General features: G+C 35.3%; 59 protein-coding genes and 1 tRNA gene (1 of these 60 only partly in view). 36 read left to right on the top strand and 24 right to left on the bottom strand.

Annotation, left to right across the window (positions count from 1 at the left end):
* Positions 1-296 carry the 3' portion of a fumarate/nitrate reduction transcriptional regulator Fnr gene (fnr, locus tag ACQVD9_RS00300; protein WP_264746919.1) on the top strand. 460 nt of this gene lie to the left of the window's left edge, so the window shows 296 of its 756 coding nt (coding positions 461-756); its start codon lies beyond the left edge, outside the window; it ends in the stop codon at positions 294-296.
* A 264-nt stretch (positions 297-560) separates the two neighbouring features.
* Positions 561-1883 (top strand): ferredoxin reductase family protein, encoded by a 1323-nt coding sequence (locus ACQVD9_RS00295; protein WP_264746918.1) that lies wholly within the window; start codon positions 561-563, stop codon positions 1881-1883.
* Here the strand turns inward: ACQVD9_RS00295 and ACQVD9_RS00290 are convergent.
* Positions 1880-2320, bottom strand: coding sequence for a universal stress protein (locus ACQVD9_RS00290; protein ID WP_264746917.1), 441 nt, complete (start codon positions 2318-2320; stop codon positions 1880-1882). The two genes, ACQVD9_RS00295 and ACQVD9_RS00290, sit on opposite strands and share 4 nt — an antisense overlap.
* A gap of 116 nt (positions 2321-2436) precedes the next feature.
* Between ACQVD9_RS00290 and ACQVD9_RS00285 the strand changes: the two genes are divergently transcribed.
* The 5 genes from ACQVD9_RS00285 to ACQVD9_RS00265 all read left to right on the top strand — a co-directional run bounded on the left by ACQVD9_RS00285 (position 2437) and on the right by ACQVD9_RS00265 (position 8321).
* Positions 2437-3363, top strand: coding sequence for a LysR family transcriptional regulator (locus ACQVD9_RS00285; protein WP_264746916.1), 927 nt, complete (start codon positions 2437-2439; stop codon positions 3361-3363).
* 142 nt (positions 3364-3505) lie between these two features.
* A complete protein-coding gene (locus ACQVD9_RS00280; RefSeq protein WP_264746915.1) occupies positions 3506-5053 on the top strand; it encodes an MFS transporter in 1548 nt (515 codons plus the stop codon).
* A 14-nt stretch (positions 5054-5067) separates the two neighbouring features.
* Positions 5068-6117, top strand: coding sequence for an HlyD family secretion protein (locus tag ACQVD9_RS00275; protein WP_264746914.1), 1050 nt, complete (start codon positions 5068-5070; stop codon positions 6115-6117).
* Positions 6114-7550 carry an efflux transporter outer membrane subunit gene (locus ACQVD9_RS00270; RefSeq protein WP_264746913.1) on the top strand — a complete coding sequence of 479 codons (1437 nt, stop codon included), beginning with the start codon at positions 6114-6116 and terminating at the stop codon, positions 7548-7550. Before ACQVD9_RS00275 ends, ACQVD9_RS00270 begins: the two co-directional genes overlap by 4 nt.
* 300 nt (positions 7551-7850) lie before the next feature.
* Positions 7851-8321, top strand: coding sequence for a pilin (locus ACQVD9_RS00265; RefSeq protein ID WP_319804740.1), 471 nt, complete (start codon positions 7851-7853; stop codon positions 8319-8321).
* A gap of 42 nt (positions 8322-8363) precedes the next feature.
* Here ACQVD9_RS00265 and trpA read toward each other — a convergent pair whose 3' ends face one another.
* The 3 genes from trpA to ACQVD9_RS00250 form a co-directional block, all read right to left on the bottom strand.
* Positions 8364-9173 (bottom strand): tryptophan synthase subunit alpha, encoded by an 810-nt coding sequence (gene trpA / locus ACQVD9_RS00260; RefSeq protein WP_264746912.1) that lies wholly within the window; start codon positions 9171-9173, stop codon positions 8364-8366.
* Positions 9170-10375, bottom strand: a complete 1206-nt coding sequence (gene trpB / locus ACQVD9_RS00255) for a tryptophan synthase subunit beta (RefSeq protein WP_264746911.1) — start codon at positions 10373-10375, stop codon at positions 9170-9172. The genes trpA and trpB overlap by 4 nt, the downstream gene beginning before the upstream one ends.
* An 84-nt stretch (positions 10376-10459) precedes the next feature.
* Positions 10460-11356, bottom strand: a complete 897-nt coding sequence (locus ACQVD9_RS00250; RefSeq protein ID WP_264746910.1) for a LysR family transcriptional regulator — start codon at positions 11354-11356, stop codon at positions 10460-10462.
* Positions 11357-11576: 220 nt separating this feature from the next.
* Here ACQVD9_RS00250 and ACQVD9_RS00245 point away from each other — a divergent pair, with 220 nt between their 5' ends.
* Together ACQVD9_RS00245 and ACQVD9_RS00240 are read left to right on the top strand one after the other, a co-directional pair.
* Positions 11577-11927 carry a carboxymuconolactone decarboxylase family protein gene (locus ACQVD9_RS00245; RefSeq protein WP_264747819.1) on the top strand — a complete coding sequence of 117 codons (351 nt, stop codon included), beginning with the start codon at positions 11577-11579 and terminating at the stop codon, positions 11925-11927.
* Between the two features lie 18 nt (positions 11928-11945).
* The gene (locus ACQVD9_RS00240; RefSeq protein ID WP_264746909.1) at positions 11946-12938 is read left to right on the top strand and encodes an aldo/keto reductase; all 993 of its coding nucleotides are present in this window, start codon (positions 11946-11948) and stop codon (positions 12936-12938) included.
* A gap of 64 nt (positions 12939-13002) precedes the next feature.
* Here ACQVD9_RS00240 and ACQVD9_RS00235 read toward each other — a convergent pair whose 3' ends face one another.
* Positions 13003-13614 (bottom strand): glycine zipper 2TM domain-containing protein, encoded by a 612-nt coding sequence (locus tag ACQVD9_RS00235; RefSeq protein ID WP_264746908.1) that lies wholly within the window; start codon positions 13612-13614, stop codon positions 13003-13005.
* 283 nt (positions 13615-13897) lie between these two features.
* Here ACQVD9_RS00235 and ACQVD9_RS00230 point away from each other — a divergent pair, with 283 nt between their 5' ends.
* Positions 13898-15385 (top strand): aldehyde dehydrogenase family protein, encoded by a 1488-nt coding sequence (locus ACQVD9_RS00230; protein ID WP_264746907.1) that lies wholly within the window; start codon positions 13898-13900, stop codon positions 15383-15385.
* A gap of 395 nt (positions 15386-15780) precedes the next feature.
* Here the strand turns inward: ACQVD9_RS00230 and rimI are convergent, their stop codons facing one another.
* The 11 genes from rimI to ACQVD9_RS00175 form a co-directional block, all read right to left on the bottom strand.
* A complete protein-coding gene (gene rimI / locus ACQVD9_RS00225; RefSeq protein WP_264746906.1) occupies positions 15781-16242 on the bottom strand; it encodes a ribosomal protein S18-alanine N-acetyltransferase in 462 nt (153 codons plus the stop codon).
* Entirely contained in the window at positions 16230-16979 is a 750-nt protein-coding gene (locus tag ACQVD9_RS00220; RefSeq protein ID WP_264746905.1) for an energy transducer TonB, read from the bottom strand. The genes rimI and ACQVD9_RS00220 overlap by 13 nt, the downstream gene beginning before the upstream one ends.
* A gap of 71 nt (positions 16980-17050) precedes the next feature.
* A complete protein-coding gene (speG, locus tag ACQVD9_RS00215) occupies positions 17051-17584 on the bottom strand; it encodes a spermidine N1-acetyltransferase (protein WP_264746904.1) in 534 nt (177 codons plus the stop codon).
* A gap of 126 nt (positions 17585-17710) precedes the next feature.
* Positions 17711-18175: a protein-export chaperone SecB gene (secB, locus tag ACQVD9_RS00210; RefSeq protein ID WP_264746903.1), complete on the bottom strand. Its 465-nt coding sequence runs from the start codon at positions 18173-18175 to the stop codon at positions 17711-17713.
* A gap of 34 nt (positions 18176-18209) precedes the next feature.
* A complete protein-coding gene (gene grxC, locus ACQVD9_RS00205; RefSeq protein WP_264746902.1) occupies positions 18210-18467 on the bottom strand; it encodes a glutaredoxin 3 in 258 nt (85 codons plus the stop codon).
* A 4-nt stretch (positions 18468-18471) separates the two neighbouring features.
* A complete protein-coding gene (locus ACQVD9_RS00200) occupies positions 18472-18906 on the bottom strand; it encodes a rhodanese-like domain-containing protein (protein ID WP_264746901.1) in 435 nt (144 codons plus the stop codon).
* A 69-nt stretch (positions 18907-18975) separates the two neighbouring features.
* The gene (gene ychF, locus ACQVD9_RS00195) at positions 18976-20076 is read right to left on the bottom strand and encodes a redox-regulated ATPase YchF (protein WP_264746900.1); all 1101 of its coding nucleotides are present in this window, start codon (positions 20074-20076) and stop codon (positions 18976-18978) included.
* A 22-nt stretch (positions 20077-20098) separates the two neighbouring features.
* Positions 20099-20683, bottom strand: a complete 585-nt coding sequence (gene pth, locus ACQVD9_RS00190; RefSeq protein WP_264746899.1) for an aminoacyl-tRNA hydrolase — start codon at positions 20681-20683, stop codon at positions 20099-20101.
* 28 nt (positions 20684-20711) lie between these two features.
* Positions 20712-21338 carry a 50S ribosomal protein L25/general stress protein Ctc gene (locus ACQVD9_RS00185; protein ID WP_264746898.1) on the bottom strand — a complete coding sequence of 209 codons (627 nt, stop codon included), beginning with the start codon at positions 21336-21338 and terminating at the stop codon, positions 20712-20714.
* 103 nt (positions 21339-21441) lie between these two features.
* Positions 21442-22386: a ribose-phosphate pyrophosphokinase gene (locus tag ACQVD9_RS00180; RefSeq protein ID WP_201093031.1), complete on the bottom strand. Its 945-nt coding sequence runs from the start codon at positions 22384-22386 to the stop codon at positions 21442-21444.
* Between the two features lie 32 nt (positions 22387-22418).
* Positions 22419-22493 (bottom strand) — tRNA-Gln (locus ACQVD9_RS00175).
* A 253-nt stretch (positions 22494-22746) separates the two neighbouring features.
* Here ACQVD9_RS00175 and mltF point away from each other — a divergent pair.
* Positions 22747-24222 (top strand): membrane-bound lytic murein transglycosylase MltF, encoded by a 1476-nt coding sequence (gene mltF, locus ACQVD9_RS00170; RefSeq protein ID WP_413774170.1) that lies wholly within the window; start codon positions 22747-22749, stop codon positions 24220-24222.
* Here the strand turns inward: mltF and tadA are convergent.
* The gene (tadA, locus tag ACQVD9_RS00165) at positions 24214-24693 is read right to left on the bottom strand and encodes a tRNA adenosine(34) deaminase TadA (protein WP_264747818.1); all 480 of its coding nucleotides are present in this window, start codon (positions 24691-24693) and stop codon (positions 24214-24216) included. The two genes, mltF and tadA, sit on opposite strands and share 9 nt — an antisense overlap.
* A gap of 278 nt (positions 24694-24971) precedes the next feature.
* Here tadA and ACQVD9_RS00160 point away from each other — a divergent pair, with 278 nt between their 5' ends.
* From ACQVD9_RS00160 to aguA, 3 genes are read left to right on the top strand one after another with little or no spacing between them, the layout of a single operon-like run.
* Complete coding sequence (locus ACQVD9_RS00160; RefSeq protein WP_264746896.1) at positions 24972-26345, top strand: glutamine synthetase family protein; 1374 nt, start codon at positions 24972-24974, stop codon at positions 26343-26345.
* Between the two features lie 27 nt (positions 26346-26372).
* Positions 26373-27251, top strand: a complete 879-nt coding sequence (aguB, locus tag ACQVD9_RS00155) for an N-carbamoylputrescine amidase (protein ID WP_264746895.1) — start codon at positions 26373-26375, stop codon at positions 27249-27251.
* 10 nt (positions 27252-27261) lie between these two features.
* Positions 27262-28362 (top strand): agmatine deiminase, encoded by a 1101-nt coding sequence (gene aguA / locus ACQVD9_RS00150; protein ID WP_264746894.1) that lies wholly within the window; start codon positions 27262-27264, stop codon positions 28360-28362.
* Here aguA and cpdA read toward each other — a convergent pair whose 3' ends face one another.
* The 3 genes from cpdA to ACQVD9_RS00135 form a co-directional block, all read right to left on the bottom strand.
* Entirely contained in the window at positions 28363-29169 is an 807-nt protein-coding gene (gene cpdA, locus ACQVD9_RS00145) for a 3',5'-cyclic-AMP phosphodiesterase (RefSeq protein WP_264746893.1), read from the bottom strand. It abuts the gene before it with no gap.
* A gap of 78 nt (positions 29170-29247) precedes the next feature.
* Complete coding sequence (locus ACQVD9_RS00140) at positions 29248-29823, bottom strand: hypothetical protein (RefSeq protein ID WP_264746892.1); 576 nt, start codon at positions 29821-29823, stop codon at positions 29248-29250.
* Between the two features lie 126 nt (positions 29824-29949).
* Entirely contained in the window at positions 29950-30795 is an 846-nt protein-coding gene (locus tag ACQVD9_RS00135; protein ID WP_264746891.1) for a 23S rRNA (adenine(2030)-N(6))-methyltransferase RlmJ, read from the bottom strand.
* A gap of 190 nt (positions 30796-30985) precedes the next feature.
* Between ACQVD9_RS00135 and ppx the strand changes: the two genes are divergently transcribed.
* On the top strand, positions 30986-32491 hold the full coding sequence (gene ppx / locus ACQVD9_RS00130; RefSeq protein ID WP_264746890.1) for an exopolyphosphatase: 1506 nt from the start codon (positions 30986-30988) through the stop codon (positions 32489-32491).
* A 9-nt stretch (positions 32492-32500) separates the two neighbouring features.
* Positions 32501-33358: a TraB/GumN family protein gene (locus ACQVD9_RS00125; RefSeq protein WP_264746889.1), complete on the top strand. Its 858-nt coding sequence runs from the start codon at positions 32501-32503 to the stop codon at positions 33356-33358.
* A gap of 4 nt (positions 33359-33362) precedes the next feature.
* Here ACQVD9_RS00125 and folM read toward each other — a convergent pair whose 3' ends face one another.
* Positions 33363-34067, bottom strand: coding sequence for a dihydromonapterin reductase (gene folM, locus ACQVD9_RS00120; protein WP_264746888.1), 705 nt, complete (start codon positions 34065-34067; stop codon positions 33363-33365).
* Positions 34068-34102: 35 nt separating this feature from the next.
* On the opposite strand from folM, the gene ACQVD9_RS00115 reads away from it, so the two are divergent.
* The 3 genes from ACQVD9_RS00115 to ACQVD9_RS00105 all read left to right on the top strand — a co-directional run bounded on the left by ACQVD9_RS00115 (position 34103) and on the right by ACQVD9_RS00105 (position 35772).
* Complete coding sequence (locus ACQVD9_RS00115) at positions 34103-34279, top strand: hypothetical protein (protein ID WP_264746887.1); 177 nt, start codon at positions 34103-34105, stop codon at positions 34277-34279.
* A 45-nt stretch (positions 34280-34324) separates the two neighbouring features.
* Positions 34325-35227, top strand: a complete 903-nt coding sequence (xerD, locus tag ACQVD9_RS00110) for a site-specific tyrosine recombinase XerD (protein ID WP_264746886.1) — start codon at positions 34325-34327, stop codon at positions 35225-35227.
* Positions 35228-35289: 62 nt separating this feature from the next.
* Complete coding sequence (locus tag ACQVD9_RS00105; RefSeq protein WP_264746885.1) at positions 35290-35772, top strand: Lrp/AsnC family transcriptional regulator; 483 nt, start codon at positions 35290-35292, stop codon at positions 35770-35772.
* A gap of 44 nt (positions 35773-35816) precedes the next feature.
* On the opposite strand, the gene ACQVD9_RS00100 is transcribed toward ACQVD9_RS00105, so the two are convergent.
* Positions 35817-37079 (bottom strand): aq_1923 C-terminal domain, encoded by a 1263-nt coding sequence (locus ACQVD9_RS00100; RefSeq protein WP_264746884.1) that lies wholly within the window; start codon positions 37077-37079, stop codon positions 35817-35819.
* Between the two features lie 256 nt (positions 37080-37335).
* Between ACQVD9_RS00100 and ACQVD9_RS00095 the strand changes: the two genes are divergently transcribed.
* The 10 genes from ACQVD9_RS00095 (at position 37336) to ACQVD9_RS00050 (ending at position 46429) form a co-directional block, all read left to right on the top strand.
* The gene (locus ACQVD9_RS00095; protein ID WP_264746883.1) at positions 37336-38742 is read left to right on the top strand and encodes an MBOAT family O-acyltransferase; all 1407 of its coding nucleotides are present in this window, start codon (positions 37336-37338) and stop codon (positions 38740-38742) included.
* A gap of 2 nt (positions 38743-38744) precedes the next feature.
* Complete coding sequence (locus ACQVD9_RS00090) at positions 38745-39917, top strand: SGNH/GDSL hydrolase family protein (RefSeq protein WP_264746882.1); 1173 nt, start codon at positions 38745-38747, stop codon at positions 39915-39917.
* Positions 39918-41129: an SGNH/GDSL hydrolase family protein gene (locus tag ACQVD9_RS00085; protein WP_264746881.1), complete on the top strand. Its 1212-nt coding sequence runs from the start codon at positions 39918-39920 to the stop codon at positions 41127-41129.
* A 100-nt stretch (positions 41130-41229) separates the two neighbouring features.
* The gene (gene ftsB / locus ACQVD9_RS00080; RefSeq protein WP_413774169.1) at positions 41230-41529 is read left to right on the top strand and encodes a cell division protein FtsB; all 300 of its coding nucleotides are present in this window, start codon (positions 41230-41232) and stop codon (positions 41527-41529) included.
* Positions 41519-42226 carry a 2-C-methyl-D-erythritol 4-phosphate cytidylyltransferase gene (gene ispD, locus ACQVD9_RS00075; protein WP_264746880.1) on the top strand — a complete coding sequence of 236 codons (708 nt, stop codon included), beginning with the start codon at positions 41519-41521 and terminating at the stop codon, positions 42224-42226. The genes ftsB and ispD overlap by 11 nt, the downstream gene beginning before the upstream one ends.
* 12 nt (positions 42227-42238) lie before the next feature.
* A complete protein-coding gene (locus ACQVD9_RS00070; protein WP_264746879.1) occupies positions 42239-42772 on the top strand; it encodes a GNAT family N-acetyltransferase in 534 nt (177 codons plus the stop codon).
* A 70-nt stretch (positions 42773-42842) separates the two neighbouring features.
* Complete coding sequence (locus ACQVD9_RS00065; RefSeq protein ID WP_264746878.1) at positions 42843-43712, top strand: cation diffusion facilitator family transporter; 870 nt, start codon at positions 42843-42845, stop codon at positions 43710-43712.
* Between the two features lie 95 nt (positions 43713-43807).
* Complete coding sequence (locus ACQVD9_RS00060; RefSeq protein WP_264746877.1) at positions 43808-44107, top strand: DUF2388 domain-containing protein; 300 nt, start codon at positions 43808-43810, stop codon at positions 44105-44107.
* A 13-nt stretch (positions 44108-44120) separates the two neighbouring features.
* Entirely contained in the window at positions 44121-44453 is a 333-nt protein-coding gene (locus ACQVD9_RS00055; RefSeq protein WP_264746876.1) for a DUF2388 domain-containing protein, read from the top strand.
* Positions 44453-46429, top strand: coding sequence for a DUF7844 domain-containing protein (locus ACQVD9_RS00050; RefSeq protein WP_413774184.1), 1977 nt, complete (start codon positions 44453-44455; stop codon positions 46427-46429). Before ACQVD9_RS00055 ends, ACQVD9_RS00050 begins: the two co-directional genes overlap by 1 nt.
* Positions 46430-46458: 29 nt before the next feature.
* Here ACQVD9_RS00050 and ACQVD9_RS00045 read toward each other — a convergent pair whose 3' ends face one another.
* Complete coding sequence (locus tag ACQVD9_RS00045) at positions 46459-48267, bottom strand: WG repeat-containing protein (protein ID WP_264746874.1); 1809 nt, start codon at positions 48265-48267, stop codon at positions 46459-46461.
* A 162-nt stretch (positions 48268-48429) separates the two neighbouring features.
* Between ACQVD9_RS00045 and ubiA the strand changes: the two genes are divergently transcribed.
* Together ubiA and ACQVD9_RS00035 are read left to right on the top strand one after the other, a co-directional pair.
* Complete coding sequence (gene ubiA, locus ACQVD9_RS00040; RefSeq protein WP_264746873.1) at positions 48430-49323, top strand: 4-hydroxybenzoate octaprenyltransferase; 894 nt, start codon at positions 48430-48432, stop codon at positions 49321-49323.
* Between the two features lie 101 nt (positions 49324-49424).
* On the top strand, positions 49425-50795 hold the full coding sequence (locus ACQVD9_RS00035; RefSeq protein ID WP_264746872.1) for a hemolysin family protein: 1371 nt from the start codon (positions 49425-49427) through the stop codon (positions 50793-50795).
* Here the strand turns inward: ACQVD9_RS00035 and ACQVD9_RS00030 are convergent.
* Positions 50792-51715: a M23 family metallopeptidase gene (locus ACQVD9_RS00030; protein WP_264746871.1), complete on the bottom strand. Its 924-nt coding sequence runs from the start codon at positions 51713-51715 to the stop codon at positions 50792-50794. The two genes, ACQVD9_RS00035 and ACQVD9_RS00030, sit on opposite strands and share 4 nt — an antisense overlap.
* A gap of 243 nt (positions 51716-51958) precedes the next feature.
* Between ACQVD9_RS00030 and ACQVD9_RS00025 the strand changes: the two genes are divergently transcribed.
* From ACQVD9_RS00025 to pssA, 5 genes are all read left to right on the top strand, one after another.
* Positions 51959-52408 carry a DUF4124 domain-containing protein gene (locus ACQVD9_RS00025; RefSeq protein ID WP_264746870.1) on the top strand — a complete coding sequence of 150 codons (450 nt, stop codon included), beginning with the start codon at positions 51959-51961 and terminating at the stop codon, positions 52406-52408.
* Positions 52409-52904: 496 nt separating this feature from the next.
* Positions 52905-54629, top strand: a complete 1725-nt coding sequence (locus ACQVD9_RS00020) for an acetolactate synthase 3 large subunit (RefSeq protein WP_264746869.1) — start codon at positions 52905-52907, stop codon at positions 54627-54629.
* A gap of 1 nt (position 54630) precedes the next feature.
* On the top strand, positions 54631-55125 hold the full coding sequence (gene ilvN, locus ACQVD9_RS00015) for an acetolactate synthase small subunit (protein WP_201093099.1): 495 nt from the start codon (positions 54631-54633) through the stop codon (positions 55123-55125).
* A 90-nt stretch (positions 55126-55215) separates the two neighbouring features.
* Positions 55216-56232: a ketol-acid reductoisomerase gene (ilvC, locus tag ACQVD9_RS00010; RefSeq protein ID WP_264746868.1), complete on the top strand. Its 1017-nt coding sequence runs from the start codon at positions 55216-55218 to the stop codon at positions 56230-56232.
* Positions 56233-56518: 286 nt separating this feature from the next.
* Positions 56519-57403 (top strand): CDP-diacylglycerol--serine O-phosphatidyltransferase, encoded by an 885-nt coding sequence (gene pssA / locus ACQVD9_RS00005; protein WP_264746867.1) that lies wholly within the window; start codon positions 56519-56521, stop codon positions 57401-57403.
* Positions 57404-57408 lie beyond the last annotated feature (5 nt).

The following is a 57408-nucleotide window of genomic DNA, read 5'->3' as shown; positions in this document are numbered from 1 at the left end:
TATTACTCTCTAAAAAGACGGCAGATGAACGTATAGCAACATTCCTTATTAATCTTTCTGCACGTTTCCGTGCCCGTGGCTATTCCGCTAATCAATTCCGTTTAGCTATGTCTCGTAATGAAATAGGTAATTACTTAGGGTTGGCTGTTGAAACAGTGTCACGTGTATTTACTCGTTTTCAGCAAAATGGTTTATTAAAAGCTGAAGGTAAAGAAATTATTATTCTAGATTTAAATAATCTCTTGGCTTTAGCCGGTGGTAACTCAGATTTAGTTGGCTGCTCAAATAGTAATTAATTGATATTTAACCATTCTTTAAAGAGGTTATATTAGATTAACCTCTTTATCCTATTAATTATTTCATTAAATTTATAATTTTCTAAATTTGCAAATCAGAATTAGTATCACTACCATTCTTATAGTGTATTGTATTTCTTAAAAATATTTACATTTTATTTACTTTGTACTGACAACTCTTTGACCTTTAAATGTCTATACTAATCGCAAAAGTAACAAGGCAATAGGCTTATTATTTAGTTAAATAAAGATAAGGGAATTAAAGTGAAAAAGTGTCTATATGGAATAGTTATAGTTTCTGTTTTATTTTGGTTTGTCAGTTTGATGATTAATCCTAACCTATCATGGAATATTTGGGTAATAAGAAAAGAACTGATTTATTTAACAGGTATTATTTCTTTTGCGTTTATGTCTCTCATTATGTTGCTGGCAATAAGATCAAAATGGTTAGAGAGTGTCTTTGGTGGTTTAGATAAAATGTATTACCTGCATAAGTGGGCAGGTATTTGGGCAATTAGCCTAGGAGCAGTACATTATTTACTCAAGTTAAGTGGTAAGGTTCTAATTTTGTATTTTGAAAGAGCTCCCCGTCTGAGATTGGGGATCGGAGTATCTGATGACTTCTTTATTCGTAATAGAAAATTGGCAGAATCCTTAGGTGAATGGACATTATGGTTTTTATTAGCTGCGTTAGTATTAACGTTATGGCATAAGTTTGCTTACCATTTATGGCGTTATACTCATAAGTTAATGGCAATTGCTTTCCTTATATTAGTATTTCATACCGTTATATTAACGCCTTCTAGTTATTGGTCACAGCCATTAGGTATTTTGATTGGCCTAGGTTGTTTAGTCGGAACGGGCTGTGCATTACTTTCACTATTTGGTTTGATTGGTAGAAAGCATACTTACCGAGGACAAGTATTGGCTATTAAAACATTAGATCAATATACTATGGAAATTACTTGTCAATTGAATGGATACTGGCAACATAATGCGGGCCAATATGTATTTTTTATGCATGACAGGTTAGAAGGTCAACATCCCTTTACTATTGCCTCGGCTGACCATAATAATAACCAAATAAAGCTGTGTGTAAAGGCGCTGGGGGACTATACAAAAAGTTTACAGAAGAATATTAAGATAGGGGATGCTATACAAGTTGAAGGGCCTTATGGTTGTTTTGACTTTAGGAAAAAAGCGATAACTCGACAAATTTGGATTGCTGGTGGTATAGGAATTACACCGTTTTTATCATGGTTAGAGTCTTTGCAATATGATGTTAATAAAGAGATTTATTATATTGATTTATATTATTGTGTAAGTAATGAAGAAGAGGCTATTTTTATAGAAAAATTACAGAGGTTAATTGCTACATTGCCAAATTTCGAATTACATGTACAGTACAGTAAAGAACATGGTTATTTAACAGCAGATAAACTGAATATTAAGCAAAATGCACAAGGAGATTACCCTAGTATCTGGTTCTGTGGGCCTGTGGGATTTGCCAACAGTCTAAAAACTAACCTTAGTAGTAAAGGGTATCCACTAAGGCTGTTTCATCAAGAGTATTTTAATATGCGTTAGTCTTTTTTAAGACCTTCAATAAGTACTGGACATGGGGCATTTTCAATTACTTTCATACAGGTTGATGGGTCGAATAGCCGAGAAATTTTCGACATTTGACGATGTCCCATAATAATTAGACCTGCATTAATTTCTTCTGCATATTTTACAATTTCTTCAGAAGGATCGCCTGTCACAATATGTGCTTTTACTTTTATGTCAGACTTCCTAAGAAACTCTAACGAGTCTTGAATTAATTGATTAGCCGCTCTTTGTTCATCACTGGCTGCTGAAATGGCTTCTTCATCCTCATCATAGACAGGATCAATAGTAAAAGCGATATCACCTACATAAATAAGATGCGCTTCTGTATAAAGTGCACAAAATGGTTTTGCTAATTCAAGGATATGTCGAGTATATTTAGAACCATCAATTGCAATTAGTATAGAATTAAACATAGTGATAGCCTTTAAAGAAGAATGTTTATTGTCATATTAAATGAAATTTTATTAATTACTATGCGTAATATCAGATTATTGCATAAAATCCAATATAGTCCACATGATACATTATTATGAAGCATCCTGACCTAAATTTATTAATTGCCCTCAATATTTTGTTAGAAGAGGGAAGTGTAGCTAAAGCAGCGGAGCGTATGCATTTAAGTGCTCCTGCAATGAGCCGTACGTTGACTAGAATACGTTTAGCTTTTCATGATCCTATTTTAGTACGTGCAGGTCGTAAATTAGTACCTACCCCAAAAGCATTAGAATTAAAAGAGCAGATAAAACAGGCAGTTATTCAATCAGTAGGTTTATTTCAGGCTAACCATGTACTTGATTTAAAAACACTTAAAAGAAACTTTACACTACGCGCTAATGAGGTGTTTATTGGCGCATTTGAGCAAGCAATACTAGAAAAGTTTCGAGAGCTAGCGCCACAGTCACAGCTTCGTTTTGTACCGGAAAATGATATTGATGATGATGCTTTAAGAGAGGGGCGTATAGAGCTATTTATAGGCGCTTTACAGAACTTTGAACCTGTTATTAAAGTACAAAGACTATTTGATTCTTATCAAGTTGGTTTAGCTCGTGAAGGACATCCTATTTTTAATCAACCAATCACTGTAGAGAATTATGCTAGTTATGAGCATATAAGTATTTCACGGCGAGCTAGAGATAGAGGGCCAATAGATGTTGAGCTAGCTGAGTTGGGCTTAGAAAGAAAAATCCCTTTAGTTAAACATAATTTTTTAGCAGGTGTTTTCTCATTGTTAAATAGTGATTTAATAATGGGTTGCCCTGAACATTTGTTACCCGTTGTGTTGCAAGAGCTGCCGTTAAAAGCTTTTTCTATTCCAGTGCCATTAAAACCTGTCACTATTATTCAAGCATGGCATCCACAGTTTGATAATGACCTTGCTCACAAATGGTTTCGGCGATTGATTAAAGATCTGTGTATGGAGAAAGAAAAAAACAGTTCATATAGAGATTATCATTAATACCTTACATAAAGTAAGGTATTAATATTATATAATTGCGTTTTATGCATTATTTAATTACGTATAAATCAATTTTATTCAGATCAACTATTTCTTACACTAACTATCAATTCATAAACGTTGATAAGTACTAAAGAAATATATGACAACGACTACGGTCCCTTTTGTCACACCCCCAGTTTCAACACAATCTGCACTACCTCCTCAACAAGCGTTTACCATGCGTCTTGTATGGGGATTGTTAGGTGTTCTATTGGCGGTATTGATTGCAGGTATTAATGAGAATGTAACGAAAATAGCAATGCCTGATATTCAAGGAGCACTTTTTATTGGGCACGATGAAGCTACTTGGGTAACAGCGTTATATACTACTATGTCAGTAGTCGCTATGGCTTTTACTCCTTGGTTTGCAAGTACCTTAACGATTAGAAAGGTTGGTATTTGGTCTGTTAGTTTTTTTATGTTTTGGGGATTTTTATGCCCATTTGCAACAGATTTACAAACATTAATAATATTGAGAGCTTTACAAGGTTTTGCAGGGGGATGTTTGCCGCCTTTATTAATGACTTGTGCATTAAGATTTTTACCTCCCAATATTAAGGTGTATGGGTTAGCTACTTATGCACTAACGGCTACTTTTGGCCCAAGTATTGGTACTCCCTTAGCCGCTTTTTGGGTTGAATATGTCGGTTGGAATTGGGCCTTTTGGCATGTAATTCCAGTGGGTGTTATTGCCTTGACAGGGATTAGCTATGGACTTCCTCAAGATTCTGTTCGTTTAGAAAGGTTTAAACAGTTTGATTGGTTTGGACTGTTATTAGGTGTGCCTGCGATCATGATGCTTTGTATAGGTATTTTACAGGGGGAGCGTTTAGATTGGTTTAATTCTTCTGTTATATGTCATTTATTGTTCTGGGGTGGATTTTTATTAATACTCTTTTTTATTAATGAGTGGTATCACCCATTACCATTTTTTAAGATACAACTGTTGAAAAATCGTAATTTAGCTTTTGCTTTAGTTGCTTTAGGTTTTGTATTATTTATTTTAATTAGTGCTATTAGTATCCCTTCTGCTTATCTTACTCGTATTCAAGATTATCGTCCTCTTCAAACAGCGCCTATTTTATTGATTGTATCCATTCCTCAATTAATAGCATTACCTATTGTTGCATTGATTTGTAATATTCGTCGAGTGGATTGTCGGGTTGTATTGGCAATGGGTTTTGCTATGTTAGCTTATAGTTGTTATCTAGGCTCACAATTAACTTCAGAATGGATTAATAGTAATTTTTATTGGTTAGCTATTATACAAATTTTTGCTCAGCCTATGGCTGTATTACCTATCTTAATGCTATCAACAGGACAAATTCATCCTACAGATGGCCCTTTTGCTTCAGCATTGTTTAATACAACGAAAGGCTTTTGTGGTGTTTTAGCTACTGGAGTACTGGATGCACTAACAAGAACACGTATGCACTACCATTCTAGTATGTTGGTTGACCAAATTGGTAATAACAATATGTTAATTGAGGGGAGTGGACAACTAGCTAAACGTGTTCATATTCAGGCTAGTGTATTAAGTTCAGCTGATCTTTATCTTATTGTTGGTGTATTAGCTGTGTTTGTATTGGTACTAATTTTATTAGTACCTACACGTATTTATCCACCTAGAGCTGTTCATCAAGTTTAGGTTTAGAGGTTGTTATGACGGAAGTTCTTTATAAAAAAAGTCGTTTGATTATTTTTTCCATTTTAGTTGTAGGAATAATTTTTTATTCTATTTATCTTGTGTTTATTAAATCTAATGTGATTGAAACAACAAATAATGCTTATGTAAGAGCTGATTTTACAAGAATCGCTCCTAAAATATCAGGCTTTATTGATCAAGTATTGGTAGAAGATAACCAAGTAGTTAAAGCAGGGCAGGTAGTTGTTCATATTGATGACCATGACTATCAAGTGGCATTACAAGCGGCCCAAGCAGATTTATCCATTGCAAAAGCTCAATTACAAGAAGCTAAGGCACAATTAGAAGAGCAACAAGCTATTATTAAACAAGCTGAAGCAGTTGTTAACTCAGCTCAGGCTGAGCATTCTTTTGCCAAGCGAGAGCTCATTAGACATCAGCATTTAGCTAAGCAAGGTGCAGGTTCTGTACAAAATGCTCAACAAGCAGAGTCACAAATTAAAGTAGCTTATGCTAACTTATTAAAAGCACAAGCAGCATTAATTGCTACAAAGAATCAGATAGCTGTATTAGAGGCAAAAGAAGCAGCTGCACAAGGCCATATAAAACAGGCTGAAGCTACTGTGGCAAAAGTAGAATTACAACTTTCCTATACTAATATTGTGAGTCCTATAGATGGAGTAGTGGGACATCGAACTGTTCGTATTGGTAATTATGTAACACCAGGAACACAATTAATGGCTATTGTGCCTATTAATGATATTTATATTGTAGCTAATTTTCAGGAAACTCAGTTAGCTCATGTATCACCTAAGCAACCTGTTAGTATTTCTGTAGATACTTTTGGTCAAACTATTTATGGTAAGGTAGAGAGTATAGCACCTGCGACAGGTTTAACTTTTGCTGATATTGCTCCTGATAATGCTACAGGAAATTTTACTAAGGTTGTACAGCGGATACCTGTAAAAATTGTATTAGATAAAAATCAACCATTAGTGAAGTTGTTACGTGTTGGTATGTCAGTTGAAGCTAGTATTGATACTAGTAGTTATAAGGAGGCTAAATGATTTGTCAATCTTGTAGCCGCTTTTTATTAGTAATGATGATACTTGGTTTACCTGCTTGCACAGTAGGTCCTGACTTTATTAAACCTAAAAATACGAACCAAGAAGAGCAATGGCGTTCTGCTAGACAGGATGTTAATAGCATACCTATTGAAACCACCATTACTAACCAGTGGTGGCAATTATTTAATGATCCAATAATGAGCTCTTTAATAGAAAGAGCTGTTAGTAGTAATTTAGATATAAAAATGGCAGTTAACCGTCTTTCGCAAAGTAGGGCAATAGGAAAAGTTGTTGGGAGTGATCAATACCCTAATTTAGGTATGGGGTTGGATTATAGTCGACAACGGCGCAGTCAGAAGGGATTAAATGATCCTTCAGGCAATTCTGGTAAAGAGAGCTTTAACCTTTGGGATTTTGGGTTGAGTATTGCTTGGGAGCTAGATTTATGGGGTAAGATCAGACGACAAGTTGAAGTAGCTAATGCTAATATTGAAGTGGCTGAAAATGATCAATATGCTGTGCAACTAGCTATTGTTGCTGAAACCGCTGATAACTATATTGAGCTGCGTGGTGTGCAAGCTACTTTAGAGATCACAAAACAAAACCTAGACATAGCCAACAAAGCATTAAAACTTTCTAAGATTCGTTTTGAAGAAGGTGTTTCAACCCAACTAGATATTTCTCAAGCCGCTACTCAAGTGGCTAGTATACAGGCACAAATACCTGTACTAGAAGCTAAGCAGGTAGAATTAATCAATGAGCTTAGTTTGTTGTTAGCAGAACCTCCTTATCAATTACAGAAAGAACTAATACTTAAACAAGATATTCCAAATCCACCACATACCTTGCCTGTCGGTTTACCTTCTGAATTGGCTGAGCGTCGGCCTGATATTAGACAAGCCAGTGCTACATTACATGCAGCAACTGCGAATATAGGGGTGGCTAAAGCTAACTTTTATCCTAGTATAAACTTGCTAGGTAATTTGGGTACAGAAGCTTACAGTTTCAACTACTTAGGCCATTGGGATGCTCATCAATTTAATATTGGCCCTAGTATTTATTTACCAATTTTTGAAGGTGGACGTTTAACAGGAACTTTAGAATTAAAAGAAGAACAAGCAAAAGAAGCAGCAATTAATTATCAAAAAATAGTATTACAAGCATGGCATGAAGTTGAGAATAGTTTAGTAAGTTTTCAAGCAAACCAACAACAAAGAACTTCTCTAGATCAAGCAGTATTACATAGTCGGGATGCATTGAAATATGCAGGTCAACAATATAAAGAAGGTACTATTGATTATTTGCACGTATTAACTACTCAGCAAGCTTTATTGGATAATCAACAAAAACAAATAGCTAGTACAACAGCCGTTTCATTAACCATGGTTAGTATTTATAAAGCATTAGGAGGAGGATGGTCTATTAATAATTAACATTGAAATAATGAATTTACATCAAAGAGCAGGAATATAAAATAGTTCTAAAATACAATTTTTAAATATAAGCATAATAGTTATAAATTTATAAATAAGTAGATAAAAATTGACGAAATTTGTCACTATTAGTCTTATCTTACTATTTTTTCCCTATTTTGCTTCTTAGTTAATGATTCGACTAAAGTTTTAATTTATTTTTTAATGTTAATTAATACAAATAGATACAGATTTTTTTAACTTCTTGTAAATCTTGGTCTATTTCTTGCGTTGTATAATTATTAAGTGCTAAGGATAAGAATGATGAAGAAAGCAAACCAAGGCTTTACATTGATCGAAACAATGATAGTTATTGCTATTATTGGCATTTTAGCTGCTATAGCCGTGCCGATGTATCGGGATTATATTACACGTGCAAAGTTAGCAGAAGCGTTTTCGATAGCTTCAGGATTAAAAAGCCGTGTTGTTGAATCTTATTCATTAAAGCAAACTTGTCCAGTTAATACTGGTGCTGCTAATCAAGGTGTTTTGTTACCAACAGATTATGCAACCAATATTATACAAGAGATTACTGTAACAACAGGCATAAGTGGTTGTGATATTAATGTAAAAATCAGATCTGATGCAGCATTAGTATCCTCTGTGAGAGGTAAGACAATCAGTTTACAGTTAGCTGCTGGTAGCTCTTCAGGAGCATTTTCTTGGGATTGTATAACTGATATGTCAGTAGGTGATACTGGAAAGTATTTACCAAGCATTTGTCATCGATAGATATCGTTTGCCATACTTAGCCCTCTAGTAGAGGGCTTTTTTTTATCTGCTAACTTGTTTTATGGCTGTTGATAATTCATTACAAAGCTTTAATACCGCATCAATTGCTTGTTGTTTACTCTTAGCTTGTTCAATTTGGTTTACTAAGGCCGAGCCTACTACTACACCGTCAGCTAATTTAGCAATAACTCTGGCTTGTTCAGGTGTTTTTATACCAAAGCCAACACAAATGGGCAATGAAGTATGTCTATGAAGTCTAGTTATTGCTTCAGTAATCTGTTCTTCAGTAGCACTACCTGCTCCCGTAATACCTGCTACAGAAACGTAGTAAACAAACCCTGAACTATTATTTAATGCTTGTGGAAGGCGTTTATCATCAGTGGTTGGTGTGGTTAAACGAATAAAATCTATACCTACTGCTTGTGCAGGAGTACAAAGATCACTGTCGTGTTCTGCTGGTAGATCAACGATAATTAAACCATCTACACCTGCATTAGCAGCATCTTTAGTAAAACGATCTACACCATAATGATGAATAGGATTAAAGTATCCCATAAGCACAATAGGTGTTGTCTGGTTTTGCTGACGAAATGCTGTAACCATTTCAAGGGTCTTTGCTAGATTTTGACCATTTGCTAAAGCGCGTAATGAGGCTTTTTGAATGGTTGGACCATCTGCCATTGGGTCAGTAAAAGGCATTCCCAGTTCAATAATATCAGCGCCAGCAGCAGGTAATTGTTGAAGTAGACTTAAAGATGTTTGGTAATCAGGATCACCAGCAGTTATAAAGGTAACCAATGCGGCTTGGTTTTTTTGTTTAAGTTTAGCAAAACAATTAACTATACGATTCATAATTGATGTTCCTTAATATAGCTCATTACAGTTTGCATATCTTTATCACCACGTCCTGAAAGATTTACAACCATTAGGTGATCTTTAGGTAATGTAGGGGCTCGCTTTATTGCCTCGGCTAATGCATGAGCAGACTCAAGTGCAGGAATAATACCTTCCAGACGACAACAAGTTTGAAACGCTTCCATTGCTTCATCATCATTAATAGCAATATATTCAGCACGTTTTATTTCATGTAACCATGAGTGTTCAGGGCCAATGCCAGGATAATCAAGTCCAGCAGAAATAGAATGAGCATCAATAATTTGACCATCATTATTTTGTAATAAATAGGTGCGATTACCATGTAAAACACCTGGCTTACCACCAGTTAGGCTGGCAGCATGCTTATTAGTATTAACACCGTGACCACCTGCTTCTACACCAATTAATTGAACATTTTTATCATTAATAAAGGGGTGGAAAATACCCATAGCATTTGAGCCGCCACCTACACAAGCCACGACACTATCAGGTAAACGACCTTGTTTTTCTAACATTTGTTGTTTTGTTTCTTTACCAATAACTGCTTGAAAATCACGAACCATGGCTGGATAGGGATGAGGGCCAGCTACTGTGCCAATCAGGTAAAAAGTATCTGCTACATTAGTTACCCAATCACGTAGCGCTTCATTCATGGCATCTTTAAGTGTACCTGTACCTGATTGCACAGGAATAACTTCTGCACCAAGTAATTTCATACGAAATACATTAGGTTGCTGGCGGTCAATATCAGTAGAGCCCATATAAACCGTACAAGGTAATCCAAAGCGAGCAGCTACAGTTGCTGAAGCTACGCCATGCATGCCCGCACCCGTTTCTGCAATAATACGTGTTTTACCCATACGCTTGGCTAACAGTATTTGACCAATACAGTTATTGATCTTATGTGCACCTGTGTGATTAAGTTCTTCACGTTTAAGATAAATTTGCGCACCACCACAGTATTCAGTTAAACGTTCAGCAAAATAAAGTGGACTAGGTCTACCTACATAATCTTTTTGAAAATAAGCTAATTCTTCTAGAAATGCAGGGTCATTTTTGGCTGCTGTATATTCTTTATCCAAATCTAAAATCAATGGCATTAAAGTTTCAGCAACATAACGACCACCAAAAGGGCCAAATAAGCCTTTGGCATCAGGCGCGTTATACGATGAAGACATGATCACTCCACAAGTGGTATCAGGAAAGAGTTGTTTATTTTATAGTCTATTATAACAAGTTCCCAATAATAAATTGATTTTAATTCAATTAATAGTTTTAAAAAAGTTAATGAATGCTCTTAGTCTGGCAGGTAAGAATTTGCGATTTGGATAATACAAGTAATATTGTGTGTCGCTTGTTTGCCAATCAGTTAGTACTTTAACGAGTAGTTCGTTCTGTATGGCTTCTGTGATGGTTGCTTCTTCAAAGACATAAGCTAAGCCTTTACCAGCAATGGCTAGTTGTATAAGAGCTGCCTCATTGTTAACAATAAATTGATGGTTGGGATGTAAGATTATTTGTTGGTTATCTTTGCTAAATTGCCAAGGATACAGTTGTTGGCTGGTAATAAAGCGATAACCAATACAGCTATGTTGGTAGATATCTTCAGGTTTTGTAGGTATTCCACAGCTATTCAAATACTGTGGATTAGCTACAACACAAGATTTAATGGGACTACCTAAAGGAATGGCTATCATAGATTGGCTTAATGTTCGAGAAGAACGAATACCAATATCATAACCCTCCATAACAATATCACTTAAACCATCATTGATCTGAATATCTAGCCCAATGGAAGGATACTTGTCAGTAAAATCATTTAATAATGGATAGAGTAGAGCTTTCCAAGCGATATAAGAGGTCATGACTCTAATTGTGCCAGAAGGGATACGGTGCTTTTGTTTTACTTCTTCAATTGCATATTGAATTTCATCTAATGTTGGCTGAATGCGAGAGTAAAGTTGCTGACCTGCTTCTGTTAAGCTAATTGAGCGGGTGCTTCGATGTAGTAATTTTAAATCTAAACGATTTTCTAATTGCTGAATGGCTTGGCTTAAAGCGGATGGTGATAAGTTGAGCTGTTGCGCTGCTTTAGTAAAGCTTTTTAGTTGAGCCACTATGCAAAAGTATTGCAGAGAAATATTAATATCGGTACGCATTATTAAGTTTTACTTAAAAGAATTATAAATAATATAGCATTTATTAAATAAATTTGAACTAATAAACTAACAATGTCTTCCATTTATTAAGTTATGAGGAGGAGATATGAAATTTTTCATATTAATATTAGGAGCCATTGTTATGTTATCTAATACTAGTTTTGCAGATCATATAGAAGAAACAGAATCGCGTTTAGCAAGAGGGAAAAGATTATTAGCAATGATAGATGGTAGTGCAGGAGAAAAGGTTGTTGCATCACTAAAAGATATTGCTCCAGATTTTAGTAATTATTTATTGGAATATCCTTTTGGCGATATTTATGCGAGACCTAATTTGGATTTGCGTAGTAGGGAAATAGCAACTATTGCAGCACTTACTGCCATGGGAAATGCGCAGCCACAGTTAAAAGTCCATATTGAAGCTGCATTAAATGTCGGTGTTAAACCTGAAGAAATTATTGAAGTAATGATGCAGATGTCTGTATATGCAGGATTCCCCGCGGCCTTAAATGGTTTGAATGTCACTAAGCAAGTCTTTCAAGAGCGTCAAATAGTTTTAAGTAATAAATAAAGCGAATAGGTAATGAATATGCAATATCATCAATTAGGTAAAAGTGATTTAAATGTTTCTGCTATAGGTCTAGGTTGTATGGGGATGAGTGCATTTTATGGTGCATATGATCAGCAAAAATCAATTAAAACGATTCATTATGCATTAGCGCAGGGCATTAATTTTTTAGATACTGCTGATATGTATGGACCACTCACCAATGAGCAGTTAATAAGTAAAGCTATTGCTGGTAAAAGACAGCAGGTTATCCTAGCAACTAAGTTTGGAATAGTTTACGAGGATATAGACGCTAATAAACGAGTAATAAATGGACGGCCAGAATATGTTATAAAAAGTTGCGAAGGCAGTTTGCAACGGTTAAAAACAGATGTTATTGATTTATATTATTTACATCGTGTTGATCCTGATGTTCCTATTGAAGAAACAGTAGGGGCAATGGCAGAGCTTGTTAAACAAGGCAAGGTAAGGTACTTGGGATTATCTGAAGCATTACCAGAAACCATAAAAAGGGCAAATCAAGTGCATCCTATTACTGCATTACAAATGGAATATTCATTGTGGAGTCGAGATGCAGAGGGAATAATTTTAGAAACTTGTGAGCAGTTAGGTATTAGTTTTATTAGTTATAGTCCTTTAGGGCGAGGCTTTTTATCAGGAGCTATTAAGAGTCCTGATGATTTTGCTGAAGATGATTATAGAAGGACGAATCCTCGTTTTATGGGAGAAAACTTTACAAAAAATATTCAATTGGTAAAACAATTAGAGAGTTTTGCCAAGGCTAAAGGTTACAGCGCTGCGCAATTAGCATTAGCGTGGGTACTTACTTCTTCTTACAGTATTACCCCTATTCCAGGCAGTCGAAGAATAGCGAATCTAAAGGAAAATATTGAAGCCACAAAAATTAAATTATCAAATGAAGAATATCAACTAATCAGTGACTTTTTCTCCTCAGAATTAGTGGCAGGTAGCCGCTATGGAGCGGAATTTGCTCCAGAAACAATGCAATCTTAAATAAAAGCTATAAAATTGGTTAAAACTTACCCTTAATAAGGGCAAGTTTTAATTTGATAAAAGTTTAGCGCTTGATAATTAAACGACCTTGGTTGTCTACTGGGATAGTAGAGCCGGGATCATAATCCATATGGATATCGTGGTCAGTTCCATTTAAAGAATATTTTACCTCGTAACCAGCTGGCTTTTCAGTGCTCTCATAGGTGGTTTCACATTGTTTTTCGGTTGTCGTGTAAGTACTATTATTTTGCATATGTTCTTGTACTTTATTACCTGCTAGGCCTCCACCCACCGTACCTACTACCGTGGCTACTTTTTTACCATTACCACCTCCTACTTGATTTCCTAACACACCACCAATTGCTGCACCAGCGACAGTACCTATAAGCCTATATTCATCTTTAACTGGTTGTTGGTGGGTAACTGTGACATTGCGACAATTTTGTTGGGGTGTTTTTACTGTTTTAGTAACAGGGGTAATAGCAATAACTTTTGCGTAGTTAGATGATATATTATTTGGTTGAGGTTTAGCAGATTCAGAGAGTTTCATAGTCTCTTGTGTTTCTTCGGTATTTGAAGCAACTTTGTTATTTTCAATGCTAAAGGTTGCTAGTGCACCAGCAGCACTGGCAATTCCTATTCCTGCAACTAAGCCAATAATCAATGATTTATCCACGCATATACTCCTAAATAATTTCGATAGTTATTATTAAACAGTAATATTAATTATTTTGTATCTACAGTTTGTAACAATGTTTTATGTGTTTGAATTTTTAATCTGTAAAGCTTGGGGTAGAAAGTTTTTTATTAAAGTTACTAATTGTTAAATATTATTATTTACTATGTTTTATAGGCAATATATGTCTTTTAGGGATTTTGGTGAAAATTTAATAATGAAGATGAATAATTTATGAATAAGTAGTAGTATTGTTCTTTCATCGTAGCACAGGAGAATAATTATGAAGTTATTGAAAGAGTTATCGGAATCGTTACAACCACAGCAAAAGTATCAATTATTGATTAATGGCCAATGGAGAGATGGTGCTTCGGGTAAGACCTTTACAAGTGTTAACCCAGCTACTGGTGAACAATTGGCAGTGTTAGCAGAAGCTGACCAAACTGATGTTGATTTAGCTGTAAAAAGTGCTTGGCAAGCTTTTCCAGCATGGAGTAAAACCTCTCCTGCTGAGCGTTCAGCATTATTATTAAAAGTTGCTGATTTATTAGAAAAAGAAACAGAACGTTTTGCTACTTTAGAAACATTAGATAATGGCAAACCTATTCGTGAAACAATGAATGTTGATGTGCCTGCTTCAGTAGATCATTTTCGTTATTTTGCAGGTGTAATTCGTGCTCAAAGTGATGAAGCAGATGTTATTGACGAAGATACATTAAGTATTGTTTTAAGTGAGCCTATTGGTGTTGTTGGGCAAATTATTCCTTGGAACTTCCCATTATTAATGGGCGCATGGAAAATAGCACCTGCACTAGCTGCAGGTAACTGTATTGTGATTAAGCCATCACGTGAAACTTCAATTTCTTTAATAGAATTAGCACGTGTGTTAAATGAAGTGTTACCGGCAGGTGTGGTGAATGTTTTAACAGGCTCTGGTGCAACTACTGGTCAGTATATGTTAGATCACGAAGGCTTTAGTAAGCTAGCCTTTACAGGTTCTACTGACATTGGTTATGACGTGGCTAAGGCTGCGGCTGAAAAATTAATCCCTGCTACTTTAGAGTTAGGTGGTAAGTCAGCAAATATTGTATTTGAAGATGCGCAAATGGATAAGGCTGTAGAAGGTGCAGCTATTGGTATTTTATTTAATCAAGGTCAAGTTTGTTGTGCGGGCTCTCGTTTATTAGTACAACGTTCTATTTATGATAAGTTTCTAGAGCAATTAAAGGCTAAATTTGAGTCTGTTAAAGTGGGAGATCCATTAGATCCTAATACACAAATGGGTTGTCAAATCAACGAGAAGCATATGAATAAAATTCTAAGTTTCGTTGGTGTGGGGACTAGTCAAGGGGCACGCTTATTAACAGGCGGTGAGCGTTTTGGTAATGAAGGAGCATTTGTTAAGCCAACAGCTATTGTAGATTGCAAGCCTGATATGAAAATTTCTTGTGAAGAGGTATTTGGCCCAGTATTAGCCGTAATTCCTTTCGATACTGAAGAAGAAGCAGTTAAAATTGCTAATGATTCTGAGTTTGGTTTAGGTGGTGCTGTATGGAGCCGTGATATTAACCGTGCTTTACGTGTGGCTAAGGGTGTAAGGACTGGTCGTATGTGGGTAAACTGTTATAATCAATTACCTGCTCATGCACCTTTTGGCGGTTATAAAAAATCAGGCATTGGTCGTGAAACACATAAGATGATATTGGAAGCGTATACTCAGAAGAAAAATATTTTTATTAGTACCTCTGAAAAACTCACTGGGCTATTCTAATTAATTGGATAGCTTTATAAAGGGCTAACCTTTAGCCCTTTAGCCAGTAATATATAAAGAGTAGATTTCAAGGATCGGACATTATTTATTTTTGACAAATATAAGAAGTTTTTAATAATTTGAAATTAATTTATAGGGATTTTTCTATATAAAACATATGCTTGCTTTTGTTATAGTGTCTATGGTGTTAGAAAATTAAAACTTTTTTGAAACAGAGTGAACTTTTATTATTATTAGTGTTCATATAATGAGACTGAGATATAAATACATCTCATTCATGCTCCTTGATGTTAAGTATTGGTAGTTTTTGTTGGGTTTCCCCTAACCCAGCAGCTTGAATCCCAGATTTCTCCCCCTCCCTAAATTTGAAATCTGGGATTTTTTTTGCCTAAAAATTAGTCGATTGCAAGTAAATAAGCCATAATTAATGCATCTTCATGGCCTTTAGGGGTAGGGTAATAGTTTGTACGGCGTCCTATTTCATTAAAACCATAACTTTCATAGAGATGATAAGCACTTAAATTACTTTCTCGTACTTCTAAAAAGCATTCTTTAGCACCTAGTTGTTCAGTTTCTTTCATTAGGTGTTCTAATAAGACTTTACCCAATCCTTTATTTTGTTGTGGAGGATTAATGACAATATTAAGCAGCTCGGCTTCATCTGCAACAATTTTGACGATACCATAGCCTGCTAATTGCTGTTGATTAAATAATAACCAACATTGGTAACTAGTGACGGCATCATTGATTAAAGTTTTTGACCAAGGGTGATAGTGAGCTTGTTGTTCTATTGCATAAACAGCATCTACATCATCTATTGTCATTTTACGGAAAAAGAGATTAGTTATACTTGCCATAGGGGAATCAATTGGCGAATACTCTGCCAAAGATTGGCTTTGTATTGTGGGTTATCAATTAATAATTCTAAGCTAGGGCTGAGCAGGGTTTGGCCCAGTAAATCTACAATAGGCGTTTGATAATAATCTTGTTCATCTAGACCAATAGTATAGCGAATAGTTGATAATCCAATTAACCATAGGCAACAACTATCAGTTGCTTGTTCTTGATAGGTACTAATAAAGCTTTGTAAAAATTCTTGTGCTTCTTTTGTGCCTTGTGGAATGGAAATCTGTTTAAAAAGTGGCCAATGAACAATATCACCTAGTAATTGAGGGCTATCTGGCAATTTAGCAGCACGTAAAATATTACGCAGTAATTGATAAGCAGGGTCTCTGATTTGGAATGCGGTACCAGTGGGTAATTCTACTAAAAGTAAACAACGGCCAGCTTGCATCAATTGTAATGAGAAGTGAGGTGTTTCATCAGAAGAAGTAGCTAATGGTGTGATTTCTGGGGTATAAGGTTGTTCTACAATAATTGGCTCAATAGTAGTAACTTTTTCTTCGATAGTTACATCTACTATAATCTCTTCAGTGACTTTTTTTAATACGGATTGGGATATGAAAGACTCACTAATAACTGCTGAATCAGTATTTATAATAGAAGGGGCCGCATTAGGTAATATTACTCGAGGTAGCCAAGTATCAATTTGCATGGCTGCTAAGTAATTATTACGTTCAGTTTCATTCATCACTAATAAGTTTTCTTCAATAAATTATGTTCTCTATTTTACTCATTACTGTAGATAATGTTTAGTAAAAATAATTATTTATTTTTTAGCGTAAAAAACTGATCTTGAAACGTGCACATTCTAATAACATCACGGTATTTGCCATTAACAAAGAATTCATGATGTAGTAAACCTTCTTTAATAAACCCTAATTTTGAATAGATATGAATAGCTTTTTCATTTTCTTGGTCTACTAATAGATAAAGTTTATAAAGATTTAGAATATTAAATGCATATTCCATAGCTAATTTAGTTGCTTTGCTAGCATAGCCTTTGCCTTGATAAGCAGGATCAATAATAATCTGGAATTCTGCATTACGATGAATATGATTAATTTCCATTAGTTCAACAAGGCCGATAGGCTTTGCTTGACTTTGAATAATAAAACGACGCTCACTTTGGTCATGAATATGTTTATCATACAGATCAATTAGCTCAACAAATGCTTCATAAGGCTCTTCAAACCAATAACGCATAACATTAGCATTATTATCAAGTTGGTGAACAAATTTTAAGTCTTTTCTCTCTAACGGTCTTAGTTGAATAGTACTATTTTCAATAATAGCCATAATGTTTCCTAATATGGTTTTGGCAACTATTTTATTATAAAGAAATGTTGGTTGAGAGATTTAATTGAAAACAGATATTTAAATGAAAAAGCCCAGTTAAATTGGGCTTTTAAACAACAGCAAGTTTTATTGCTTTTGGGTAGAACTTTCTTGCTTCATACGCTCTAACTCTTGTTGATATAATGCATCAAAATTAATTGGAGCAAGCATTAATGCAGGGAATGAACCTTTTACTACTAGGTTATCTAAGGTTTCACGAGCATAAGGGAAAAGTAAATTAGGGCAGAATGAACCAAGCATATGGCTTACATCATCTGCGCCAAGTCCTTTGATTAAGAAAATACCAGCTTGTTGTACTTCAGCAATAAAAGCTACATCATCATCAATTTTAGCAGTAGCAGAAAGTGTTAAAACAACTTCATATACACTGTCTTCTAAAGAGTTTTGACGAGTATTTAAATCTAGGTTAACCGCCGGCTTCCATTCTTTTAAAAAGATATCAGGTGTTTTGGGTGACTCAAAAGATACATCACGTACATAGATACGTTGAATGGAAAATTGTGGTTCTTGAGCGTTATTTTGTTCAGACATATAAAGTATTCATCCGTTATCAATTAATAAAGAATTAGTTCGTTGTAAGTAATGAATCTAGTTTTCCTGCATTTTCTAATGCAAATAGATCATCGCAACCACCAATATGTTGGTCATTAATCCAAATTTGTGGAACAGTATTTTTACCAGCTTTTTCTCTCATTTCAGTACGGACTTCTGGCTTGCCATCCACAGTAATTTCTTGAAAGCCAACGCCCTTGTGAGTTAACAACTGTTTAGCTTTCATACAATAAGGACACCAAGCACTTGTATAAATAATGATTTTAGCCATATTACTATGCCTTTGCTTTCTTTTTGACTAAAGGTAAACCATCCGCTTTCCAGTTGGAAATACCTCCACCCAATTTTGCTACATTAAATCCTATCTTTTTCATATCACGGCAGATAGGTCCACTTTGTTGACCTTGATTATCCACGATAACAATTATCTTATTCTCTTTATACTTATTAAGTTCCACCATGCGTGATGCAAACTTATCAAAGGGAATATTAAGTGAGTCAGTAATATGACCTGTGCCAAAATCTTTTGAGGAGCGAATGTCCACTATGATGGCTTGATCACTATTAAGTAATGATGTGAGTTGAGCAGAGCCAATACTACGACCACCACGACGTATTTCAGTGATAGCCAATACTACTAATAAGGCTAAGAAAATACCACACAAAAGATAGTGGTTGCCAATAAATTCTATAATTCGAGAAGTATTCATTAATTAATGAGTTCCGCTATAAATGATCAGTAAGTATACACGAAGTTTTATAAAATCTAATAAGGGAGTTTATACATTAAAACGGAAATGCATAACATCACCATCTTTAACAATGTAATCTTTACCCTCTAAACGCCATTTACCTGCTTCTTTAGCGCCAGACTCTCCCTTATATTGAACAAAATCATCATAAGCAATAACTTCAGCACGAATAAAACCTTTTTCAAAGTCGGTGTGAATAACGGCTGCTGCTTGTGGTGCTGTGGCACCAACTTTAACTGTCCAAGCTCTTACCTCTTTTACGCCAGCCGTAAAATAGGTTTGTAAGTTTAATAGCTCATAGCCTGCACGAATTACTCGATTTAATCCCGGTTCTTCTAAGCCTAGTTCTGCTAAGAACATGTCTTTGTCTTCACCATCTTCAAGTTCAGCAATTTCTGCTTCTATTTTATTGCAGATAGGGACAACAACAGCACCTTCTTCAGTTGCTATGGCTTTTACAACATCTAAGTGAGGATTATTTTCAAAACCATCTTCTGCTACATTGGCAATATACATAACAGGTTTTACTGTAAGTAGATGGAATGTTTTAATTTTTGCTTTTTCTTCTTGAGATAAATCTTTAAGCATTGAGCGTGCAGGTTTACCATCAGTTAAATGAATTTGTAACTTTTCTAATAAAGCTTTACTAGCAATGGCTTCTTTATCGCCACCTTTTGCCATTTTTTGAGCACGTTGTAGTTGTTTTTCAATGCTATCAAGGTCAGCAAAAATAAGTTCTAAATCAATAATTTCAATATCACGTTTTGGATCAACGCTATCGGCCACATGAACGATGTTATCATCTTCGAAGCAGCGTACTACGTGGGCAATGGCATCAGTTTCACGAATATTCGCTAAAAATTGGTTACCTAAACCTTCACCTTTTGAAGCACCTTTTACTAAACCAGCAATATCGACGAATTCCATAGTAGTAGGGAGAACACGTTCTGGTTTAACGATCTCTGCTAAAATATTTAAGCGTGCATCAGGCATAGGCACAATGCCACTATTAGGCTCAATAGTGCAGAATGGAAAGTTTTCAGCGCCAATACCTGCTTTGGTAAGCGCGTTAAATAAAGTAGATTTACCAACATTTGGTAAGCCAACAATACCGCAATTAAACCCCATTGTATGTATCCCTTAAAGTTATTTATGCTTTTTGACTATGTAATTGGTGCATGGCTTTGTTCCAATCGCCTGTAACTATTTCAGGTAATATATCAAGTGTATGTTCTATGCTGGTAGCCAGCAATTGGCGTTCTGCTTGAGGTGCTCTACTTAATACAAAATTTGAAACTAAGTTTTTGTTACCTGGATGGCCAATACCTAATCGTAATCGATAGAAGTTATTTTGATTAGCACATTGCGCAATAATATCACGTAAGCCGTTATGACCACCATGACCACCACCTTGTTTCAGTTTTGCTATGCCGGGTGGTAGATCAAGTTCATCATGTGCTACTAATATAGCGTCGGTAGGAATGCGATAAAAGTTGGCTAGAGCAGTTACTGCTTGACCACTACGATTCATATAGGTTGTTGGAATAAGTAATCTTACATCTTGACCATTTAAGGTAAAACGTCCAACTAAACCAAAATATTTGCGATCAGCTACTAATGGAACATTATATTTTTCTGCAATGCACTCAACGAAAAGGGCTCCTGCATTATGCCTAGTTTGATCATATTCTGGTCCTGGATTACCAAGACCTACTATCAACTGTACGGCAGTCATGTCAGGAGCCCCTCTTTATACAGGAGAATTACTCTGCTGTAGGTGTTTCACCACCAGTTGCTGCTTCATCAGTGCTTTGTACACGTGGTGTGTGAATAGTAGCAACAGGTAAGTCATTATTGTGAGCTAATGCTACAAGTTCTACACCTTTAGGTGCTTTAAGGTCTGATAAGTGAACGATTTGGTCAAGTTCAACATTCGCCATATCTACTTCAATAAACTCTGGTAAGTCTTTTGGTAAGCAGCTAATTTCAACTTCACCAGTGATGTGAGAGATTTCCCCACCATCTTGTTTAACACCAATCGCTGTAGCTTCATTGATGAAGTGTAAAGGAATAGTTGTAGTAATTTTTTGACCAGCAACCATGCGTTGGAAATCAATATGTAACACGAAACCTTTTGCAGGATGACGTTGTAATGCTTTGATTAACACACTTTCTTTTTGACCAGCAACGTTAACAGTTAAGATATGACTGAAAACTGCTTCGTTCTCTAATAACTTCGCAAGGTCTTTAGCTAATACGCTCACTGATTTAGGTGCTTTATCGCCACCATAAATAATGCCAGGAACCATGCTTGCGTTACGACGAAGGCGGCGGCTCGCACCTTTCCCTAAGTCATCACGCGCTTGCGCGTCTATTATGAAATCTACCATTTTTAAAATCTCCAAAAATAAAAACGCTCAAAACGTTTGCGACCAGCGTTTGAGCGACTTGTAAAAGGCTTATTATAAATAAGCCAAGTTAAATAGCGCTTGTTTAATAACGGAACATAGCGCTAATAGATTCTTCGTTACTGATACGACGTACTGCTTCAGCCACAATTGGAGCAATATCGAGTTGGCGAATTTTAGCACAACCTTGCGCTTTTGCCGAGAGCGGAATGGTATTAGTAACAACTAATTCATCAAGCACAGAACCATTAATATTCTCTATTGCTGCGCCTGATAAGATAGGATGTGTACAGTAAGCCAATACTTTAGTAGCACCAAAGTCTTTTAACGCTTTAGCTGCATGGCAAAGAGTGCCAGCTGTATCTACCATGTCATCAACAAGGATACAGGTACGGTTTTCTACTTCACCAATTACATGCATCACTTCAGATTGATTAGCTTTAGGACGACGTTTATCGATAATAGCTAATTCAACACCTAATGATTTTGCAACTGCTCTTGCTCTCACTACACCACCGATATCTGGTGATACTACCAATAAATTTTCAAAGCGTTGCGCAATGATATCGTCTACCAATACAGGTGAACCATAGATATTATCTACAGGAATATCAAAGAAGCCTTGAATTTGGTCTGCATGAAGGTCAACAGTCAAAACACGGTTAACACCAACTGTGTCTAGTATGTCAGCAGCTACTTTAGCAGTGATTGGTACACGAGCAGAGCGTGGACGGCGATCTTGGCGAGCGTAACCAAAGTAAGGAATAACGGCCGTGATACGGCTAGCAGATGAACGACGGAATGCGTCAGCCATTACTACTAATTCCATTAAGTTATCATTGGTTGGAGCACAAGTTGGTTGAATTAAAAAAACATCCTTACCGCGAACATTTTCATTAATTTCTACGCTGATTTCACCATCAGAGAACTTACCAACAGATACATCACCAAGAGGTATGTGTAGCTGGCTAACCACACGTTTTGCTAGATCAGGGTTAGCATTCCCTGTAAAAACCATCATTTTTGACATGGAGTGATACCTAGAGAGGTTATCAAAGAATATGGCAGGGGTGGCTGGATTCGAACCAACGCATGGCAGGATCAAAACCTGCTGCCGTACCGCTTGGCTACACCCCTATACTATTTAAAATAGGTATTTAGGTTTCTTGCTTATCAAGAATTGGTGCGCACTTTAATGTTTGAAGAGCATAATGTCAACACCTAAACGAAAAAAATATTAGAAATCTTAATTTAATATTAATGTAAAACTAAAAATTTAGACATTGGTATTACTTTGAGATAGACTTTCGAGAGTATATAAAAAGCACTAGTCAAATCTGTAGTCTTGAGTGATTTTAGAAATATTGTATTAATATCAATCTGGTAGATGATGGGATTATTAAAACAAGTGTCACAAAAAACTTTTTTACCTTGGTTCTGTTCAGGGTTGATGAGTTTATGCCTTGCAGGATGTGACTCAGGTACTTCGCTGAATGCTTTAGAAAAAATAAAGCAGGAAGGTGTGCTGCATGTAGTTACTCGTAATAGCCCTGTTACTTATTTTGAAGATCGTAATGGGGAAACGGGTTTTGAGTATGAGTTAGCTAAGCGTTTTGCTAAAAAGTTAGGTGTAGAACTCAAAGTAGAACCTGTTAATTCATTTGATGATGTATATAGTAAGGTTGTAGAAGGTAATCAATTAGTTATTGGGGCTGCTAGTTTAGTGAATACTTCTAGAAGAAATGAGCAGGTAACTTTTTCAAATCCTTATTTAGTTGTTGATAGCTTAGTGTTGTATCAACGTTCAGCTAAACGGCCCATGAATGTCAAAGATTTAATTGGTAAGTCTATTTTGGTTGTTAAAGGAAGTAGTCAAGCTGATCAATTAAGAGCATTAAAGCAACAGTATCCAGATTTAGAGTTTCAAGAATCAGATACAGTGGATGTTGTTGATCTTTTACAGCAGATTGAAGATAAAAAAATAGATATAACAATTATTAATTCTAATGCACTTGCTATGACACAAGTTTATTACACGGGTGTAAGAGTTGGTTTTGTTTTAGAGAAAGAACAAAAAATGGGTTGGGTAGTTGCAAACAACCCTGAAGATGCAAGTGTAATAGACGCAATTAATGAGTTTTTTGAAGAAGTTGAAGAGTCAGGTAGTTTAGCTCGTTTAAATGACCGCTTCTTTGGACACCTTGATACACTTGGTTATGTTGGTGCTTATTCTTTTGCGCGACATTTACAAGAACGTTTGCCTAAGTATGAAAAATATTTTATTGAATATGGCAAAAAGAATAGTTTAGATTGGAGATTATTGGCTGCCATTGCTTATCAAGAGTCACATTGGAATCCAGATGCAGTATCCCCTACAGGCGTTAGGGGGATAATGATGTTGACGCAAAGAACAGCAAAAGCAATGGGAGTTGAAAATCGTTTAGATGCTAAGCAAAGTATTATGGGGGGGGCTAAGTTTTTATCCATCATAAAGCAGTCAATCAATAAGGAAGTTGTAGACCCTGATCGTACCTTTTTTGCTTTAGCCGCCTATAATATGGGGCAGGGACATCTGGCTGATGTACAAAAAATAGCAAAATTAAATAAATTGGATGCTAATTCATGGCGCGATGTGAATCATGTATTACCATTAATTTCACAAAAACAGTGGTATCAAAAAACTCGTTATGGTTATGCAAGAGGTTTTGAGACTAAACAGTTTGTACGTAATGTCCGTCGTTATTATGATATTTTAAATTGGTTAAATCATTCACAACGTGAAATGCCTAATACAGAAGATCCTCAATTACATATTCCCGCATTAAGTCGTAATGAGGCAATGGCAACAACGACAAAATCACTTTAAGCGACGATTTTTAAAGAATTCTTTTAATAAAGCTGAGCATTCATCTACTAATACACCACCTTCTATTATTAAGCGATGATTAAGGAATGGTTTGTTAAAAAATTGGTCTTGGCTAATAATTACGCCTGCTTTGGGTTCTGTAGTACCATAAACTAGGCGACTGATACGAGCATGTACTAGTAACCCTGCACACATACTACAAGGTTCTAATGTGACATAAAGCGTTGTATCAATGAGACGATAGTTATTAAGTGATTTAGCTGCTTCACGAATCGCTACCATCTCTGCATGGGCGCTAGGATCATGTAGTTTAATAGGTTGGTTAAAGCCGCGCCCAATAATAGTGCCATGATGAACAATAACAGCACCTACTGGAACTTCTCCAATAGCCGCACCTTGTTTAGCCAAATCTATCGCTTGCTGCATAAAGTATTGGTCTTGGCTACGATCAATAATTTGCTTTGGATGTATATTCAATATGGTTTTTCTATATTCATAAAGTTGCTAATTGTGAGTTGAATAATAATCATTGACAGGTTATAGTCAAGTATCGGCATAAAGTATGCATAATTTAAAAAAGAGTAGAAAAGATTAAAAAAGTTAAATAATAGTCATCGTAATGACTGCATGAAAAACAATTATCCTAATATAAATAATAAGTTAGACTAAATTTACTATAAATAGATAATTGACAGAAAGGTTACTTTACGGTTGACTTAAAGGTTCTTAGGTAATAAAGGTATTCTATCATGACAGTACCCCTGCGTGCTGATCCATTAGAAGCAAGTGAGTTTTTAAAAAAACACCCAGAAATACAGTTTGTTGATTTATTAATTGCTGATATGAATGGGATTGTTCGTGGTAAGCGCATAGAACGAGCTAGTTTACAAAAAGTTTATGAAAAAGGGATTAATCTTCCAGCCTCCATTTTTGCTTTAGATATTAATGGTTCTACTGTAGAAAGTTCAGGATTAGGGCTTGATATCGGTGAGGCAGATCGAGTTTGCTATCCCATTGCTGGCACATTATGTGTTGAGCCTTGGCAAAAAAGACCAACGGCACAATTATTAATGGCTATGTATGAGCCTGAGGGTGTTCCTTTTTTTGCGGATCCTCGTGAAATTTTAAGGCAAATAGTAAAACAGTTTGATGCGTTAGGATTATACATTTGCGCTGCTTTTGAGGTGGAGTTTTATTTAATTGATCAAGAAAATATCAATGGCCGACCTCAACCTCCACTTTCGCCTATTTCGGGTAAACGACCTCAGTCTAATCAAGTTTATTTAATCGATGATCTAGATGAATATGCAGATTGTTTACAAGATATTTTAGATGGTGCAAAAGTACAGGGTATTCCCGCTGATGCTATTGTAAAAGAAAGTGCGCCGGCTCAATTTGAGGTGAATTTACACCATGTAACGGATCCTCTTAGGGCTTGTGAGTATGCTATTTTACTTAAACGATTAATTAAAAATATTGCATATGACCATGAAATGGACACTACTTTCATGGCTAAACCTTATCCTAAACAGGCTGGTAATGGCTTGCATTTACATGTTTCTATTGTGGATAAAGAGGGTAATAATATTTTTACCTCAGATGATGCTGAGCAAAATAAAACATTGCGTCATGCCGTAGGTGGCGTATTGGAAACCTTACCTAAAAGTATGGCCTTTTTATGTCCCAATGTGAATTCTTATAGGCGTTTTAGTTCACAGTTTTATGTGCCTAATGCACCAACATGGGGATTAGATAATAGAACAGTGGCTATTCGTATTCCTACAGATACCCCAAGTGCTGTACGAATTGAACACAGAGTAGCAGGTGCAGATGCCAACCCTTATTTATTGATGGCAGGTTTATTAGCAGGTATCCATCATGGGCTTACTAATAAAATAGAGCCAACCGAAGCAGTTGAAGGTAATGCTTATGAACAGTATGAAGCGAGCTTACCTAATAATTTACGGGATGCTTTAAGAGAGTTGGATGATAGTGAGGTATTTGCTCGTTATATTGACCCAAAATATATTGATATATTTGTAGCCTGTAAAGAGAGTGAGTTGGAAGAGTTTGAACTTTCTATTTCCGATTTAGAATATAATTGGTACTTACATACTGTTTAAATAACAAATTAATGATATAGGTGTGATATGTCTCGAGTAGTAAGTGTGGCTGCTACCCAAATGGCTTGTAGTTGGGATCATGATGCGAATATTGCTAAGGCTGAAAAGTTGGTTAGAGAGGCCGTTAGTAAGGGCGCAAATATTATTCTCATTCAAGAGTTATTTGAAACACCTTATTTTTGTCAGAAACCTAATGCTGATTATATGCTTCTGGCAACATCCATAGAAGATAATCCAGCTATCAAGCATTTTCAAAAAATAGCAGCTGAACTAGAGGTTGTATTACCAATTAGCTTTTTTGAACTAGCGGGACGCGCTCGTTTTAATAGTATTGCTATGATTGATGCTGATGGAAGCTTATTAGGTATTTATCGTAAGAGCCATATTCCAGATGGTCCAGGCTATCATGAGAAATATTATTTTAATCCTGGTGATACAGGTTTTCAGGTATGGCAAACTCGCTATGCTAAGATCGGTGTTGGAATCTGTTGGGACCAATGGTTTCCAGAAAGTGCTCGTGCAATGGCTTTATTAGGGGCAGAGTTACTGTTTTATCCCACTGCTATTGGTAGCGAGCCACATGATTCTACTATTTCTTCAAGAGATCATTGGCAGCGAGTACAACAAGGCCATGCAGGTGCTAATGTAATGCCTTTAATTGCTTCTAATCGTGTGGGCAGAGAAGATCAAGAGAACTATCATATTACTTTTTATGGTTCTTCATTTATAGCTAATCAGTTTGGTGAGAAAGTAGCTGAAATGGATGAAGAAACGGAAGGTGTCATTACTTATACCTTTGATTTAGATGTATTAGAAAAAGTTCGTAGCGCTTGGGGGGTATTTAGAGATCGTCGTCCAAACTTGTACTATCCATTAACAACACTTGATGGTTATCTTGAATCCTAAGGATAAAAGTATGTTAACTACTCCTAAAGCTGATGGGTTTTATATGCCTGCTGAGTGGCATCCACAGTATCAGGTATGGATGATTTGGCCTGAGCGTACCGATAACTGGCGTTTAGGCGCTAAGCCAGCTCAAAAAGCGTTTACTGAAGTTGCTTTAGCTATTGCTGAATTTGCTATAGTGACAGTGGGAGTGAGCGCAATACAGTATGAAAATGCATTATTTCATTTAACAAAAGGGTTAACGGATAAACTTATTCGAGTAGTTGAACTTTCATCGAATGATGCGTGGGCAAGGGATACTGGTCCAACTTTTGTAATTAGTGACGATGGTGAAGAGTTACGCGGTGTGGACTGGGCATTTAATGCTTGGGGTGGCTTGGAAGGTGGTTTATATTTTCCTTGGGATCTAGATGATCAAGTAGCTTCAAAGATTCTCCAGATAGAAGGCTATGCCCGTTATCGTTGTGATGATTTTGTCCTAGAAGGTGGTTCTATTCATGTGGATGGTGAAGGAACAGTATTAACAACCGAAGAGTGTTTATTAAATCACAATCGCAATCCTCATTTAACACGGCAACAAATTGAACAATATCTCGGTGATTATTTAAATATTGAGAAAGTCATTTGGTTGCCTAAAGGTTTATATAATGATGAGACCAATGGGCATATAGATAATTTTTGTTGTTTTATTCGTCCAGCAGAAGTATTGCTAGCTTGGACAGATGATGAGAACAATCCTAATTACAATCGTTGTCAGGAAGCTTGGCAAGTTTTAGAACAAGCTATAGACGCTCAAGGAAGAAAGTTAATTATTCATAAAATGCCTATTCCTGGGCCATTGTTTGCATCAGAAGAAGAGTGTGATGGGGTTGATTATCATGAAGGTAGTCAACTTAGAGATCCTTCTATTCAATTAGCAGGTTCATATATCAATTTTTTAATAGTGAATAATGGTGTTATTGCTCCTTATTTTAATGATCCTAAAGATGAAGAGGCTAAAGCTATTTTGCAGCAACTATTTCCTGATAAGAAAATAGTAATGGTGGCTGGACGTGAAATTTTATTAGGTGGGGGCAATATTCATTGTATTACCCAGCAGCAACCTTTTTAATCAATAACTAGCAGCAGTTAAATCAACAGTAAAAGGGTTTTCTTTTAGGCGAGAAACGCCAGTGTCGATATGACCATTGTTAAATAGTTTAATCCAGCGATAGCCAGGTGCTAAATTATCTAGTTTGAACTCATTTGTATCTGGTGCAAATTGAATGCAAGTAGATGGGCTGGAGAATAAGTAAGTTCCACGATAATATAGCTCAACGACTTGATGTACATGACCACAAAGAACAACATTAGCATTTAGAAAATACTCTAGACAATCTAAAAACTCCCATGATTCTTGTAATCTAATATCATTAAGCCAACGTGCATTAGTGGCAAAAGCTGGGTGATGAATACCAATTAAATGAAAGCGTTTGGTTGATTGCAGGGACTTTAATAGGTTTTCTAATAATTCTTTTGCTAACTTACCATGGTTTTCACCAATAACTTGTGAGTTAAGCGTGATTACACGCCAATGTTCGCCTATATCTTGTTGAGTAATTAGATGTTCTTGAAAGCTATCAATACTGCTAATAACAGAAAAGTCATCATGATTACCAGGCGTCCATAAAGAAGGGGCATTGATTTTTTTAATTTGCTCTTGGAAAAATTGATAAGAAGCAAGACTACCATCTTGAGAGATGTCACCTGTTACCAATGCTAAGTCAATATCAGGTTGTTCTTCATTGATAAGTGCAATAACCTTTTTGAGACTTTGAGCCGTTGGAATACCGAGTAGTTCTTCCTGTGGATTAGCAAAAAGATGAGAGTCAGTTAGTTGTACACAAAGCAAATAATCTTTATGGGATGCCGCAGTCATTATTAAAAAGGAACCTTTTGATACTATTTATAGTTTTTAGTATAACGGATAAATTGTTATCTACCTAACCTTAACTTATTACATTGGTGGTAGTTCTTTTAGGCAGCTAGTTCGTTTTTCCATAGAGTCTTCTTTAGTCATACAGTCAGAGACAGCTTTAATATGAGGTTTTCTAGAGAAGTCATCCATACAATAATCATAAAAGTTAAGGTCACTAGCAATTTCTTCTAGTTTATTAATGGTCTGTTTTTTCTGCTCATACTCTTCTTGTGTAATGCTTTTTTCTTGGAAATTCTTATCTACTATTCTATGTAGATAAAGTGCTGTATTCATCATAGTAGATGGGGTTGTTTGACAGCTAATTCTTTGTTGTCTTAATTTTGATTCAACTATAGTTTCTTGCTTTTCTTGAGAAGTGGTTTCTTCTTTTTTCTCAGCAAAAATAAGTGTTCTAGTATCTTTCGCTACTTCTATTTTATTAGGAGAGTAATTTAAAGTTTGATCAGGTGGAATTTTAGAGTAATGCCATTTACCGGTAGTGTCTTGCCATTTGTATAACGTTTTATCATTTATATTTTGCGCAAAGACAATTGTAGGGATTGTTAGTATAAATCCTAAAAAAAGAGTAGCAATTGTCTGAGTGATGTTTTTCATAATGATTAAGGATTATACCTATAAAAACTAAAGTCAAATATTAGATAATAGTAATAGTAAAAATGCCATTTAATGTCATAAAATAACAAATTATGTCATGCATTATAGAGTGCTTGATTTGTTGACTTATTTTACTGATTCGGCAATTAACCAGTCAATACTCCATGTACCAGCGTTTTCAGTAAGTACATTAGATAAATAAGATAATAAAGTAGTTAGTTCATTCTCAAGCTTCCATGGTGGGTTTGCAATAACCATTCCAGATCCATTTAATCCTAAATTATTATCAGCAGGTTTTATCATAAGTTCTGCTTTTAGTAGTTTGGGAGCATTAGACATTTTTAATTGATTATAAAATTTATTTAGGTTTTTTTGATCCTTAATAGGATACCAAATAGCAACTATAGCTTGCCTCATACGCGCGATAGCATCCGTTAAACTTTTTACACAAAGGTCTAGCTCATTTGTCTGCTCAAAAGGCGGATCTATCAATAATAAAAGTCTTTTTTCTGTTGTTGGTAACAGCGCTTTAGGTAATAACCAACCATCCTGCGTATGGATAGTAATACGAGAATCTTTTCTGAAATTTTGCTTCAGTAGTTGAGCATCTTCTGGGTGTTTCTCATTAAAAATTATACGATCTTGAGGGCGCATAAGTTTTTGAGCTAACATAGGGGAGCCAGGATAATATTGTAATTTTTTATCTACATTAAGCTGATTAATAACCGTTATATAGTCATCAAATAACTCTGGTGTGTTTGCTTGCTCAAGCAACAGTTTAATACCTTCTAACCATTCGCCAGTACGTTCTGCCTCTGAACTGTATAAGTCATATATTCCTAATCCAGAGTGAGTATCTAAATAAGCAAAGGGTGTTTCTTTTTGACAAAGTAAAGCGATCAGACGGCTTAAGACAACATGTTTAAAAACATCTGCATGATTTCCTGCATGAAATGCATGGCGATAGTTCATAATAAATTTCCACTATATTAATAAGATAACATCTTTTTTAGGTTTCAATAGGCGAGTGTCAGTAGAACAGGTTACAATATTTGGTATTATAGTAACAATTATTGTTTATGTATTATCTAATTGTACTATCTATTTAAAGGTATTACCCCTTTATCGTATTTCCTGTTGTTCATTACTAAGAAGTTAATATATGGTTGCTAATAAAAATATTCATTCTGTTGTTGCTACTATTGATTTAGGCTCGAATAGCTTTCATATGCTGTTAGCTAGAGTTGATGATGACAAAATACGTGTTTTAGAGCAATTAGGGGAAAAAGTACAGCTGGCTGCGGGTATTACGGATAATTTACAGTTAGATGATCAAGCAATGGAGCGTGGCTATAACTGTTTAAAGCGTTTTGCGCAATTTGTTAATGATATGCCTTTAGGTAGCGTAAGAGTGGTAGGCACTAATGCATTAAGGGAGGCAAGAAACCGTAAAGTATTTATTAAGCATGCAGAAGAAATACTAAAGCATCCAGTTGAAATTATTTCTGGTCGGGAAGAGGCAAGGCTTATTTATTTAGGGGTTTCCCATACCTTACGAAGTTCTAAAGATAAGCGCCTAGTAGTGGATATTGGTGGTGGTAGTACAGAGTTTATTATTGGCCAAGGTTTTGAGCCTAAATTATTAGAAAGTCAGCAGATGGGCTGTGTTAGTTATAATAAACGTTTTTTTGTGGGTGAAAAATTAACAGCAAGTCGTTATGCACAAGCTTATACAGCGGCTCGATTAGAACTAATGGCTATTGAGCAGTCATTACAAAAAATGGGATGGCAGGAAGCTGTAGGTTCTTCAGGGACTATAAAAGCAATAGCAAATGCTTGTAAGTCTGCAGGTTACTCTTCATCAGAGGCTGATATTACTCGAGAAGGTATCACTTGGTTAAAACAAAAAATTCTGAAATTAGGTGATATTGAAAAATTAAATATAGAAGGTATTAAAAATGATCGTAGAGTCATTTTACCGCCTGGCTTGGCAATATTAGAGGCCATTTTTGATGCATTAGATATTGATAAAATGACTTATTCAGAAGGTGCATTAAGGGAAGGTGTGCTTTATGACCAATTAGGTCGTTATACTCATGAAGATGTTCGAGAGCGTACTATGACCTATTTACAAGAACGTTATCGAGTTGATATAGAGCAGGCTACTAGAGTTTCTGAAAAAGCATTAGAAGCATTAGGACAAGTTGCTGAAGCATGGGGGCTTGAAGATGAGTGGTATATAGAGTTATTAGAGTGGGCAGCTAAAGTGCATGAAATAGGACTAGATATAGCTCATTATCAATACCATAAACACAGTGCTTATTTATTAGAATATTCAGAGTTATTAGGTTTTTCAAAACAAGAACAGCAAGAATTAGCTTTATTAGTCAGGGGACATCGCCGCAATATCCCTAGAGATAAATTTGAAGAGGCAGCAGAGAATAGTGAGCAATTGATAAGGCTCTGCATATTATTGAGATTTGCCATCTTATTTCATCATATTCGTAGCAATCAAAATAAACCAACGGTTAAATTAGTAGCTAAATCTAAAAAATTAGAAATTCGCTTTCCTGAAAATTGGCTAGAGGAAAACCCTTTAACTAGGGCTGATTTTGTACAAGAAGCTAGTTGGTTAAAGCGTATAGGTTATGAGTTAAATGTTTCTTAAAGGATTCTTATGAAAAAGAGTAAGCTGTGGCTGTTACTTATCGTATTAATTGCACCGATGTTAGCTTATGGAAAGAGTAGTGTATGGATAGCTGAAAAAGATAACAAAAAAATTATTTTAGCAGGCAGTGTCCATTTAATTCATCCATCACAACTTCCATTACCGGCAGAATATTTAAAAGCATTTGATGCCTCTAAAAGAATAGTATTTGAGATAGATTTAGCTGAAATGAGTTCGTTAACATCTGCGGCTAAAATGATGCAAATATTTCAGTTACAGGGTACAACATTAGATAAAACCCTCAAGCCAGCAGTATGGCGTGAATTACAACAAATGATGCAAAAGCATAATATTCCAACTACTTTAGTTATGTTTGATGCAGCTTTTATGAGTTTCTCATTGCCTATGATTATTTGGCAACAACAAGGTTATCAAGAAGGTATTGATAAAATTTTATATGATAAAGCAAAACAGCAAGGCAAAGCGGTGGCTGGTTTAGAAACCTTTGATCAACAATTGGCTGCATTAGCTTCACTAAAACGAATAAATCCCAATATACTTATTGAAGAAACTTTAAAAGGGTTAACTGATCCAGAGTTAGCATTGGATACATTAATAAAACAAGTTTATCAGGGTGAAACTACAGCCATTGAAGACCAATTAGAGCATTATAAAACAAAAGATATGGAAACGTTTTACCAAAACTTACTAGTTAAACGTAATCAGGCATGGATTGCTCAAATTACGCGTTATGCAGCAGATAATACACCAACTATGGTAGTTGTCGGTGCTATGCATTTAGTGGGTGATGATAGTGTATTAAAGTTATTAGAAGAAAAGGGTTACCAAATAAAATACTATGAGTAATAGGTTACTCAGTTTTTAAATGACGCCCTCCATTGATACTAAGAATTTCTCCTGTAATATTTGAGCTATCTAATAAGTAGTTGATAGCTCTAAATATTTCCTGTTCACCGGGCACAATATTGAGTAGTGATTTATTAATTGCTTGTTGTTTATAGCTATCTGTATCTTGCTCATTAAACATAACCAGTGAGGGTGCAATACAATTCACTTTAACATGAGGAGCTAATAGTTTAGCAAAGGAAAGAGTTAAATTAGTTAAACCAGCTTTACTAGCACAATAGGCAATATGATCAGAACTGCCTTTTCTAACACTGTCATCTGTAATATGAATAATATCTGCTAAACTAGAGGTCATAAGCAACTCTCTACAATGCAAGTTAATCAAGTAAGGGGCTTGCATATGTACGGTGAATAGCTCTGCGAAAACCTTTCCAGTACCATCATCTTTTAACCATGTAGAAGCATTATGAATAATGGCGCGTAAAGATGTAGTGGTTTGTTTTAGTTGAGTAATAAATTGCATTATACTTTCATTATTTTGAAAGTCAGCTTGGATAGCGATAGCTCCTTTACTTTTTAATTGATCTATTGTTGGGCGATTTTGACGGTAAGTGACAATAACGGGAACTCCTTGTTCTAACCATTGCATAGCGCAGTAAAAACCAATACGTTGGCCTGCACCTGTAATTAGAATAGGGGATATTGTCATATTAACTCCTAATAGTAAGTCATTGATGGTAGTGTATGGTAACCAATGCAGAAATAGAAAGCTATTGGATTGATTTATGGTCTGATCTTTACGATTTTAAAGAAATAGATCAAAAGCTGATTTGTTTGTTACCTAATGATGAGTCAATAGCTTTTGATGATTGTTTGGGATGGATACAGCAAGTAGTTTATAGCGGTAAACGATTGAAGTAGTAAGTTCATTGAGTTCTAAAACAGTAATGCTATTAGAGATAAAGAATGACTGAGCAACAAACTATTCCTGCGATTATTAATCAATACATAGAAATGCTATGGTTAGAAAAAGGGTTGTCTGATCATAGTCGTAATAGTTATTTAAGCGATTTACAACATTTTGATCAATGGTTAGCAAAATATAATATTCAGATAGAAAAGGCTGGCCGAGAAATGATTTTAAATTATTTAGCTTGGCGCTTAGAAAAAGGTTATAAGGCTCGTTCAACGGCTCGTCTATTGTCAGCATTACGTAGTTTTTATCGTTATCTAGTCAGGGAAGGTCTTTGTGATACTGATCCTACATTACAAATTGAAATGCCGAAACTAGGCCACCCACTCCCTAAAACATTATCTGAACAAGATGTAGAAGCGTTATTAGCGGCACCAGATATCGAAGATACTATTGGTTTGCGTGATAAAGCTATGTTAGAGGTTTTATATGCTTGTGGCTTACGTGTAACAGAGTTAGTAAGTTTAACGCTAGAGCAAGTCAATTTACGACAAGGTGTGTTGAAAACGTTTGGTAAGGGGCGAAAAGAGCGCTTAGTCCCCTTAGGTGAAGAAGCTATTATTTGGATAGAACAATATTTAAAAACAGGTAGAGGCCTGTTATTAGCTGGTAAAGTCAGTGATGTATTATTTCCTAGTAGTCGTGGCGATATGATGACACGCCAAACTTTTTGGCACCGTATTAAACTTCATGCTAAGGTGGCAGGTATTACTAAATCACTGTCGCCACATACCTTACGTCATGCTTTTGCAACACATTTATTAAATCATGGGGCTGATTTGAGGGTTGTACAAATGTTACTAGGTCATAGTGATTTATCAACAACACAGATTTATACACATATTGCACAAGCTCGATTACAAGAGTTACATGCTAAACATCACCCTCGAGGATAATGTTTTTATTTAATGATATTACTTTGTAATATAGACTATAAATTTACTTTAAAGAAAATATTATGGAAAAGTTAGACCGTTACGATCTAAAAATTTTAGAAATATTACAAAAAGATGCCAGTTTGCCTAATCATGAGTTAGCTGATCAAATTGGTTTATCTCCGTCACCTTGCTCAAGACGAATTAAGCAGTTGGTAGAGTCTGGATATATTGCTAAACAAGTAGCCTTATTAGATGCAAAAAAATTAGGGCTTTCGTTAACTGTGTTTGTTTTGGTGGGTATGGATCGTCATACACCTGAGCGGTTTGAACGTTTTCAAGCAGAGTTAACAAAGCATTCAGAGGTAGTTGAATGTAGTTTGATTACAGGGATGGATGCAGATTATCAGTTGAAAGTAGTTGTGCCAGATATTGATTATTATCAGAAATTTTTATTAGGTGTATTAACACGAATAGAAGGTGTAACTAGCGTTCGTTCTTGTTTTGTACTTAATCAAGTAATTTCTAAAACAGAGATGCCATTAGAGCATTTGAAGAAGGGTTAATCAGTACTCATAATTTATTTGTAATGAGTACTGATTGAAAGGATTTAATAGTCAGAAAGTATATACACTAATTTAATTACATCTGCTTTAAGTGCTAAATCTGATGATCCTAATCTTTTATGAATAGTCATATGCAAAGAGCCGCCTTCTACTTTTCTGAAAGCACCTTTATAGATAATGCCACTGGTAGTATGTACCTCAATATTTTTGTTAAAAGCTTTAGCATTTAGCTCATTAAGAGGTGTTAGTTGACGTTCTGATGATTGGATAATTGGTTTTTTAGGCTTTGTGTCTAAACTATTATTTTTTGCTAATTGTTCAGCACTTATCCATTTAAACTCAATAGGAATATTTTGGCCATTAATTCTTAATGAAGGACGAATAAGCTCAAGAGCTACTTGTTCATTCATTGCTTTTAACTCATCAGGGGTAACAGGCCCTTTAGGGTTAGTAGCAATATAAAATTCTTTTGGATTTTTCATATATTCATTAACAGCATTAACTATTTCATCACTTAAGGTAAGTCCGAATATAGCTGCACTAGCTCGGTCTATGTTGTCTTTTGAAAATGCTGGTAAAGCAGCTATATATTCATCTATCGTTTTATTTTCTTTTTGAGCACAGTAGTTATAAAGTTTTTTGGTAAAAACATCATCAGACCATTGCATTTGAAATTTTGGAATAGCATTTTTCTTATGGTCTGATGCCGCCATAGGGTTAAGCAAAGAGGCATCACCATAGAATGAAGAAGAAAACTTAGAAGCGTTTCTGGTATTTAAATCAAAGCTAGCTTTAATACGTTTAGTAGAAATTTTTTCATAGGCAAGATCAATATCAAATACAAAGTTTTGATAACCAATATCCATGTATTCAACTAAACCAATTTTTTTGACCTTACCACAAGGAATATCAAAAGGATAACGGAAAGAATCGGCTATTTGCTTATTACTTAATAAGGTTGTTGAATTAACAGTAATACCTTGAATTCTTAAAGCTATTTGGTTAGGTATTTTACTGCCCCAATTCTTAAGAATTAGTTCTAATAATTCAACAATATTTTTAGATTTTAACTCTATTTTTTCTATCTTAATTCTTTGACCAGCATAAGTAATAGTAATATCATCGATACTTGTACTGCCTTGTAGTGATGTACTGACACCAGCATAATTAAACACACCTGGAGGCAAGGTGTTTTGTATATCTTTAGCTGTTTTATCGGTATAGTACCAAAGTAGTGCTTTGGTTCCCCCCACTACTATTAAACCAATAATAATAAGTAAGATAAAAAGATTACGTATTTTTCCCATTTTTACTCTTGTCCATATAAAGAACTAATTAAGTGGTAAATGTAATGGATAATTATCCATATTAAAAGTTATTTTGTGCTTAATATGATTTTAAGCAATTAAAGTAACCGTTATTTTGTAGTACTTAAACTATAACATTATACTTAATTGTACTGTTTTATTTAGTTAACTTGGAGTATTCTTAGCATTTTTTAATTGTTTAAAATAAGCATTGCTTATTGAGAATTAATAATGTTAATAATGTAAGTTACTGTCGGTGAGTTATTTATCTATAGAGTTTAGTGTTCTATTCCCTCTATTCTTTTTATTATATTGGGCACTAGCGAAAAAACCACTTTATCAGAATGGCCTATTATTAATAGCAAGCTATGCAGTTGTGGCTAGTTTTGATATTAATTTTTTGGCCATATTGATTACTTATTCTTTTGTTTTATATGGACTTTCTTTTCCTATTTATTACAGCAAACGAAGTGGTATTTGGTTAGGAATAGCTATTGCCATTGCTATTATTAATTTATGTTTTTTCAAATATTTTGATTTCTTTAGGGTGCAGGTTCAGGCGTTTATTACAGGTTTGGGAGTAGATTATGCCATTCCAGGTATTGAAATTTTATTACCAATAGGCATTTCTTTTTATACCTTCCATTCTATTAGTTATTTAGTTTCTCTCAAGAAAAAAGAGATCGGTATTCCCTCAGCAATTGATTTTGCTTTATTTTTATCTTTTTTCCCTAGTTTGGTGGCTGGTCCTATTAATAGAGCTAAAGATTTTTTACCACAAATTCAGGTAACACAGGCTAGAGAGATAGGTAATTATAATCAAGCATTTGTGTTAATTTTATTAGCCCTAATCAAAGTCCTTTGTTTAAATACAGCATTGGCTGATAACTTTGTTGATCCAGTGTTTGCTAACCCTAGTAATTATCATTCTTTAGATATTTTATTAGCTGTTTATGCCTATGCTTTACAAATTTTCTTTAATTTCTCTGGGTATACTAATTTAGTAACAGCTATTGCCTTATTATTAGGCTTTAGATTACCAATTAACTTTAATATGCCTTATTTTGCTAATAATTTACGGGATTTCTGGCAACGTTGGCATATAAGCTTATCAACTTGGATTAGAGACTATATTTACATTCCTTTAGGGGGAAATCGTCAGAGTTTTACGCGTACTCAAGTTAACTTATTTACAGCAATGACGCTTTCTGGTCTTTGGCATGGTGCTAGTTTTACTTTCATAGTCTGGGGTGTTATTCATGCGTTGGGCATTGTATTGCTTAATATTGGTGATCGTTATTGGGGGCGAGATCGTTTAAGTCAGGTTTCAATTTGGTTCGCAAGATTTATTACATTCCAATATGTTTGTTTTGCATGGATTTTTTTCCGTTCAGTTACCTTATCTGATGCTACAGAATTTTTGACTGCATTAGCTCATAATTTTACAGGAGTTGCGCTTAATACCAATGTAATACTCTATTTCCCTCTCTTACTGATAGCCTTTTTTATTTATCCGTTGTTGGCTAAATTACCCGATTTACTCGTCAAACTATTAGATAAGATAGTGTGGATTTATTTACCTATTGTATGGGTTATTATTTTATTGCTCATATTAACCACTGCACCTGCAGGAATTCCTAACTTTATTTATGCAAGTTTTTAGATATGATGGCAGGTAATAAGAAGTTTTTAAAAGTATTCTATTTGTTATTTATAACAATGCTGGCATTGTTATGGTTAGAGCAGCGCTCAATAAATGCCTATTGGATACAAACTTACCATCAAACTAGCCCTTTATCAGTGTTAGATAATTATTCTGCTTGGCAAGCAGGTGGTGATATAACTGCCTTTCTGAGCGGGCAGCTTGAAACAGTGCAGACAGAGGTGACAACATTAAATGATGAAGCTATAGCAGTATTTAATAATCATTTAATAAAAATGAGGGATGATACACCTATAACAGTTAATGAGGTCTCTGAAGAGTTGGCGTTATTAATTGATTCTCAGGCAGTTTTTAAAGACTCTAAATTTTTTATATTTCCTCAAAAACCATTTATTCAGGTGGTTAAAATAAAGGATATAGATAAAGAGCAAATGGTTATCAATAGAGGATTATTAATTGTTTCTCAACCATTGAAGGATAAGTCAGAGGCAGAGCCATTGGTTGCAAAAGATAACCGTGTTCTGTTGGAAAAAGGACAAAAAGTATTTTTTGTTGGTGATTCTTTAATGCAGGGGGTTGCACCCCATGCAATGCGAACTTTGCTAAAAGAGCATGGTATTGAGAGTATAAACCTAAGTAAACAGAGTACAGGGCTTTCTTATCCTAGATTTTATAATTGGCCACAAGTAGCACGTGAGACGTTTACTAAAAATCCTGAAATTAAACTAATGGTTGTTTTTATGGGGCCTAATGATCCTTGGGATTTCCCTGTTGTCCGAGGTAAAAGGTTCTTAAAGTTTAGTACACCGGAGTGGGAAGGAGTATATCGTGCTCGTATCCAACAGTTGATTAATGCGGCCACTGATCATGGTGCTCAAGTACTATGGATAGGTGTACCTAATATGAAGGATACTAAGCTAAATGTAGGTGTAATTAAATTGAATAAGATTTATCAGTCACAAGTCAATATAGCTGGGCAACGCTATATTCCTTCTAATGACTTACTAGGCATGCAAGATGATCATTTTGTAAAATTTTTGCGAATACCTAACCGTGGAAATGTTACTTTACGTACAGATGATGGTGTTCATTTCACCATTATTGGACAGAAGCGTATAGCTGACAAAATTATTTCTTTATTACGCTTTAACGACGTTATGGAAGTAAACAAATAAATGAAAACTGTTATTCAATTAATAGCCATTATGTGTTTGGTATGTAATCTACCAGCAATCGCTCAAACTTCTTCTGGTTTGGTTAAGCAAGTTAATATTGAAAATTTTGGTGAAGCCAATTTAACAAAACTTAAGAAAAAAATAGTGAATGTTGAAAAGCGTGTGGCGCCTCCAGATTCAGTATTGAGAATTAGCCAACTAGGAGACTCACACACGGCAGCTGATATTTTTACAGGGCAGTTAAGACAGAAGTTACAACAACGTTTTGGCGGTGCAGGAATTGGTTGGATTAGCCCCATCAATGTTTATGGGCAACGTAATACACAAGTTTATTATACAGCTTCAGATTGGTTGTTAACCTCTAGCCGTAGTACAGCATCTGATGATTACCCAATGGGCGGTTTTGTGGCAACTCCAACAGTGTCTAATGCACAATTAACCGTTAATTATAATGTGGATGAAAAGCCTAGTTTATGGAATGCTACTTTGTTAGTAAAGCAATTGAAGCCAGGGCAATCATTAAAATTAATAGATGGTATGAATTATGAAACCACATTAGATATGAGAAATAATAAGGATTGGCAATATATCAGTGTGTTTGTCATGCTTCCTTTTACTATTATTGCTGAATCTGCTGATTCAGCCAAATTAGGTGGTATTTGGCTAGAGAAAAATGGTCAACCTGGTGTTGTTGTATCACCTATCGCTTTAAATGGTGCTAAGCAAAGTATTTGGCAAAAGTGGCGAGCAAAATGGTTAAATGATTTAGCAAGAACAAAAAGTGATCTTGTTATTATTGCATATGGCACCAATGAATCATTTGAAACCCCTTTTAATGTAGCAAAATATAAGCAGTTTTTAACCACAAGTGTAAAACAAATTCGTAAGAAACTACCTAATAGTGCCATTCTTATTATTTCTCCTCCAGACACTTTACAACGTAATAAAATAAGGAAGGGGGCTAGCTGTCAGGCTATGCAAACACCACATTTAACTAGTATTCGAACTGTACAAAAAGAGGTAGCAAAACAACAGCGAACGCTTTATTGGGATTGGTCTGCCGCAATGGGTGGAAACTGTGCAATGCAACGTTGGGTGGAAAGAGGTTTAGCCAATAAAGATTATGTTCACTTAACTGCGACGGGCTACCAACAAAGTGCTGATAGTCTTTATAATGCACTTATACGGTTACTTAATTTGCCAAATGGGTAATAGTGTTTTAGAAACTTGTTACAATTATATGAGTAACAATGAATATGAATTTTTTCAGCAAAAAGATATGCTAACATTAATTCAGGTTGCAGATTAAATAATGATGTCACGTTTATTGCGTAGTCCCTATTGGTTATTTGTACTATTGTTAGTCCTATTAGCTGGTTTACAATATCGGCTATGGTTGGGTGACGATGGAATGCGTCAAACTGATGAGTTAAAAGATCAAATAGCTGCTCAGCAAGAAGAGAATAAGAAGTTATTAGAAAAAAATCGACGTTTAGAGGCCGAAGTTATTGAGCTTAAAAAAGGTACCGAAACTATTGAGGAAAAAGCAAGACATGATCTTGGTATGGTAAAGGATGGAGAAACTCTCTATATAGTCCCCAATGAAAAATAATGACCAAATCCCCCCATTTTGGGTAGTTATTCCAGCCGCTGGTATTGGTAGTCGTATGCAAGCGGCAGTTCCTAAGCAATACCTGCCATTAGGTAGATTAACTGTTTTAGAACATACCATTAATTGCTTTTTAGAGCACCCTAAATTGTTAGGAATAGTTGTGTGTATAGCTGTTGAAGATAATTATTGGAATAATTTAGCTGTGAGTAAACATCATTCTATTCAAACGACTATAGGTGGTAAAGAGCGAGCTGATTCGGTATTAGCAGGTTTATCACTATTAGCAAAACAGGCTCAGGCAGATGATTGGGTATTAGTGCATGATGCTGCTAGGCCTAATTTACAACGAGAAGATTTAGATAAATTGCTATTAGTAGCAGGTAAAGATTCTGTAGGTGGGTTATTGGCTGTTCCTGCAAAAGATACATTAAAACAAATTGATCATGCTGGACGAGTAAAAGCGACTTTAGATAGACGTGTTATTTGGCAAGCATTAACACCACAAATGTTTCATTTAGATCAATTGCAATCAGCATTACAGCTGGGATTAAAAGCAGGTCAATCTATAACAGATGAAGCTTCTGCCTTAGAACTAGCAGGCTATTCTCCTTTATTAGTAGAGGGACGGAGTGATAATTTAAAAGTTACTCATCCCGAAGATATTCAATGGTTAGCACCTTATTTTATAAATTTGTAATGCGAGAATAATATGATTATCCGTCCTTGCAAGTTAACTGATATTCCAATGATTACAGCTATTTATGCGGAAGCTGTTATAAATGGTTCGGCTACTTTTGAGTTGGAGCCACCTTCTGAGTTAGAAATGACAGAAAGAAGGGAAGCATTATTAGCTAAAAATTATCCTTATTTAGTGGCTGATGAGGATGGATTTGTAGTTGGCTATGCTTATGCAGGTGAATATCATGAGCGTCTAGCCTTTAATGGTACCGTGGAAGATTCTATTTATATCCATCAGGATTTTCAGGGCAAAGGTGTGGGAAAAGCGTTATTAAAACAATTAATAATAGAGGCTACTCAGCTTGATTTTAGGCAGATGATTGCAGTTGTGGGTGACTCTGCTAATCATGGCTCAATAGCCTTGCATAAAAGACAAGGTTTTGAATTAATTGGTACCCTCCATTCAGTTGGATGGAAGCATGGACGTTGGTTAGACACAGTAATAATGCAGCGACCATTAGGCAAAGCCGACACTTGTCCTTATAAAAAGCTGAACAAATCATAGAGAATTGAGAAGTATCCAACCTAACCCTTATAAAAAATAATAGAATGTGACTTTTAGTTAGAGATTTAATATGGTTACAACTGTGCAACAAGCTAGATTAATGCGTATAGCAGCTATGTCTTCTGTAGCTGTTGCTATAGTTTTAGTAGTGGTCAAAGCCATAGCTTGGTGGTTTAGTGGCTCTGTAAGTCTATTGGCAGGTTTAACTGACTCATTATTGGATAGCTTGGCCTCTTTAATAAATTTAATTGCAATTACTATTGCCTTAAGACCTGCAGATCATGATCATCGTTTTGGACATGGTAAAGCAGAAGCATTAGCAGGCCTAGCGCAAGCACTATTTATTACTATAAGTGCAGTTTTTGTGAGTTGGGAAGGGATTAAACGGCTTATTGATCCTGTTCCTTTAGAAAATACCCACTGGGGTATAGTTGTAATGCTATTTTCGCTGGTTGTTACTATTGGTTTAGTTAGCTTCCAGCGTTATGTTATTAAAAAAACGGGATCAACAGCGATTACGGCAGACTCTTTACATTATAAGTCGGATATCCTATTAAATATCAGTATATTATGCGCGTTAGGACTAAGTTTATATGGTTGGCAACGTAGTGATGGTTTGTTTGGTGCTTTGATTGGCCTTTATATCTTGTGGAGTGCAATTACTGTTGGTAAAGAAGCGATTGAAATTTTAATGGACAAAGAGTTACCTGAAGACGTTACAGAGCAGATGCTTACAGTAGCAAGATCAGTGCCAGAAGTAATTAATGTGCATGATTTAAAAACACGTAAATCAGGAACACAGTGGTTTATACAGCTTCATGTAGAATTACCCGCTATGATGAGTTTAGATGAAGCGCATCAACAGTGTTTAATCGTAAGAAAAGTATTGCAAGAACGATGGCCAGCGGCTGATGTAATAATACATGCTGATCCTCGCTAATATATTGTTTATAATTTATACCATTTATTAGTTATCACATAGATTATTTATAGCTTAAACTATAACTGCTTGATTATTTGGAAGGAAAAGTAACAATGAAATGTTCAACAATGGCTACAGTATTGTTAGGTTGTGTATTAGCTATGCCTGTAATGGCATTTGAATCAACAACAGATGTTGTTGTACGTTCTTTGTATGCTTCTCAACAAGTCACTTCTAGTTTTGCGAATGATAAAGTTGTTCGGGCAGCACATGATGATGCAGCTAGTTTTGTGGCTTCTAATGGAGAAATTCGTGGGGCTCGTATTGAGGTGGCATTTCAAAAAATACGTGCTCAATATCCAGATTTAACAGTAACAGATTTAGAGTTAGCTGAAGCAATTCTTGCTCAGTGAGGAATTATTTGATATGAAAAAACTATTGTGTACGGTAGCTGTAGTGATGGGAATTTTATATATTCCAAATTCTTATGCCATTGATCAGACGAAGGATATTTTTAATATTACAACCCGTGCATTTGGGCGTAGTTTGGATTTTACCTCGGATACTACTACTTCAACGCGTGACAAGTTTAAATTAGTTCAGGCCGCTAAAAGTGATGCTGCAGCCTTTGTCGCATCAGAAGGAAAAATACAGGGACCTTATTTAACAAAAGCCTTTGAAATAATACGTGATGAATATCCTGAAGCAGCAAATATGCCAGACTTAGAGTTAGCTAAAGCTGTGCTTGCTATTAAGTGATTAAATTAGTCAAATATTTTTTAACTGCTATAGGCTTTGTTGTTTATAGCAGTTATTGTTTGGCTGAGCTTGATTTAAAACTTGATAGCAAGGGTTTAACAGAACAAGAAATAACTGCTTCGCAACAATTACTGCTGGAAGCTAAATCACTATTGCCGCCTACTTTTGCGGCAAAACTTGATCATAGAATAACTATCAGTTGGTCAGACCTCTTACCTAATGAAGCTTATGGCCGAACTAATGGACGTTTTGCTCTTTATTTAAATAAAAGATTATTACCTTCACTAGTTGATGGAAGTGCTGCAGCAGAAAAAAATGATCGGCCTCATGGTACTGTACGTAAAGAATTATTAGCTACAGTTATTCATGAATTAGCTCATTTGTATGATGATGCAGGATTATTTTCTAATGACCAACTACCACAGATTCGTTATTGTCAGCGATTAGCTAAATCACAAGGTGTTAAATCTATACCTTCTTATTGCATGGGTTTTTTAAATCGGCATTTTACGTTGAGTGATGATGCTGAGTTTTTAGATTTAGCCGGCTGGCCATTATTGATAGGGGAATCCGATCTTAGAGATGATCAGAATACACGTATTGATCGTTCACCAGATCATTATGAGCTGACCAATCCTAAAGAGTTTATGGCTGTGAATATGGAGTATTTTTTATTTGATAAAAATTACGCCTGTCGCCGTCCACGACTAAATAATTGGTTAGTGCAACATTTTAACTGGCAACCTGCTGATCAAGCGCAATGTAGTAGAGATTATGTTTATCTTTATGCAAATGATGCTCCAGGAAGTTCGCCTTTAGAACATCTTGATCCAGAACGTATTTATGAAGTTGATTATTTATTTGCGGCTGCTAACAAAAACTGGATGAGTCGTTGGGGACATAGTATGTTACGGCTGGTTGTTTGTGCCCCAGATAGACCCCGTGGCCCTGACTGTCGATTAGATTTAGAGTATCATCGCGTATTATCCTATCGCGCCTTTATTAATGATTTACAAATTTCTAGTATTAAAGGATTAACAGGAAGTTATCCATCAAGGCTGTTTATTTTACCTTTAAATCAGGTTGTTGATGAGTATACCAAGCTTGAGTGGCGACCATTAGAGTCAGTTCCTCTTAAATTATCTCGATCAGAGCTTTTATCTTTGGTCGATCAAGCAGTAGAGTTACATTGGAGTTATGATGGTAATTATTACTTTATTACCAATAATTGTGCTGTTGAAACATTAAAGTTATTGCGTAGTGGTACCAATAGAATAGATTTACAAACATTAGATACGATTACTCCCAGTGGTCTGTTAAAGCTATTAGAAGTTAGAGGTTTAGCAGATACATCGGTATTAAAAGATCGAAAAGAAGCCATGCGATTAGGTTATTTCTTTGACTCTTATCGTGATCGCTACGAAATGATGTTTCAGGTAATAAAAGAACAGTTGGCTGTGCCAGAGCATTCTGTGGATGAGTGGTTAATGCGCCCAGCATTATCTCGTCAGCAGTTCTTTAAAAAAGCAGATTTGCGTACTACAGCAGCATTAGTACTTTTAGAGCAAGCTTCTGTACGCAGACAAACGTTATTAGCCTATCAGGTATTAAAAGATCGTTATTTGAAACCTACGAATCAGTTGGATAATCAGCAACAACTGACGGATACGCAAGATAATATTCAACAGTTGGTACAACATAGTGGCTTTCTTTCTAGGCCTGCCAGTCTGTTAAAAGATGGTTATGGATTACCTTTGCCAGACGAAATTGCTAAGTTATCTGAGGCAAGTTTGGCTAAACAACAACAGCTTGATAAAGTTATGCTGTCTTTAAAAGATCAATTGAAAATGTTATTGCCTGTAGATTTAGTAAAAGAATTGGACGGTACAGAGGCAAATATTAAAATATTAAGTGAACAGTTAAGAACTTTGCATACAGCCAGTGGTGGTTTACAACTTGATAAGCTAAATGAATAATTTGCATTGGTTAAGAATAAATTAAAAACTTATTCCTCAGAATAATTCAAACTATAATTATAATATTTATCACTGACATATAGACATAGCATCGTTTGAAAATCACCATCTCCTGTATATGCTATGGATAATAGGGTGATATAACGATTATCAAAAGTTTTCCATTCTGTATAGTCTTCTTCCGCATCACTATGAGTCGTGTGGGGTTCTCCTAATAAGTTTATTAGTTGTGTTCTCAGTATTTGGTAATTTTTTTGAAAGAGGGAGAAACTTTGATCGCTTAAAAATAAATAATTACCCCAGTCATATTCGCTGTAATAACTGACAGCAATTGTTTTAATAGCTCCACAAGGTAGTAAGGCTAGCTCATCTTCATCATACTTTGCGTAATTTATTTCATATTCGTTATATTGGTGGATTTTTCTTGACTCACCTCTATGGTCATCGTAGATAAAATCAACAAATTTAAAAGGTTGAGTAGGGTTAGTTAGTAGTTCTTCAATTAATAGTTTAAGCTCTTCATCAGAGTATTTAGGAAAATTATGGAAGTCTCTATTAAATAATAATTCAGGTTGTTCGATCTGATTTTTAGGATAACTAACTACGGTATTATGTTGGTTGTCTTTGAATAGGACATTATTTGCATCAAATTGTAGTGTGGCTATAATTTCTCCATTAGAAAGAACATATTCGATACTGTTTTGGCTAGTAATAAAGGCAGGAAGAATATGTTTCTGGCCTATGGGCGTATTATAGTAATAACCATTCTCTTTGTACTTTGAGAGAGGTTCAATCCATTGCTCTTTATAAAAAATGTCACCTTTATTATTAGCAATCCCCCATTTAGGTTCCATTGTTTCATTACTTTCTTTGCTACGAATAATACTTATATTGGAAATTTCAAAAAAAGAGTGGGCATATTCAATATTATTTTCTGCAAAATTAATAACAACCTCACCAGATTCTTGTGTTATAAAAGATTTTTTAGTTTTTATTAACCCACAATTTAGATAGCTATCATCGAAACATTCATCTAAAGGAAATTCAAAAATAATATCTCCTTTAGCGTCTAGGCAGCCGCCTGTGAAGTTATCTTTGTTAAAGTAGGCAAGATTTTCTTGATTAAAGTTCGAGATCTTTTGGTAAGTAGGTTTTAATATCCATTCACCGTTAGTATTGATTAGTCCATATTTATTGGATTTTGTATCTTTGAAAGGCGCAGCCCCTTTATAGGAAAATGGGCTACCAACACCTTCTTTGTAGTGTATTACCATTTCAGCATGATGATTGAAATAAGCTGTATAGTAGTTCTCTCTTGTGGTTGTAATTATTGGAACTAAACCCAGAGAGTCGAATGTTTTAATAGTATGAAGTGTAGGTCTTGGTGAAAATATAGCTGATTCGGATAATGATGGTAAATTAAGCTGATATTGTTGTAAATCAGTTAAAGAAAATAGAAAAGTTTTTCTATTTTTATTAGTAGCAAACCAAAAGTAACTATCTATAGGTGTGGAGTAGGGATATTGACAGGGAATAATAAATTTACCTGTACAGTCAATAACGCCCCATTGTCTATCTAATTGAACACGTGCATAGCCTGTTGAGTTAAATGCTTTGGCCTGCTCAAACTGAGGTTTAATAACCCATTCTGCATTATGGTTTAAATATCCCCACTGATTATCTTGATTGGCGGCATTAATTAATAGGCCATTAGGTGTATTAATTGCAGTGCCAATATTTCTTAGTGGGCGATTGAAAAACTGACCTTTGTCATTTAAAACAAAAAAATCACTGGTATTGTTAGTTTTTAGTATCCGTATTATCCAAATTTGTTGCATCTAATAGTCCTTTTAGTATTTTGTAAGCTCCATAAATTATCTATTGTTGATTATGACTAAATAAGAGGTAGATGTTATTATATTGAGCTAAAGTTAATTTACTATTAATTATTAGATTAAGTAAATTAATTATATGAATAAAATAATAGATTGAGATAAAAAATGTACGTTACGTGGTTAAAGAGTCTAGCTGATAAGTTACACAATCGTGCTTGGGATTTTATACAATTAATCCGTCTCGAAAAACCTATTGGTATCTACTTATTATTGTGGCCTACGTTATCAGCATTATGGGTAGCTGGTAATGGCAGTCCATCTGCTAAAAATTTTATTATTTTTTTACTTGGTGTAGCATTAATGCGCTCCGCTGGATGCATTATTAATGATTTTGCTGATCGTAATTTTGATGGACATGTAGCTCGTACTAAAGAGCGGCCTTTAGCAGGTAAACGAATTAGTGTTAAAGAAGCTTTTGTATTGTTTTTTATCTTATTGTTTATCTGTCTATTATTGGTGCTTTGTACTAATCTTACTACCTTTTATTTATCCTTTGGCGCAGTTGCTGTGGCTGCTTGCTACCCATTTATGAAACGTTTTACCAATTATCCCCAAGTGGTATTAGGTGCTGCTTATTCATGGGGGATTTTAATGACCTTTACTGCAGAAACAGGGCAACTACCTTGGTTTGCGTGGGTGTTGTTTTTTGCTAATGTGGCATGGACGGTAGCATTTGATACTTATTATGCAATGTCTGATAAAGAGGATGATTTAAAAATTGGCGTTAAATCAACTGCTATTGCTTTTGGACAGTATGACCGCTTAATTATCGCCATTTTACAGGGGGTTAATTTAGTTGGTTTTATAGTGGTTGGTCTTTATTTAAGCTTTGGTATCTATTTCTATCTGGGTTTGCTTATTGCCTTAGCTTGTTTTATTTGGGAGTATCTTAATACTCGTAGTTTAGAGCCGCTTATTTGTTTTAAAGCTTTTTTACATAATCACTGGGCTGGTTTAGCTATTTTTATAGGGATAGTGCTAGATTATTTGCTTAAATAGTCAGTTTTTAAAAAAAGTAATAAGTTTTTGTTAAGAATACTTGCAGATATCAACAATAGGTTGCATGATATAAAACCTTATCAACAACTTTTATAAAAAATATGGACCCTGACTCGAATAGTTTACTTATTTATTCCGCCGATATTTTACTTGTTTTATTCGCATTATTTTTAGTTTTACTTAATGGCTTCTTCGTCGGTGCTGAATTTGCCATGGTTAAACTACGGGCTACCCGTGTGGAAGCACTTGCAGAGGTTAATGGGTGGCGAGGGAAAATTCTAAGAAAAGTTCACCATCAATTAGATGCTTATCTTTCTGCTTGTCAGTTGGGTATTACACTTGCTTCTTTAGGATTGGGGTGGGTTGGTGAACCAGCCTTTGCTGAATTAATTACACCACTGTTGGCTAAAGTAGGTATAGAGTCGCCAGAACTTATTAGAGGTGTTTCATTCTTTACCGCCTTCTTTATTATTTCTTATTTACATATTGTCGTCGGTGAGTTAGCGCCTAAGTCGTGGGCGATACGTCAACCTGAAAAATTATCCTTGTGGACAGCGGTACCACTCTATTTATTCTATTGGTTTATGTATCCTGCTATTTGGCTACTTAATCATAGTGCTAATGCCATTTTGCGGATGGCTGGCCAACATGAAACACAAGGGCATGAACATTACTATAGTCGTGATGAGCTAAAAATTATTCTTCATTCAAGCCGCGCCCATAATCCCACTGATGGTGGTATGCAAGTGATGGCTTCAGCAGTTGAAATGGCTGAATTAGAGGCTGTAGACTGGGCGAATTCACGCGAAGATTTAATTTATATTGAGCAAGATGCTTCATTAGATGATGTTTTAGATATTATTAAACGCCACAAATATAGTCGTTATCCTATTTATAATACAGAGACAACAGAGTTTACAGGTATTCTCCATATTAAAGACTTATTGTTAGAGTTAGCTGACAATAGAGGCGAAAAAGCTAAGTTTGTGCTTGATCTTGATGAATTATCTCGGCCTCTAGATAGAGTTTCTAAAAATACACCTTTAGGAGAGTTACTAGAACGTTTTAAACAAGGGGGAGTGCACTTTGCCTTAGTTGAGGAAGCGGATGGTAAAGTTGTAGGTTTCTTAACTATGGAAGATGTGTTAGAAGTTCTAGTGGGTGATATTCAAGATGAACACCGTAAAACAGAGCGTGGGGTATTGGCTTATCAACCTGGTAAATTATTGGTAAGAGGTGATACGCCTTTATTTAAAATAGAACGTTTATTAAATGTAGACCTTGACCATATTGCAGCTGAAACAATGGGTGGATTAATTTATGAAACCCTTAGCCGTGTTCCTGAAGAAGAGGAAGTTTTGGAGACAGATGGTTTAAGTATCACTGTAAAAAAAATGAAAGGTCCAAAAATCTTATTAGCTAAAGTAACAAAGCTAGATGATAGTAAACCTTATAAAGAAAATACAGATTAATTATTTGTAACTCTACCACGGTAAATAGTTTTACTATTTACAGGTTGTGCAAAATCATAAGGGATGGACTCTAAAGCCATCCCTACATTACGTTGTACAACAAAATGTAAATGTGGCCCTGTACTACGTCCAGTATTACCTGAGAATGCTATTTGATCTCCAACTTTGACATGTTGGCCTTCTTTGTGGCGAATAGATCCTTTCTTAAGATGCAAATAAACACTCATTGTGCCATCATCATGTAAAATACGAATGAAGTTTCCTGCCGGATTTGTCCCTTGACCTGTTTGGTTATTTTCTACTTTTATCACCGTGCCAGAGCGAGCGGCAATAATAGGTGTTCCTTCTGGCATGCCAATATCCCTAGCATAACGACCTTTCGGTCCTGAGTGACTAAATTTTCCGCCAGGTCCCTGTGTTTGTTGAAATGGACCACCACGCCAAGGTAATGGATAACGATAAGGTTGGGGTTTAGTTCTTGGGTCACCTAATGCATACGCTAGTTTTGGTGTATAGCGCATAGGTTTAGTACGATCAAAAGGTGTTAATGTTACTAAACGGATTTCTTTTCTTGGAGGAAGAATCCAATGCAACTTTTTATTGGCTGCGCCCACTACATTGTCAACATTTTCTAAAGTAAGTTGAATTTCTACTGGGGCATAAAGCTCATTTTTTATCTTAAGTGTTTCACCACCAGCATGTTTTACTGTATTTAATTTAACTTGATTTTCAATATGCTCAATAATTTCATCATTCAATTCAAAAGGTTTAGAGCCTGGTAGCTGTTTATCTGTGTAAGTAATAACACCATTACTATCTACATATTGGTAAATAGAAGCGCTAAGGGCATAAGTACAATAATTACAAAGTAATAAAATGCTGAATACAGCACATTTCTGCTTTGTTAAAGCAGCTCTCATTTATTAACAACCTCAGTATACAAATTATTTATAACCTTCTTATAGTAACCTAGTTCTATATCTAGTAAAGTAATATTAAATTATAAATACAGTAAATGATTAAATTTCTGTATTATATCAGTATATGTTAAAACTATCTGGTTACAATGATAAAAGCAGTAATGATTTTAGACTCATATCTGGATTGTTTTTTGTAAAATAGTAGTAGAACAATTAGTGTCTATAAAGTAAAGGAATGTGTTTATGAAGCATATTATATTAACAATAGCAGTTTCACTTTTTACTGTGTTACCTGTTGCTGCCCAAATGTATCGTTGGGTTGATGGGAAAGGGCAAGTGCATTATAGTTCTGAACCACCACAAGGACAGAAAGCTGAGCAGATTAAAAAACCAACATCACCGAGAGTTAATAATAAAGATGTAGTAGAAAAATATGCTGATGGCGAAAAAAAGCCAACTGAAGCGGAGAAGCAAGAGTCTTTCAATAGGGCAGCACAACAACAAGCACAAAAAGATGAAGCTCAAACAAGATTAGCATGTGATGGTATGCGTAAGGATTTAGCACTTTATCAAAATTATCCTCGTGCGCGTGTTGATGTAGAGGGCACGACTCGTCGTTTAACATCTGAGGAGTTGAACACAAGAATTGCGGATTTACAAAAAAATATTAATGATAATTGTCAGGGATATTAATTTTATTAATAAACGGTCTTTATAAAGACCGTTTTTATTTTGTTAGATTAAATAGCTTATTTTTATAAGAATTTAGATTATTAATTCGGGTTAAAAATTATAAAAGAATTATTTAACCAATAAAGAGTAATTTATTGAAATATTCTGCTTTTACAGTTGCTTTTTTTCATCAGGGTTTAATGTTTATGGCAAATTTTAAGTTAATCAGTCAATAGCACTTGACTTATGAGCCATTAACTACAACAATTATGTCCACCACTGATATATAACCTTAATGGAAATATTCTTTCAGTAGACATGACGCTTACCAGTGTCGACTTACGTTTACCCAATATGCGTTACCTCGCTTCGGGTTAGAAAACTCGCCACAATGAGTTTTCTAAAGTTTATTAGCTAGCAGCTGATGTAGTCGGCGATTATCATCGTGCATGTTCTGCTAGCGGTGAACTTAATACCTAATTTTTTAGTGAGTGATTGCTTTTAGAGGTGAACAAGCGTGGAATTATTATCTGGCGCGGAGATGGTTGTTCGTTTTTTACGCGATGAAGGCGTAAAATATGTTTATGGATATCCAGGTGGCGCACTATTACATCTTTACGATGCTTTATTTAAAGAAAAAGAATTAACCCATATTTTAGTACGTCATGAGCAGGCAGCTACTCATATGGCTGATGGCTATGCTCGTGCAACAGGCAAAGCAGGGGTTGTTTTTGTAACATCTGGTCCAGGTGCTACTAATGCTATTACTGGTATAGCTACTGCTTTTATGGACTCTATTCCAATGGTGGTTATTTCTGGTCAAGTAGCTTCTTCCTTAATTGGTTCTGATGCTTTCCAAGAAGTGGATATGGTTGGTATATCAAGGCCTATTGTTAAGCACAGTTTTATGGTGCGTCATGCTTCTGAAATTCCAGAAATTATGCGTAAAGCCTTTTATATCGCAGAGTCGGGTCGTCCTGGTCCTGTAGTGGTTGATATTCCTAAAGATACCTGTAATCCTGCTGAGAAGTTTGAATATACTTTCCCTGAAAAAGTGAAATTACGTTCTTATAACCCTGTGCAACGAGGACATTCTGGACAAATTCGTAAAGCAACTGAATTATTATTATCGGCTAAACGCCCTGTAATTTGTTCTGGTGGCGGTGTTATTTTAGGTCATGCTGCTGCACAATTAACAGAGTTGGCGCGTAAGTTAAAACTACCTGTTGCTAATACCTTAATGGGGTTAGGTGGTTTTCCTGGTTCGGACAAGCAATTTATTGGTATGCCAGGGATGCACGGTAGTTATACGGCTAATATGGTAATGCATCATAGTGATGTTATTTTAGCAGTAGGTATGCGTTTTGATGATCGTGTAACTAATGATATTAAAAAATTCTGCCCCAATGCCAAAATTATCCATATAGATATTGACCCTGCATCAATTTCTAAAACTATTAGAGCTGATATTCCAATTGTAGGACCTGTTGATAATGTGTTAACAGAAATGATTGCTGTGGTTAATGAACTTTCCAGCGAAATCATTGATAAAGCGTTGGCTGATTGGTGGAAGCAAATTGATGAATGGCGTAGTAAAGGTTTATTTCCTTATGATAAGGATAATGAAACCATTATTAAGCCAGAGTTTGTTATTGATACATTGTATGAAGTAACTAAAGATAGAGATACCTATGTAACTTCTGATGTAGGTCAGCATCAAATGTTTGCAGCACAACATTATCTTTTTGATAAACCTAATCGTTGGATTAACTCTGGTGGTTTAGGAACCATGGGATTTGGTTTTCCAGCCGCAATGGGGATTAAATTGAATTTCCCTGATGCAGATGTTGCTTGTGTAACAGGTGAAGGCAGTATTCAAATGAATATTCAAGAACTTTCTACCTGCTTACAATATGATTTACCTGTTAAAATTATTTGCTTAAATAATGGTGTATTGGGCATGGTAAGGCAATGGCAAGACATGCAATACAATAGTCGTTATTCTCATTCATATATGACTTCATTACCAGATTTTAAGAAACTGGTAGAGTCTTATGGACATGTGGGGATTAGTGTTGAAAAAGCAACTGATTTAAAAGGTGCTATGCAAGAAGCTTTTGCAATGAAAGATCGGTTAGTGTTTATGGATATCAAAACGGATGCGAGTGAACATGTATACCCTATGCAAATTCGTGATGGTTCCATGCGTGATATGTGGTTAAGTAAAACGGAGCGTACCTAATATGCGTCATATAATCTCTTTATTAATGGAGAATGAGCCTGGTGCGTTATCGCGTGTTGTTGGTTTATTCTCTCAACGTAATTACAACATCGAAAGTTTAACTGTAGCGGCAACAGAAGACCCAACAGTTTCTCGACTTACTTTGACGACTCAAGGTAAGCCAGAAGTGATTGAACAAATTACTAAAAACCTCAATAAGTTAATTGAAGTTGTTAAATTAGTTAACTTATCTGAAAGTGAACATATTGAGCGCGAGTTATTGCTTATTAAAGTAAAAGCTACGGGAGCTCAACGCTCAGAGGTTAAACGAACAGTTGATATTTTTAGAGGTCAAATAGTTGATGTAACACCAAACCTCTATATTGTCCAATTGTCAGGTAGTACCAGTAAGGTAGACAACTTTATTGCTACTATAGGCTCCATGTCGACTATTGTTGAAGTGGTTCGTACAGGGGTAACAGGTATTTCTAGGGCTGATAAGGTCTTAAGTATTTAGGGTAGTTATTAGGGAAAAGTTAATTATATTTCCCAGTACTAATATTTATTTTTAAGTAAAATTTATTTTAATATTTAAAGGAAAATTCCAATGCGCGTTTACTATGATAAAGACTGTGACCTTTCAATCATCCAAGGTAAAAAAGTAGCTATTATTGGTTATGGTTCACAAGGTCATGCCCATGCTTGTAACCTAAAAGATTCAGGTGTGGACGTTGTCGTTGGTTTACGTAAAGGTTCAGCAACAGTAAAGAAAGCGGAAGCACATGGTTTAAAAGTAGCTGATGTACCAACAGCAGTAGCTTCTGCAGATGTAATTATGATCTTAACGCCAGATGAGTTCCAAGGTCAATTATACAGAGAAGAGCTAGAACCTAATTTAAAGAAAGGTGCAACTTTAGCATTTGCTCATGGCTTTGCTATTCACTATAACCAAATCGTACCTCGTGCTGATTTAGATATCGTCATGATTGCGCCTAAAGCACCAGGTCATACTGTGCGTTCTGAATTCGTAAAAGGTGGTGGTATTCCTGATCTTGTTGCTGTTTATCAAGATGCTTCTGGCAATGCAAAAAATGTAGCATTATCTTATGCAAGTGGTATTGGTGGCGGTCGTTCTGGCATTATTGAAACTACTTTCAAAGATGAAACAGAAACAGACTTATTTGGTGAGCAAGCTGTACTTTGTGGTGGTTGTGTAGAATTAGTTAAAGCAGGTTTTGATACACTAGTTGAAGCTGGTTATGCTCCTGAAATGGCTTATTTTGAGTGTTTACATGAGTTAAAATTAATCGTTGACTTAATGTATGAAGGTGGTATTGCCAACATGAATTACTCAATCTCTAATAATGCAGAGTTTGGTGAGTATGTTACTGGCCCACAAGTTATTAATGAAGAGTCTCGTTGGGCAATGCGTGAAACATTAAAACGTATTCAAAATGGCGAGTATGCTAAAGCATTTATTAGTGAAGGTGCTACTAACTACCCAACATTAACTGCAAATCGCCGTTTAACTGCAGAACATCAAATTGAGCAGGTAGGTGAACGTTTACGTGCTATGATGCCTTGGATTGCGGCAAATAAAATCGTTGATAAATCTAAAAACTAATTATATTTATTCAGATTAAAAACGCGACATATGTCGCGTTTTTTATATTTATCAGAAAGTGACAATGAAAGTTATTAAATTTTATAGTGTAAATGATAACTATTAGGGACATTGTGGTGATGGCAAAGGAAAAATATGTTAGGGAATACTTTAATGTGAATAAGAGCAGAATTTCTAATAAAATAAATAAGCATTGTTACATTTTAAAGTAATAAAAAAAGTCATTTCTTGAAAATCAGTTCACTATAACCTATATAATAATAAGAGATTTAACTAAGGAACAATTATGAAAGAGCAGTTCAACGAACAACCTGAAGATACTTCAATAGAAAACAAAATTCCTTTACCTGTGGATGAATATATTGAAGAAGTACCTGATGAAAAAGGGCAAAAAGTTCGTCATAAAGGAGTTTATCTATTACCTAACCTATTCACAACAGCTGCTTTGTTTGCAGGTTTTTATTCGATAGTTAGTGCTATGTATGCTCCTGTAGTAGTCGCTCATGAAGGCATTGAAGTAGCAAGAGATTACTTTATTTATTCAGCTATAGCTATTTTTATTGCCATGATATTAGATGGTCTTGATGGACGAGTGGCTCGATTAACTAATACACAAAGTGCATTTGGCGCTGAGTATGATTCACTATCAGATATGGTCGCCTTTGGATTAGCCCCTGCACTATTAGCATTTCAATGGTCATTGGCTGAGGCCGGTAAACTTGGGTGGATGGTTGCTTTTATCTATGTGGCCTGTGCAGCATTAAGATTAGCACGTTTTAATGTGCAAATCGGTTCTGTTGATAAAAAATATTTTATAGGATTGGCCAGCCCCTCAGCCGCGGCAGTAGTTGCAAGTAGTGTCTGGGCTTTCAATAAGCTGGAGGTTAGTGGTGAAAGTGTTGTATATCTCATGATGCTATTAGTAGCTGCAGCAGGTGTCTTGATGGTGAGTAACATCAAGTATTACAGTTTTAAAACATTAGATATCAAAAGTAGAGTTCCTTTTATTGCAATATTAGTGATTGTATTACTGTTTGCAATAATAGGTACTGCTCCTGCTTATGCGCTATTATTTATTTTCTTTAGTTACACTGTATCAGGGCCTATACAGTTCCTGTTACACTTAAAAAAACGAAACAAACATAAAAACGAACTTGACAATAATGTATAAAAGCG

This window comes from Entomomonas sp. E7T21 (assembly GCF_058693955.1).
This window is presented reverse-complemented; position numbering and strand designations above follow the sequence as displayed.

Excerpts from the sequence above, each read along its gene's own strand:
- ACQVD9_RS00290 (WP_264746917.1), bottom strand. The coding sequence starts at position 2,320 with ATGTTTAATTCTATACTAATTGCAATTGATGGTTCTAAATATACTCGA.
- ACQVD9_RS00285 (WP_264746916.1), top strand. The coding sequence starts at position 2,437 with ATGAAGCATCCTGACCTAAATTTATTAATTGCCCTCAATATTTTGTTA.
- ACQVD9_RS00280 (WP_264746915.1), top strand. The coding sequence starts at position 3,506 with ATGACAACGACTACGGTCCCTTTTGTCACACCCCCAGTTTCAACACAA.
- ACQVD9_RS00275 (WP_264746914.1), top strand. The coding sequence starts at position 5,068 with ATGACGGAAGTTCTTTATAAAAAAAGTCGTTTGATTATTTTTTCCATT.
- ACQVD9_RS00270 (WP_264746913.1), top strand. The coding sequence starts at position 6,114 with ATGATTTGTCAATCTTGTAGCCGCTTTTTATTAGTAATGATGATACTT.
- ACQVD9_RS00265 (WP_319804740.1), top strand. The coding sequence starts at position 7,851 with ATGATGAAGAAAGCAAACCAAGGCTTTACATTGATCGAAACAATGATA.
- trpA (WP_264746912.1), bottom strand. The coding sequence starts at position 9,173 with ATGAATCGTATAGTTAATTGTTTTGCTAAACTTAAACAAAAAAACCAA.
- trpB (WP_264746911.1), bottom strand. The coding sequence starts at position 10,375 with ATGTCTTCATCGTATAACGCGCCTGATGCCAAAGGCTTATTTGGCCCT.
- ACQVD9_RS00250 (WP_264746910.1), bottom strand. The coding sequence starts at position 11,356 with ATGCGTACCGATATTAATATTTCTCTGCAATACTTTTGCATAGTGGCT.
- ACQVD9_RS00245 (WP_264747819.1), top strand. The coding sequence starts at position 11,577 with ATGATAGATGGTAGTGCAGGAGAAAAGGTTGTTGCATCACTAAAAGAT.
- ACQVD9_RS00240 (WP_264746909.1), top strand. The coding sequence starts at position 11,946 with ATGCAATATCATCAATTAGGTAAAAGTGATTTAAATGTTTCTGCTATA.
- ACQVD9_RS00230 (WP_264746907.1), top strand. The coding sequence starts at position 13,898 with ATGAAGTTATTGAAAGAGTTATCGGAATCGTTACAACCACAGCAAAAG.
- rimI (WP_264746906.1), bottom strand. The coding sequence starts at position 16,242 with ATGGCAAGTATAACTAATCTCTTTTTCCGTAAAATGACAATAGATGAT.
- speG (WP_264746904.1), bottom strand. The coding sequence starts at position 17,584 with ATGGCTATTATTGAAAATAGTACTATTCAACTAAGACCGTTAGAGAGA.
- secB (WP_264746903.1), bottom strand. The coding sequence starts at position 18,175 with ATGTCTGAACAAAATAACGCTCAAGAACCACAATTTTCCATTCAACGT.
- grxC (WP_264746902.1), bottom strand. The coding sequence starts at position 18,467 with ATGGCTAAAATCATTATTTATACAAGTGCTTGGTGTCCTTATTGTATG.
- ACQVD9_RS00200 (WP_264746901.1), bottom strand. The coding sequence starts at position 18,906 with ATGAATACTTCTCGAATTATAGAATTTATTGGCAACCACTATCTTTTG.
- ychF (WP_264746900.1), bottom strand. The coding sequence starts at position 20,076 with ATGGGGTTTAATTGCGGTATTGTTGGCTTACCAAATGTTGGTAAATCT.
- pth (WP_264746899.1), bottom strand. The coding sequence starts at position 20,683 with ATGACTGCCGTACAGTTGATAGTAGGTCTTGGTAATCCAGGACCAGAA.
- ACQVD9_RS00185 (WP_264746898.1), bottom strand. The coding sequence starts at position 21,338 with ATGGTAGATTTCATAATAGACGCGCAAGCGCGTGATGACTTAGGGAAA.
- ACQVD9_RS00180 (WP_201093031.1), bottom strand. The coding sequence starts at position 22,386 with ATGTCAAAAATGATGGTTTTTACAGGGAATGCTAACCCTGATCTAGCA.
- mltF (WP_413774170.1), top strand. The coding sequence starts at position 22,747 with ATGGGATTATTAAAACAAGTGTCACAAAAAACTTTTTTACCTTGGTTC.
- ACQVD9_RS00160 (WP_264746896.1), top strand. The coding sequence starts at position 24,972 with ATGACAGTACCCCTGCGTGCTGATCCATTAGAAGCAAGTGAGTTTTTA.
- aguB (WP_264746895.1), top strand. The coding sequence starts at position 26,373 with ATGTCTCGAGTAGTAAGTGTGGCTGCTACCCAAATGGCTTGTAGTTGG.
- aguA (WP_264746894.1), top strand. The coding sequence starts at position 27,262 with ATGTTAACTACTCCTAAAGCTGATGGGTTTTATATGCCTGCTGAGTGG.
- cpdA (WP_264746893.1), bottom strand. The coding sequence starts at position 29,169 with ATGACTGCGGCATCCCATAAAGATTATTTGCTTTGTGTACAACTAACT.
- ACQVD9_RS00140 (WP_264746892.1), bottom strand. The coding sequence starts at position 29,823 with ATGAAAAACATCACTCAGACAATTGCTACTCTTTTTTTAGGATTTATA.
- ACQVD9_RS00135 (WP_264746891.1), bottom strand. The coding sequence starts at position 30,795 with ATGAACTATCGCCATGCATTTCATGCAGGAAATCATGCAGATGTTTTT.
- ppx (WP_264746890.1), top strand. The coding sequence starts at position 30,986 with ATGGTTGCTAATAAAAATATTCATTCTGTTGTTGCTACTATTGATTTA.
- ACQVD9_RS00125 (WP_264746889.1), top strand. The coding sequence starts at position 32,501 with ATGAAAAAGAGTAAGCTGTGGCTGTTACTTATCGTATTAATTGCACCG.
- folM (WP_264746888.1), bottom strand. The coding sequence starts at position 34,067 with ATGACAATATCCCCTATTCTAATTACAGGTGCAGGCCAACGTATTGGT.
- ACQVD9_RS00115 (WP_264746887.1), top strand. The coding sequence starts at position 34,103 with ATGGTAACCAATGCAGAAATAGAAAGCTATTGGATTGATTTATGGTCT.
- xerD (WP_264746886.1), top strand. The coding sequence starts at position 34,325 with ATGACTGAGCAACAAACTATTCCTGCGATTATTAATCAATACATAGAA.
- ACQVD9_RS00105 (WP_264746885.1), top strand. The coding sequence starts at position 35,290 with ATGGAAAAGTTAGACCGTTACGATCTAAAAATTTTAGAAATATTACAA.
- ACQVD9_RS00100 (WP_264746884.1), bottom strand. The coding sequence starts at position 37,079 with ATGGGAAAAATACGTAATCTTTTTATCTTACTTATTATTATTGGTTTA.
- ACQVD9_RS00090 (WP_264746882.1), top strand. The coding sequence starts at position 38,745 with ATGATGGCAGGTAATAAGAAGTTTTTAAAAGTATTCTATTTGTTATTT.
- ACQVD9_RS00085 (WP_264746881.1), top strand. The coding sequence starts at position 39,918 with ATGAAAACTGTTATTCAATTAATAGCCATTATGTGTTTGGTATGTAAT.
- ftsB (WP_413774169.1), top strand. The coding sequence starts at position 41,230 with ATGATGTCACGTTTATTGCGTAGTCCCTATTGGTTATTTGTACTATTG.
- ispD (WP_264746880.1), top strand. The coding sequence starts at position 41,519 with ATGAAAAATAATGACCAAATCCCCCCATTTTGGGTAGTTATTCCAGCC.
- ACQVD9_RS00070 (WP_264746879.1), top strand. The coding sequence starts at position 42,239 with ATGATTATCCGTCCTTGCAAGTTAACTGATATTCCAATGATTACAGCT.
- ACQVD9_RS00065 (WP_264746878.1), top strand. The coding sequence starts at position 42,843 with ATGGTTACAACTGTGCAACAAGCTAGATTAATGCGTATAGCAGCTATG.
- ACQVD9_RS00060 (WP_264746877.1), top strand. The coding sequence starts at position 43,808 with ATGAAATGTTCAACAATGGCTACAGTATTGTTAGGTTGTGTATTAGCT.
- ACQVD9_RS00055 (WP_264746876.1), top strand. The coding sequence starts at position 44,121 with ATGAAAAAACTATTGTGTACGGTAGCTGTAGTGATGGGAATTTTATAT.
- ACQVD9_RS00045 (WP_264746874.1), bottom strand. The coding sequence starts at position 48,267 with ATGCAACAAATTTGGATAATACGGATACTAAAAACTAACAATACCAGT.
- ubiA (WP_264746873.1), top strand. The coding sequence starts at position 48,430 with ATGTACGTTACGTGGTTAAAGAGTCTAGCTGATAAGTTACACAATCGT.
- ACQVD9_RS00035 (WP_264746872.1), top strand. The coding sequence starts at position 49,425 with ATGGACCCTGACTCGAATAGTTTACTTATTTATTCCGCCGATATTTTA.
- ACQVD9_RS00030 (WP_264746871.1), bottom strand. The coding sequence starts at position 51,715 with ATGAGAGCTGCTTTAACAAAGCAGAAATGTGCTGTATTCAGCATTTTA.
- ACQVD9_RS00025 (WP_264746870.1), top strand. The coding sequence starts at position 51,959 with ATGAAGCATATTATATTAACAATAGCAGTTTCACTTTTTACTGTGTTA.
- ilvN (WP_201093099.1), top strand. The coding sequence starts at position 54,631 with ATGCGTCATATAATCTCTTTATTAATGGAGAATGAGCCTGGTGCGTTA.
- ilvC (WP_264746868.1), top strand. The coding sequence starts at position 55,216 with ATGCGCGTTTACTATGATAAAGACTGTGACCTTTCAATCATCCAAGGT.
- pssA (WP_264746867.1), top strand. The coding sequence starts at position 56,519 with ATGAAAGAGCAGTTCAACGAACAACCTGAAGATACTTCAATAGAAAAC.